The organism is Microvirga arabica (genome assembly GCF_016811235.1).
Lineage (GTDB): Bacteria > Pseudomonadota > Alphaproteobacteria > Rhizobiales > Beijerinckiaceae > Microvirga > Microvirga arabica.
Window position 1 is genome coordinate 1 of the sequence record NZ_JAFBID010000034.1, and the last position, 55,950, is coordinate 55,950.

Genomic DNA, 55,950 nt, shown 5'->3' on the forward strand with positions numbered 1-55,950 from the left:
GCAGCCTGATCTTGTCCGACAGGCTCAACCCGATCACTCTCAGACGCCAGATGTCAGATCAAATACCAACTACTACAAGTGAGCTTAGGTCGGATCAGCAATGTGCGCTCCACCTCCTGGGCGCACACCCAGTCCTGATGCTTCAGCGCGGACCCTAGCCAATGTTGCGAGAATGACTCAATTGCGGAACTTCAACATCATGAAACCTGATGTATCATCTGTCAGACATGAGATAAGGTCCTGAGCTAATGCCTCTCAGCACTATCCTGATCGCAATCGTTATCCTCTTCATCGTCGCAACCGTTCCCGTTTGGCCATACAGTCGCACATGGGGACTCTGGCCCAGTGGAGCAATCGGGCTGATACTTGTGGTATTGATTGGCCTGTTCATTCTGGGGTGATCCGCGAGGCTTCAAGGCGCGCCGGCACGCAATGAGGGTTCCGTCTCGATTTCACATTCCGCTTGCGAATTCGCGCTGACCGGCTGGTGTAGAAGCAATGACTTAGCATCTCCCGACCCGGTAGATCGGAACTCCTGTCAATACGATCTGTTCTGCTAGCATTCCCTGCTGAAGCTTCGCTTCAAGGCAGAGCTGGACCGGGAGCCACCATCTGATCGTTGGGATGCAGTCGATGTCCTTCATGTGCCCAGATTCGAATCGAACACCGCACCATCCTATCCACGCGGCGGCGGGCGTGTTCCCGGGCAACCCGGCCGAGCTGGATCTTGTTATTTCGACGGGACCCGGGAGCTCCTGCCGGGCTAGGCAGGGTCGTTCGATGCGCCACCCGGCTTGGGCGCAACAGTGATTGCTATGCTCCAGCTCACAGGACGCTGGATCATCCGTCTTCTGGCCGGGATCCTGGTCATTGGATCGCTCGTCGGAGCAGCGGAGCGACGCTTCCGACGCGTGCGCAGGCAGCTCCTCAACCGGGGCGACGAGTTCCGGCCGGAACGGCCGGTGCGCCCTTCACCGCTTGCCGTAGCCGCACAGGCTGTCTCAGACGCGCGTGAGGGGCAGAGCGGTCACCGGCTCCTCGCCGATGGTCCTCTGGCGCTCGCCGCTCGTCTGGCGCTAGCGCGGGCAGCGGCCAACACCCTCGATTTGCAGTACTATGCTTGGCACGACGATCTGGCTGGCCGCCTCCTGGCCCGGGCGGTGCTTCACGCTGCCGAGCGCGGCGTCCGCGTGCGCATCCTGCTCGATGACCTGCATGCCCGCTCGACCAAACGGCTCGTGCGCCTGCTGGCAGCACACCCGCAGATTACACTGCGGGTCTACAATCCATCAGTGACGCGCCGCGCCTACTTTCTGAACTGGCTGTTCTCCTTCCGCCGCCTGAACCGGCGCATGCACAACAAGGCTCTGGTTGCCGACGGTGCGGCTGCGATCATTGGCGGGCGCAACATCGGCGATGTCTACTTCGGCTTGGCGGCCAACATGAACTTCCGCGATCTCGATGTGCTAACCGTCGGGCCAGCGGCGCGGGCGGTGGAGGCGTTGTTCGAGCGGTTCTGGGACAGTGAGTTCGCCATGCCGTCTGCGGCTTTTGGAGTGAAGGAGCAGGCCAAGGAGGCGGAGGTCAACGCCATTGTCGCCCGCCTGGACCGCAGCATCCGCGAAGATCTGCGGCGGCTCAGCGGGAAAGGAGAGCCACAACGCGACGCCGGAGAAATGCTTGCCGAACACAGAACGAGTTTAGATGCACTCCTGTCCGAGCTGATCTGGGCACCAGCCACGGTGCTGAACGATGCGCCGGGGAAAGCTGCGGACGCGGACCGGCTCCAACAGAGGCTCTGGGACGCTCTCAGCGACATCAGGAACTCGCTCGATATCGAGACTGGCTATTTTATTCCCGATGAAGAGGATCTGGCGCGCTTCCAACGGCTGACGGCACGCGGAGTGGCGGTCCGGATCGTCACGAACTCCCTTGGCACCAACGACGTCCTGCCGGCCCAGATTGGTTATGCACGCCACCGGAGAGGCCTGCTCTCCGCAGGGGTCGAGTTGCACGAGTTGCAACCGGACGCCAAGGTGCGCCGCGCCCTGTCCCTTCTTGGAAGCTCCGGCAGCGCGGGACTCCATGCCAAGGTCATGCTTGCAGACGAGCACCTCGCGGTGATTGGGTCCTACAATCTCGACGCGCGCTCGGCGGATCACAACACGGAGCTGGTCCTGCTGATCGAGAGCGAGGCCTTCGCCCGGGAGCTTGCGGCGACGATGCGTCGGGTGCGGTCGCCGTCACAGAGCTATCGTATTGAGCTGCGTCAGGGCAGACTGGTATGGATCGACGATGGTGAGGTGCTGACCCGGGAGCCGGGAGCCACGCTGCCGGCGCGCCTGCTCGCGGGTTGCATGCGCATCCTCCCGGTCGAGTGGCTGCTGTAGGCGGTAGCCGTCCGGCAGGCACAGCGATCTTGCGAGCGGCCGCAGCTGTTTAGGTCCTCTAGCTTGGCTATGCTTTGGCGCCGAACGTCTGAAGCGGGTCGATGCTGTTGAAAAACTCCGCAACTGCCGTTTTTCGCGCGGTCAGCATACAGGATGCTGGGCCTGATCTGGCACGCTGACGCTAGCAATAGATGGATGAAGCAGCCCTCAGGACTTTTTCCAACAGCATCGGTCAATCTCAGGCATTCAGCGCAATCGTAACAAGGTCCGCTCTCTGGTTGATTCCTGATGTTCGTTGATTCTGGCCGTCAGGTTCGACCTGCGGGAGAGCCGATGGAAGCGTGGAGAAAATAGCTCCCTCAGTCGAGCGTGCTTCCCATACGCTTCCCAAACCGGTTTTCTGGGAAGCAGAACCAAACCTGATCAACATCTAAGTGCTTGATAAAGCTTGGTGAGCGCGCTGGGACTCGAACCCAGGACCCTCTGATTAAAAGTCAGTGATCAACCACTATCAACGCCCCACAATTCATCACATTCATAAGGGCTGTGGATCAATCAAATCAAGGGGTTGAGACCAATTGTGAGGTGTTGTTAGCATTAGTCCATAACAACCGCTGACAGCCTGCCATCGTTACCCCTACGTTACCCGGACCTCCGATGCCTGCCTCTCTTACTGCCCGCTCCGTCGAGAATGCTAAACCGGATCCAGCTCGACGCCTTGAATTGCCTGATGGCGCCCTCCCTGGCTTCTACCTTGTGGTCCAGCCCTCTGGAGCCAAGTCTTGGGCCGTGCGCTACCGCGCGGACGGCAAGCCGAAGAAGTTCACGCTCGGCCCCTACCCCCGCCTATCGCTAGGCGATGCCCGTGACCAGGCCCGCGCCGCCCTGCGGCTTGCCTCGGAAGGCCGGGATCCCTCCGCCCTACGTATTGCTGCCGAGCGGGAGGTAGACGCAGCCAACAAGCTGCGGTTCGGAGCAGTCGTGACCGAGTTCATTGAGCGCTACGCCAAGCCGCGCAATCGCACCTGGCCTGAGACTGAGCGCCTCCTGACCAAAACCGATCTTGCGCCCTGGCAGGATCGGGATATCCGCAGCATCACCCGGCAGGAGATCCTTACCCTCCTTGACCGCATGGTGGAGCGAGGCGCACCCATTCAGGCCAACAGGCTGGTTGCCGCCCTACGACGGTTCTTCGGCTGGGCGATTGAGCGCGGTCTGCTGGAGGCCTCCCCCATGGCCTCGCTAAAGCCACCCTCGATCGAGGCTCACCGGGACCGGGTGCTCTCGGACGAGGAGTTGCGGGCCATCTGGTTGGCTGCGGACGAGATCGGATATCCGTTTGGCCGGGCCGTTCAGTTGATGATCCTGACCGGCCAGCGCCGCTCCGAAGTGCTCGAGACGCAATGGCCCGAGTTCGATCTGAACCGGGCCTGCTGGACCATTCCGCGCGAGCGCTCGAAGAATGGCGGCGCTCACATCGTGCCATTGTCCCCGGCGGCGGTGAGGCTAATTGGCTCGCTGCCCCGCCTGGGTTCTCCCCAAGGGCTACTCTTTACGACAACCGGCGAAACGCCGTTTTCAGGGGTTTCGAAAGCAGTCCATCGGCTCACGGCGCGAGCGCCCAAACACATGCCCTCAGGACAGCCCCTTGAGCCGTGGCGCCTCCATGACCTCCGAAGGACGTTTGCTACTGGATGTGCGCGGCTTGGCGTTCCCCTGCACGTGGTAGAAAAATCTCTCAATCACACTTCCGGCACTTTCAGCGGCATCGTCGCGGTATACCAACGTCACGACTTCCTCGATGAAAGACGCAAAGCGGCTGAGGCTTGGGCTACTCACGTGCTCGAACTGATTCGAAGTTCAGGCGTATAAATTCAGACAACGACTACTTCAGCTCACATCACTAAAATTGCTGCGGATTACATATCTCGGTGGAACTTATTTTCGGCATCAGCATTGCTTGGGAGAAAAAGATATCCGGCGCCGTAATTCGAGCCAGTCGAACGGCGCCGACAAACACACTGGCATTTGCGAAGTAGATAAAATTCCGATGGGACCATGCTGAGCGCAAGCGAGGCATGCATCTTAACATGTCTTATCGGAGCTATTCGCTCATGAAAACGAAGCTTCTATCTCCGGTTTTTCACGAGGTCAGCCTCGCAATTCAACGTGAGCTCTTTCTTGTCACGGAGAATGAGATTCACGCTTTGGAGTCAAGCATCTTGCAGATGGACTCCACCTACTCCCTAGGGCGAAAACTGAAGGACACTGAACGAGCTGATCGGCTTATCAGCCGAGTAATCGCGCGTCATGGACAACAGCTTTTGATCGAGATCCAGCGGCTATCCGGAAGAACCGCTATCATAGACCGAGCATTGAGCGATACACATCTGGCAAAGAAAAGTGATATCGCTACTTGCAGTGCTTGCCTTATAGGCGGCGACGTTCGTATCGCACTCTTACTGCGGTACCTGGAACTCATCGTCCATGGGGCTGAGCTGTACGCAGAGCAAGGCATCGCGTCTTTGCTCGATTCGGTTAAGGTAGTGAACAGCTCCAGAAAAAGCCTCGAGCGCGTCTTCCTCTGGGAGCCAACATTAGAAATCTTTTTACAGCATGGAAAAGACGTCGGCTTCTCTGAACATGGCCCGCTGATGCGCATCCTGGCCGCTTTTCACCGCGCGTATGGCTTAGAGCCTCCCAACCCCAGCGCGGTAAAGCAGCTCGTGCGGGACTTCAAGAAGGCGCGTGTTGCGCAATCAGATTAAATGCCACTTTCAACATCACTGGTGCTGTCGCGATCAAAATAGGCTTCAGCACTACACTAATAAAACGCGTTGAATTCAAGTAGCAAATGATCGCCTTTGAAGCGAACAAGGAGTGGTCACATGCATAGCACGGAAATTTACCTGAATGGCCGCAAAGTCAGGCAGCGATATGGTATCAGCACTATGACCCTATACCGATGGCAGGAGGACGAGAAGCTTGCCTTCCCAAAGCCAATTGTCATCAACGGACGCAAGTTGTGGGCCGAAAGTGCGTTGCAGATCTGGGAGCGGGCCCGAGCTGCAAGCTCGCGGGCGCCTGTGTCAGTAACAGTCTAAGCTGGATGGAAATATGCTGCGCTCCGCTGGTGGTAGACGACAGTCACATCCGGAGAGTGGTAAGGGATTGCCACCTCTTCCCGGACCGCAACTCTCGGCTCGGTGCCACGATATTGGAACAAGGTGCCTCGACAACCTACCAGTCGAGCAACCACGAAGCCGCCGCGTGAGGATGTAGAAGCGCACCTTTGCGCATCTACGCATCTCCTGCCCAACTGACTTATGGGCGCAATTTCTAACTGCTGAAAGCCAGCCCCCCTGCAATCTATTCGCTGTTGATCTTCGCCCTCCCGCTGAAGACGACCGCGTTCCAAAGACTCAAGACTGAGAAATCACATGCGTTTAAGAGCTCTTGCAGCCGCTCGTTTGAGCGAGCGCGCACGATTTGCTTTGTCTCAAGGAGCAACACTCCGAGAGGCTGAAGCCGAACTCACCAACCCAGACTCCCCTTCCCGCAACGCAATCGTTGCAAGAATGATCTACCCTGGGCTCACGATTTTCTACGGCGTCAGCGGTGTCGGAAAGACTTTTATCATCCTTGGGACCGCTACCCACATCGCCTTCGGCCACCCTATTGGAGAGATCCCAGTCAGACGTGGCCAGGTGATCTATATCGCCGCGGAGGATGAATGGGGTGTTCGAATGAGGGCGGTCGCAGCCGCTCGTGCTCTCGGTGTGAACTTCGATGAGGCACCATTCGTCATTATCCCGCCTCCCTGCTTAGTGCAGGATCCTGGCTTCGCGGATGCCATTATCGAGATATCCGAAGGTTTTACTGCTCAGAGCGGGGAACCAACGGTGCTCGTTGTCGTGGACACCATCGGGGGCGCTTACGGCGCCGCATCGGCCAACGACGATGCCACCCTATCGGGAGTGGCCTCATCCTTGCTGCGGATCGCCCGAATCCTGAACTGCAGTACGATCGCGGTCCATCACGTCGGCAAGGACCCGAGCAGAGGTATGCTGGGCTCTATCGTGCTGCGCAACCGTGCAGATACCGTAATCAAGCTCGAACGCGGTCCCGATCGGTTGACCGTACGAGGCACGATCGACAAGCAGCGAAACGGCCCTGAAGGAGCCAAGCTTACGTTCCGACTTCAGCCCTGTCAGATCGATGAGAACTCGAGTCTCAGCAGCCTTGTCCTGACAGACCTCGAGATTGCGGCGTCCGACATGCCGCTCCAGCAGGCGCAGCCACTCGGGCTGCGCCCCCTGCCACCCGACCCGTGGACAGTTCTCAAAGTGCTGGTCGGCCTCACTGAAACCATCACCTCGACCACTGTATCCGAATGGCGCAAACAGACCGTTGATCATTGGGACGGGCGCAGCCCTTCGGCTATACGCACGGCTTGGTCAAACGCAATCAAGATCCTCAAGCAGCGAGGACTGATCGTAACTGACGGGGACATTGTCAGCGTCAGCGATCTGTCAGTGGCGCGTCAGCTGCTTGCAAGCGTTCACAGTTCTGGGCATGCAGCAAAGAGCAGCGGGGCGCAAATTACAGCGAGTTCCAACCCTCCGGAGCAGGTCAACAATCCAGGTAATCTAACTCAGCATTTGGATACAAACGCCCCAAAGCTACGGTCTTCGAATCCAAACCGATCCGAAGGAGGAGAGTCTTGAAGAGCTCGAAAGTTGAACTGTTTCTGCTCCGCGAACGAGTGGCAGCAAACGGCGCGACCTACTTCATCGGCTGGCTGGGTTCCGCCAAAGTGGTCGTTTTGAAGGACGAGTACGCTCAACCAGACCAATGGTCAGTGGCCCACTGGAGGGTTCTCCTAGAGCCAAATGACAGAGCCACTTCCCCGAGCTCGAACCAGGCTGCGATTAAGAAAGCTGGTGCCGCGACCGCTCCGAAGCGGCCGCAACGGCGGAAGTCACGAACTCAGTCGGCCGAGGCTCGCGCGCAAAAATGGCTTGAGGAAAATGGCATCGCCGATCGCGAGCCAAATGACGAGATCCCATTCTGAACCTAGACGCATGAGTGCCCATTAGTACGCTCAACAGAATGCGTACCTGATTGAACCACAACTACGCACGATTCTAGCCCAGCAACCGCGGGATTCATTTGTGACCGGGGCAAACTACGACTCAACCCAGCCGACGATGTTAGGAGATCACATGACGACAAAAAGTGCGAGACTGCATACTAAGCAGCAGCTTTTTAAGACGTTCACTATCAAGAGAGATATGCTCACTTGGCTAATTGATAAAAGGGTCATTACGCCCGAAGCGGACGGCTGCTTCGACGTAATTAAGGCTGCGTCACAAGTTTTTGCTTTCTGTTACGAAGCAATCTCGGTACGTGCATCCGCTGACATGCAGGTAAAGAAGTCAGACGCCTTAACTAAGGAGCTTAGTGCAGAGGCGGCTGAGACGAAACGTCGACTGCTCGAGATCTTAGGCGAGATCGAAGCGGTTAAGCAGCAGACGGATCAACTTGAGCGTGATCTCGAGGGAGACAAGGCTCTCCTTAAGCAATTCCGAGAAATAGTGAGGCTCCAGCCCAAGCCTTCCCGCAAGGACTTACTTAAGCTAGTGCACTCAGCGGAAGGTCCCGAATGATCGCCACCGTGCACCGGCCCTTGTCGGCAGGAAAGTGGGTGCTGATCAAAGGGTATGGTGAGTCTTTCTCAGGAGTATCATTGAGCCAGCACAATCCACTCTGTCAGCGTCAGCGGCGTGTGAGCGTGCCGTCAGCGTCGAATAATATCTAACAGAGGGTGCGTGTCAGCAAAATGCGTTAGCGCCCCCCTCTCTATAGGGGCGCTTACGCTGCTTACACCCTGAGCCTTATGGCGTCGTAAGATGAGGTGTAAGAGGCCTCCCTCAGAATTGAGCGTGTTAGTGCGCTCAGTAGGCGCGTGACAAGGACAGCGTCCCTTGGCAGGGGCGCGTTGTCACGACGCCGGGCCCGCAACAGCTCCGCGGTTGTCCCCGAGTATATGACTGGAAATGTTTGGTCTTTCTGGCTGGGAAGGCACACGCCAGAGCACAGAAGACGTGGGTGCCCTGCACTCAGACCGCAAATGTGCGGGCGAGAGGGGACAGAGTGGGGACGGGTTGCACGTCGGAGCCGTTCTTGATCCAACACGGCAACGCGGTGCGCACATTGCTCCGGCAGCGCGGTATACGCCTGTGGCATGTTTAGATGCTTTGCCTTAGCGCCCTCTATACGCGCCGTTCACCTGGCGCGTGAGAGCGGGCATAGGAGTTCTCCTCGCGCTGAGGCGAGGAGAACTCTTTCGGCCGCGGCATCTTCGACCATCCGGTGCGGTCGGCCTCTCCTCGCTGGTGCAGTTCAGGCCCGGTGAGCCGCCAAGGCACGGTAGAGTGTTGCCCGGTTTACACTGAAGGCCTCTGCGATAGCCGTGACAGTCGCTCCAGGCTGCTCAAGCATCTGCATGGCAGCTTGCATCTGGGCGTCTGTTAAGGCCTTGGAGCGGCCGAACTTCACCCCCCGCTCCTTGGCGGCTTTGCGCCCGGTGCTCGTGCGTTCTAGGATCAACGAGCGCTCGAAGTCCGCGATACCGGCCATGACGGTCAGGATCATCCTGCCTGTCGGGCTGCTCGTGTCGGCCCAGGGCTCCGCTAGCGATCGTAACCCTGCCCCGAGCTCCCGCAGACGCTCAGCGATCTCAAGGAGATCACGGGTACTGCGTGCGAGCCGGTCAAGGCGCGTGACCAGGACAGTATCGCCAGGGCGCAGATGGTCGAGCATCCGCTCCAATTGGACGCGGTCGCGCTTTGCTCCACTCACCTTCTCTTCGAAGATTCGGGTGCATCCTTCCGCCTTCAAGACAGAACGCTGGTTCGCCAGATCCTGGCCGTCGGTACTAACCCGTGCATAGCCAATTAGGTGGCCGCCGGTGATAGAGCCCAGTTCAATGGATTGTCCGTGCATGTGCCTCGCCTCGATGTCGCAAAACATGTCGCTTAACTTTGATAAATTGCGACGACTTTTGCAACAAGCCTAACAGGCAATCCACGACAGTGTTCGGGCTGTCGCAAAACTTAGGGGTTTTGCGACAACTCCCGTCCCGCCAGACTGAACAACACGGTAGTTTGAGGTGCATCCGCGGGCAGGTCCGTACACAGCCACAAAGCAGGATTTCGATCTACTTCCGCTCCATGCCGGCACAGTCGGGGTTCCTGCGATCCGGCGCGGCAACGACTGGGGTCGCCTGGACGAATGCTTCGATGCTTTTGAGTAAACTGAGCCTATTGCCAAGCTTAGGATCAGACACATTTCGTGATTGGTGTGCTCCCGTTCATCTCAGGTACGCTACACAACACGTGATCGATTGCATTATGCGACCAACCTTCAGGGTTGGGATTAGCTTCGACGTTTCGATTGCGCTGCAACGGCCGGGTTTGCAGCTGAGCTGCCGGCACGAGAGGACAGCATGGCACGCTGGTGGCGACATACCCTCATTGCGATTGCAGGCCTTGCGGCTGCCTTTCCCCTGCGCATCCAATTCGATCTCGGCCACGGATCGTTTCTGCCGATCTCCGACGGGTCAGCCCTCGCCAAAGGCGGCGATGGGGGTGGCAATGGCGGGGGGAACGGAAACGATGGTGGAAACGGGAATGGCGGCGGCAATGGTGGCGGTAGGGGCGACGGTGGCGGGAACGGCAACGGCGGCGGAAACGGAAATGGCGGAGGCAACGCAGGAGGCGGGAACGGTGGTGGCTCAGCCGGAGGGGGCGCAGGAAACGGCAACAGCGGGAGCAGCGGCAACTCTGACGGTGGGCGTGGTGGCGGGTCTGGAGGTCCTGGCAACGGTGGCGGGAACGGAAACAGCGGTGGCAATGAGGGTGGTGGAGGTAGCAATGCCGGCGGTCAGGGGAATGCTGGCCGCAACGGGAATGGCAACAACGGTGGGAATGGCAACGGCGGCAGCCAAGGCAACTCTCACGCCGGTGGTCCTAGCGGCGGCATAGGTGGAGGGGCCACCCGCGGAAACAATGGAAGTGTTGGGAACGCAGGCGGGCTCGGTCGCGGCAATGGCACGTCGAAAGGTCCTAACGGCAGTTTCGGTGCGGGTAAGGGCAACAACCATGCTCGAGGCAACAGCGGCAAGGAAAGCCCTGGCAATAGCGGGAAGGCCAATTCCGGCAAGGGAATGAGTGCGACCGCGGGTCCAAGCAGCAGCAAGGGCCATTCAAAGGCCAGCACACCACGTGCGGCAAATGCATCGAGCGGCCAAAGCCAACAAGCCCATGACAAGGCCCGGGCGAGTTCTGGCATAGCTGCAGCGGGCCGGAGCAAGGCTGCGGCATCCGCTCGGCAGACATCCAGCCGGGCCAAGGCTGCCGCTCAGGTGCAGGCGGCGAAGACTGCTACCGCGATCCCCGCTCAGCAGACCCGTGCCGTGCCTGTCGTCGCGGAGATCGACCGCCGCCCCAAACCCCGCCGGTCGTCGCGCTCCATTGTGGCGTCAGGCTTGTCGCAAGTGGATCTGGCCCGGCTGACCGCGCAAGGCTTCCGGATCGAGACCCGGACAAAGGGTAGCATCGCGCCCCAGGCGATCAGGCTCCAAGTGCCAAGTGGCCAATCGGTGGCACAGGCCCGGCAACGGGTTCGTCTGATCGACGCTCAGGCGGCGGTCGACTTCGACCAGTTCTACTATCTTGATGAGAGCACCTCCGCCTGCGTGGGCATCGAGTGCCAGCCCCCCTCGCCCGTGGACTGGGCCTCCCTCGTGAAGTGGTCAGGATCGAACCCTTTACAATGCGCGCCCTCACCCCTCATTGGGGTGATCGACACGGGCATCAATGTCGATCACGACGCTCTGAAGGACCAAGCCATCGAGATCGTGGCTCCGCCCGCTCGCCGAACCGTCGCCTCGTTACAGGATCATGGCACGGCCGTGGCGGCTCTTCTCGTCGGCCGGAGCGGAAGCAGCGCTCCTGGCCTTCTGCCCGGAGCGCGCCTTGTGGCGGTGGATGCTTTCTACCGTGACGGCGGCACCGCCGACCGCACGGACGTGACATCTCTGGTCACGGCCATCGAAGCTTTGGCCGAGCGCGGCGTGCGGGTGATCAACATGAGTCTGTCCGGTCCTGCGAACGAGGTCCTTCAGAGGGCCATTGCTGCCGCCCAGGCCAAGGGCATCGTCATCGTTGCAGCTGCGGGCAACAACGGAGCCGGTGCCGATCCCTCCTATCCGGCCGCCTACCCGGGTGTTGTGGCTGTCACGGCTGTTGATCACGAGCTGAATGTATACCGCCGCGCCACCCAGGGTCCCTATGTTGATCTTGCAGCCCCCGGCGTGAACGTGTGGGTGGCCTCGGCCGACGGCAGAGGCTCACTGAGAACCGGAACTTCGTACGCGGTGCCGTTTGTCTCGGCCGCCGCAGGCATGCTTGCAGCCAATCCGGCGTTGGACGCCAAAGCCCTTCAGACCCGTCTCGAAGCGTACACACGTGATCTTGGCAAGCCGGGGCGGGATCCGGTGTTCGGGTTGGGCCTGATCCAGATGGCGGCATTGTGTGAGCAACCAGCGGACGCTCCGGCAATCGCAACGGTGTCTGATCAGCCTGCTGCCATACCCGGCAAGGGGCAGACCCTAGACATACCCTGATCTTTGAGAAACACCGAAGCGGGCTAAGTGGGAATCGCAGCAAACTGCCAGAGGACATCGGAGGGCTCTTGCGACGAACCGTCAGCGCAAGGCCACAACCACGCCAGCGGCATTGAACCGACATGAGATCCGCGACCGGCGAACCTGACGCGCGCCCGCGCGGGCATACTCAACCCGCACGTCAAGCGGTGCTGAGAAGCCCCCCTCTCGGGTGCGGTTCGCTCGCCCCGCGCTCGCGGCGTCCACGCGCACAGCCCCATAGGGCAGTGCGGCCTGCACGATTGACGTTCGACAGATTTGGACAACGTGGCCGGGGATGCCAGCCCGTGCCACAAGCGGCGCCTCGATGTGGGGTGAGCCTGGTCTGCCAAGGCGCGGCAGCAAAGGCGGGGGCAAAGCCACATCACCGTTGCCGCCCCTGTCGCTAAGCGCCGTTAAGGCGGACAGAGCATCACGCGCCGCTGTTGGACTGGCGGCTCCGATTGAGCTGGGTGATGGCGCGGGACCTGCGACAGAGGCTTGTCCGGCGCTTACACTGCTGCTGGCGCCAGCACCTCCACTGGGGCTGCCACCTGCGCCGAGACCGCCTCCGCCTGCCGTGCTCCCTCCCCCGAGGGTGCCTGACCCAGCGGGAGCGCCGCCACTGCTCTGACCACCACCCCCGAGACCGCCCGCACTGCCATTCCCGCCGCCAGAGGTGCTCCCTTGACCACCACTCCCTAAGCCGCCGCTGTTGCCTCCGCCCAGACCACCGCCGTTGCCGCTGGCCTGACTGCTTCCGGCTCCGTTGTTGTTTCCGTTGCCCCGCCCCCCACTGCTTTCGGCCTGACCGCTGTCGCTGTTTCCACTGCCTCGGCCTCCGCTATTGCCGTTGCCTTGACCGTTTTCTCCCCCGTTGCTGCCGCTGCCACCCGAACCACCCTCACCTCTTCCGCCCCCATTGGCGTCGCCTCGCCCCCCGCCGTCAGACTTCCCGCCGCCATTCCCGTTACCTTGGCTGCCGCCTCCGCCGTTTTCGCCGCCTCTGCCGCCATCACCTCCTCCTTTGGAGAGCACGGGTTGAGCGGAAAGCAGTGCAAGCGTGATGATGGACACAAGTGGCAGTCGCAGCATGGCTCCTCCAGACGGCAAGACCCGGTACAAGCTGCGCACCGGTTGTCGTGATCTAAGACTGGTTCGATCCGTCCAGACGGCTGCTCTTCTATAACGGCTGCAAGAGAGGCGGTTGATCAGGCTCTGCGAAGTCGAAGACCCTGATCGGGATCAGCTATAGAAATGCCCTTATCTGCGGGAGCGAACGATCGGGTGCTCAAAACGCCTACTCGACGATAACAGAGCAGGAGGGTCGGACAGCCTAATTGAACCGTCAAGGCGAAAGCTGTCATATCACCTTTAAGGGTTAGATTAGAGCTGCTCGCAGTCGCCTGGCTGAGGAACACCGGTGCATACGCGAGCCCATGCGCTTGCTGAGGTTCATGCTTGTGACTTGCAGATCACGTCGGCCGAGTTCGCGGACGCGCTTGGCCTGATGGCCCCTTTGTTGATCTGCAAGCTGGACGATGAAGCACAGGTGGCGCGGGAGCTGAATGTTGGCTGCAGCGACCCCTGACCCGAGCTTAGATCAACCGGTCGGTGTTCTGGCGATTGTCTTGCGGCTGACAAGCGTTTCAAGGCAGCGTTGTGTATGCAGAGCCCTTAAGGCCGCCGAGGTCAACACGACCGGAAGATCTACTGACCCGAGGACCTCGGCATCGCCACCATCCTTGCTCCGTACCAAGTGGGAAGTCTCCTTCGGGTCAATCCTTCACCTTCCGGCCGCCCGACGAACGTCGGCTCATGACCGCCGAAGCGGACCATACGCGTACGTCTCAGGAGTGCCATTACCGGACCTTGGCCCAAGGCCGCCTGGGAGGAGCGGCAAGCATCGTCAGTCCCGTTGCCGCTCCTCCCACGCACGGGCGATGCGCGGCAGGCTGGCCTCGATCCAATCGGCCAGAACCCGCACCTTCTCAGCCGCCTCCCGCCCCAGGGGCGTCAGGCTGTACTCCACGTGCGGCGGCACCACGTCGTAGGCGATGCGCTCGACCAAGCCGTCGCCTTCCAGCCATTGCAGTGTCTGCGCCAGCATGCGCTCGCTCACCCCGCCCACGGCCCGCCGCAGGGCGCTGAAGCGAAGCGTGTCTGCTTCCAACGCGATCAGGACCAGCACGCCCCAGCGGCTCGTGACGTGCTTGAGCACCTCCCGCGAGGGGCAGGTTGCGGCCATCAGGTTGCCGCGTCGGAGCTGCTGCGACAGCGATGCGGGGTGCTCGTCCGGGCCCATGGTGACTTTCTCCATACTAACATTTGTGTGCGTACTTACGGAAAGTAAGTGAGGTCTGTATATCACGCGAGTCATCATCCGCAAAGGACACGCACCCATGACCATTGCCATCACCGGCGCCACCGGACAGCTCGGCCGCCTCGTCATCGACAAGCTCAAGGCCAAGGTACCTGCAAGCGAGATCATCGCGCTGGTGCGCACCCCCGCAAAGGCTGCCGACCTCGGTGTCGCCGCCCGGGAGGCCGATTACACCAGGCCAGAAACACTCGACCAGGCGCTCGCCGGGGTGGACACGCTGCTGCTCGTCTCCTCGAACGCGATCGGCCAGCGGGCCGTCCAGCACCGCAACGTCATCGAGGCGGCCAAGCGAGCGGGTGTGAAGCGGATCGTCTATACAAGCCTGCTCCGGGCTGACACCACGCCCCTGACCTCCCTGGCGAACGAGCACCGCGCGGCCGAAGCCGACCTGAAAGCATCGGGCATTCCGTTCACGATCCTGCGCAACGGCTGGTACACCGAGAACTACACCCGATCCGTCGGTGGCGCGGTGGCCGGAGGTGCCTTCATCGGCAGCGCCGGAGACGGCAGGATCTCGTCGGCCGCACGTGTCGACTACGCGGAAGCCGCCGTCGCCGTGCTGACGGGCGAAGGTCACGAGGGCAGGACGTACGAGCTTGCTGGCGACGATGCCTATACGCTCGCAGATCTCGCTGCCGAGATCTCCCGGCAGACCGGCAAGGACATTCCCTACAGGAACCTGCCCGAGGTGGACTATGCGAAGGCTCTCGTGGGGTTCGGCCTTCCCGAAGGAATGGCCCATCACATTGCCAGCTATGATATCGGCACGGCCCAAGGGGCTCTCTTCGAGGATGGGCGGCAGCTCTCCCGGCTGATCGGCCGACCGACGACACCACTGTCCGCTGCCGTCGCCGAGGCGCTCCGGTAACGGCTACCAAGCGGGGGCATGGAGCCCATGCGCACGCCTGGCTGACATTCCCATTGAAATTGACGTGCGCCGATTCCGGACCAGCGGACGTCGGCCCCGAAGGAGAAACGATGCCCACCAGCCAACCCATTCGCCTGCTGTACCTGTTCGACCCGCTGTGCGGGTGGTGCTACGCCGCCGCCCCGGCGGTCGCCGCCATGGCTGAGGAATACGGCCCGGCATTCGAGTTCATGCCCAGCGGTCTGTTTGCCGGGTCCGGGGCACGCCCGCTCGACGAGGCCATGGCCACGCATGCCTGGACCAACGATCAGCGCATCGCCCAGATGACCGGGCAGGTCTTCTCGGAACTCTATCGCGTCAACGTCCTGGCCCGGCGCGACCGCCCCTTCGACTCAGGCCCGCTCACCCTGGCGATGACGGCGGTCCGCGTCGTCGATCCTGCCTTGGAGGCGCAATTCCTGCACCGGGCCCAGGCGGCCCGCTACATCGATGGCCGCGACACCACCGATCCCGCGGTGCTGGCGGAGATCGCATCTGGGCTAGAGACTGGCTTGGAGAACTTGGCGACCCGGCTGGTGTCAGACGAAGACCTCGCCACTGCGGCGGCCGCTAGGGTCGCGGAATCGCGGCGCCTGCAATCCCGGATCGGTGTCGCCGGGGTTCCGGCTCTCGTTGTCAGGACCACGGCCGGGGATCACCTGGTGCATGGAGCCGCGCTGTACGGCGGGCGCGAAGCCGTGCTCCCGGCCATCGAGGCGGCTGCGGCCGCCTGAGGAGAGATGCCGGACGGGAGGCATCTCTGACGGCCGCCATGGCCCGCCAGTTCAGTACAGCGACCTTCTCGATCCGGTCTGCATCGGAAGACGTGGGTTCGGGAGCGGCCGATCCATTGAATGGCCGCTCCCTGCCAGTCCTCGAAGGCATCGAAGGTCTTCGTCTCCGAGGCGATGAACCCCCTCTACGTCTAGGGAAGAAGGCGTGAGATGCTCACGCTCGGGTCAGTCGAGATCTGCGAAGACAAGGCCTGTGTGGATCAACATGTCCGGAGCCTTGTCGAGCAACGTGCCTCAAAGCCTCACTGTCTCGCCATCCTTCGGCAGCTTGATCTTGTCCAGGAAGCCTTCCTTGTCGGCAAAGGCTTGCAGAGCCCCACGGGTGAGGACGCAGTGGTTGACGGCCTCCATGTGGCTGCCGATCAGAAGCGCCTGCGGCGCAGCCTTGTGCACGGCGAGCACGTCCTGCGTCCCCATGATCAGGGAGCCGACGCCAAAGACATAGGCGTCGCCACAGTTGAGAACGATGACGTCTGGGCGGTGCGTCCGGATCGCATCGGCCACATCGTCATTCCAGACGGTATCGCCCGCGACATAGATCGTCTTGAGGCCTTGGCGCTTGAACGCCACACCGCACACCAGACCGATGTTCTTGCCCATCTTCTCGATGACGGCAGGGCTGCCATGAACCCCTCTGGTTCGTGCAAGTGTCACGCCCTTGAACTCCGTCGTCGGCGTCAGCACGCGCACATCCTTGAATCCGTCGCCTCGGACCGCCTTCGCATCGGCCTCGTCCTGAACGAACACCGGGAGCGACTTTGACAGCGCGGCTTTCGCGGCGGCGTCCCAATGATCGTGATGCAAGTGGGTGAGGATCACGGCATCAACGTCAACGAGCCCAGCCACATCCATAGGGAGCGGGACCATGGGATTCGTCCTGTCCTGGTTCGGCGTCCGTGGGAAGGCAGGGAATGATCCCGGGTTGCCAAGCATCGGGTCCACCAGGAACCGGACGCCGCCGTAGTCGATGCGCAGCGTTGCATTGCGCACCTGCGTGAGCTTTGCCTGGTTGCTCGCACCGGGGGCCGACCCGGTCGATGCCGCCTGAGCCGCGGCGGAGGAGGCGACGAGTGCCCCTCCAGCCAGGGCAAGTGCCTGTCGGCGCGTGAGCGCGGTATTCTTCGTGGTCTCAGCGGTCATGCATCGTTCCTTGTCAATGGGAGGTCCGGTCCTGGCGAACAGGTGGGCCTGGAAGGCGCCTGCGCCTGACGAGCCTCTTGGATAGCGCGGCATCCGATGCGATATGAGTGGCGGAACCGACAAATTTCAGGGTGAGATCGACATGAGTGCTGCATCCCCGATCGAGATCGGCCTCGTGCTGTACTCCGGCGTCCAGATGGCGGCCGTGCTCGGGATGACCGATCTCTTCACAGTCGCTGACAGGCTGGCGCGAAGGAAGCACCCTGACCCATCGACCCCCCTGCTGAGGATCAGCCACTGGCAACGGGAGCACAGTGACGAAACCCCGCGCCGCGTGTTCGACACGGCACCTGGAGCCGGGGGAGCGCCTGCCTTCCTTGTGCTTGCACCTGGGTTGGGCGATCCCGTCCAACCCGAGGAGGCTGCGCTGTTCGCAAAGTGGCTGCGGGACAGCCATGGCGCCGGCACCTCGCTCGGCTCGGTCTGCAAGGGCGCGTTCCTGCTTGGGGAGACGGGTCTTCTGGCAGGCCGGACGGTAACCACGCACTGGACCTATGCGGAGCCGTTCCGGAAGCGCTTCCCGGACGCACGGGTCGAAGCCGACCGCCTGATCATCGACGATGGCGACATCATTACGGCAGGTGGGGTGATGGCCTGGACGGACCTCGCCCTGAAGCTGATCGACCGCTTTCTGGGGCCGACGGTCATGATCGAGACGGCGCAGGTGTTCGTGGTCGATCCTCCCGGTCGGGAGCAGAGCTACTACAGCGCCTTCTCGCCGCGGCTGACGCATGGCGACGCTGCCGTGCTCAAGGTGCAGCACTGGCTGCAAGCGACGGATGCCAAGGAGATCGACCTCACGACCCTTGCCAAACAGGCCGGGCTTGAGGAGCGGACGTTCCTGCGGCGCTTTCAGAAGGCGACGGGTCACACGACCACGGAGTACTGCCAGAGGCTGCGGGTCGGGAAGGCGCGGGAACTCTTGCAGTTCGGCACGCTCTCCTTCGACCAGGTGGCGTGGGAGGTCGGCTATTCCGATCCTGGGGCCTTCCGGAAGGTGTTCACCCGGATCGTCGGCTTGACGCCCAATGACTATCGGCGGCGCTTCCGGGCAACCGCCCGCTGACTCTAAGTCGCAGATCGCTCCGTGCTGACAATTGTGTGACCGAGGAAAGACTGCATCGGGTCATCCTGAGTCCTTGGGCGAGGCTCTGCGAAGGTCCCGGAACCGCTCCATTGCGGAAATACGGCCAAGGTCAGCTCCGTGCCAATATAAGACCTTCCGAGCCTAGCGTCGGTAGCGTGCTTATCCATCAATGGCTTACGACGGGACCAACGGGTGAATTTCGCCGAAGCCCCTTCATGTAACGGCTCCCTTCAATATATCCGAGTTCGGAAGTAGAATTGGTCTTGGGTCACCCCGATCCGAGGGGATCACATGAGGCGGCGGGAGTTCATCGTGCGGATGGGCGCGGCCACAGCATGGCCGCTTGCTGCCCGCGCACAACAACCAGCGCTGCCGGTGGTCGGCTTCTTGCGTAGCACACCAGCAGCTCCGTTCGCCCATCTAGTTACAGCATTCCGTAAGGGCATGAGCGAAACCGGGTTTTTTGAAGGCCAGAACGTCGCGATCGAGTATCGCTGGGCGAACAATCAACTAGAGCAGCTGCCGAGCCTCGCGGCCGATCTGGTACGCCGGCAAGTGGCTGCAATCGTCAGCAATGGCCTTGCGGTGCAGGCTGCCGAGGCCGCCACCACGACCATCCCGATCGTGTTCGTGGCCGGTGACGATCCCGTCAGGAGCGGCCTCGTCTCTAACCTCGGCCGACCGAGCGGCAACGTCACAGGTATAACCTTCTTCGCCGGCACTAGACTCGATGAGAAGCGGCTGGAGTTGCTGCATGAGCTGGCTCCTAAGGGCGCCCCTATCGCCGTGCTCCTTGATCTGAACTACGCTCTTGGCGAAAACACGTTGCTGAACGTGGAGGCGGCGGGTCGCGTTCTCGGGCGGGAGATTATGGCCGTGAAGGTCGCAAGCGAGCGTGACTTCGATGCGGCATTCACAAAGGTCGTCCAGGCGGGGGCCGGAGCGCTTTTGGTCAGCGGTAGTCCGTTCTTCACCAGCCATCGGCGAGCACTTGTCGCTCTAGCAGCGCACCATGCCGTTCCGGCGAGTTATGACCTGCGCGATTTCGTCGAAGCTGGCGGCCTGATCAGCTATGGTGCAAGCCTTTCCGGTGCCTACCGCCACGCAGGCAACTACGTCGGTCGCATTCTCAAAGGCGAAAAGCCGGCTAACCTGCCGGTTCAGCAGTCGACCACATTTGAGCTGGCGATCAATTTGAGTGCTGCCAAGGCGCTCGGCATCACAATTCCTGCCTCGCTTCTCGTTCGCACCGACGAGGCGATCGAGTAGGGCCTCGCGCGTGCGCGAAAAGCGTGCGTAGTTCGCAGAAGGCCCTTTATGGAAGGGAAATGGGGGCACTTCTTCCTCATTCAATCACCTCGTCAGCGCGCGCTAGGAGTGCGTCTGGAATGTTGATGGCAAGTGTCGTGGCCGTCCCAAGGTTGATGGCCATTTCAAGCTTGGTTGCCCGCGAGACCGGCATTTCGGCAGGGTTGGCACCGTTGAGGATCTGGCCAACATAGGTGCCTGCCTGACGATAGGCGCCCGCAATGCTGGCCCCGCAACTGATCAGGCCGCCATCCTCGACATAGTCGCGCAGGTCATAACTTGCCGGGATGGCATGGCGAGCCGCCAGCGCGATCAGTGCCTTGCGGTGGCTTGTGAAGAACGGACTGCCGCTGACCAGGATTGCACCGGCACCTGCTTGAACAATCCTGGCGAAGGCTGCCTCGAAATCACGCTCGCTTTCGGTTCGCACCACCATGATGGACCGCCCAAACCCACGGGCGGCTGTTTCCACAGCCGGCAGTTCGCTGCCGCCTTCCGGGTAGTTCGGATCAAGCAGCACGGCGATGGCAGAATCCCTGGGGGCCAACTCGTGCAGGAGCTCAAGCCGTTTCACTCCAAGCGACTCGCCCCAAAGAACGTGACCCCCGTGAGATTGCCGCCCGGCTGGTTCAGGCTGGCGGCGAGGCCGCTCTTGACTGGATCGTCAGCAAGGACGAACACGATTGGGATTGTGTCAGTAGCGTCCTTGGCGGCCCGTACCGCAAGGCCATTGCCAACGATAGTGGCAACCTTGCGCTGAACCAGATCAGCCGCGAGACCCGGCAGCCGATCCAGGTGGTTGTCCGCCCAGCGATACTCAATTGTTACATTCTCGCCTTCAACAAACCCGGCCTCCTTCAGGCCCTCACGAAATGCTGTGACGAGGTGCGCGAATGGCTTGGAGGGTGTGCTGCGGAGGAATCCCACGACTGGCAACGGGGCTGCTGCGCACGCACGGCGAGCGGCCATCCGATAGCCGTCCCTCCGATAAGAGCCATGAACTCGCGCCGTCTCATCAAGACACCTGTTGGTCTTGTTCCAGCATACGCCCGTTAGCCTCACCTGTCGTGGGGCTGCCAAACCCAGATGAAGTCAAGACGGGAGAAGTCATCCGCGTAATTCTGGTAAAACGCTTTACGGCACCGGATGCCGTGTCATTTGAGCGTATTCGAAAGCTTCCACCGGGACTGGAGGCGGTGAGCCAGTAAAGAGCCAGTCTATACAGCCGCTCTGCTCGGATGGATGTGAGCACAAATGCTAAAAACACTTGTGAGCTTCTGGCGCCAAGCCCTCCTCAAGGATTGTGCGGCTCACAAGCTATATGACGCAGAGAGCTAAAGTCAGCTCCGGGTTAAACAGCGACGATCCCCTGCGCTTTCGGAATGTCCGACTCGATGAGGATTGCGGCCCTCAAGCTTAGGTCTCAGGCGCGCCAACAGGGAACTTTCCAGTTCTGCCTATTCCACTACGCACCTGCAAAGCTTTACGATTGATCGAGTTAATTTCGCCGGGATCCGTATATGGAACCGCTCTCTTCTAGTTTCACACGGATCAGAGTAAGCTCAAGGCTGGGCTGAAGCGATCGAGGCGATCGAATGAGGCGGCGCGCATTCATTGTGGCTTTTGGCAGTGCTGCCGCCTGGCCTTTCGGTACGCACGCCCAAACCAAAACGGCCCGGGTTGGACTGCTGCATCCTCAGCCCTCACCAGCCCTTGTGGCCCTTCGGTTCGCCGCCGTCCAGGAAGGCCTCGCCGCCGGCTCGCCTTCCAGGCGAGCAATTGAGATCGTGTCCCGGGTGGCCGACGGCACCCACGAACGGCTGCGTATCTACGCGGAGGAACTGGCGGCCGCGCGGCTTGATGTTATCGTAGCCATGAGCCCGTTGGCTATCGCCACTGCCAGGGACGCCACGCAGATCATACCGATTGTCGGAATTGACCTTGAGACTGATCCCATCGCCGCGGGCTGGGCCGTGAGCCTCGCCCGGCCCGGAGGCAACGTGACCGGGGTTTTCTTGGATGTCTCTGAATTCGCAGCCAAATGTTTGCAAATCCTCACCGAGGCCGTCACGGGGCTTACACACATCGGCGTGCTGTGGGATCCTGCAACAGGCAACTACCAGCGCGATGCTGTCCAATCCACTGCGGCTACCATGGGACTGTCCTTTGGGGTGCGGGCGACACCGTCTATTGCCGAGGTCGAGCCGGCCGTCCGGAGCCTTGCGGCGGAGGGTTGTGGTGCACTGCTCATCCTGTCGTCGCCAGTGTTCGGGGCCTTTTCTGCCCCCGTGGCCAAAGTCACCGGTGAGGCGCGCCTGCCGGCCATCATGTTATTTCCGGAGTTCGTACAAAGCGGTGGTCTGATCACCTATGGCCCTGATCTCCAGGAGTTGTGTCACCGTGCCGGCATCATGGCACGGCGGATCATAGAAGGAGCAGACGTTTCCGAACTTCCGATCGAGCGGCCCGAGCGCTTTCGCCTGCGTCTTAATCTGCGCACAGCACGGGCACTTGGAATTGAGCTCCCGGTTTCGCTTCTTGCTCAGGCCGACGAGGTGATCGAATGACAGCGGTGCAAGCCGCTGAGGGATTGGCTCCGGCAGGAGTGGCATCCAGCACCCGAGTGCCGCAGAACGTGCTGCCCTCCCCCATCCCCGGTGAGGCTGGCTGGAGCGCCAAGCCTTGAGAAGGCAACATCGCCAATTTCGTGGTCTCTTCCGCAAGTACTTTGTCGTGCTGTTCCTGGCAGTCATCGTTCCGCTAGCCGCGAATGGCATCAGCGATGCTTGGTTTGGCTACCGTGACCAGCGGGCGAGACTGGATCAACTACTCGGCGTTGAGGCGAGAGCTGCGGCAACGAGGATCCAGGGTTTTCTTGACGGCATCACGGATCAGCTTGGCTGGTTGGTCCAGCTCCCCTGGAGTGAGGAGCCGGACGAGCGCCGGCGCATTGATGCTCTGCGTTTGCTGCGGCAGGTGCCCGCCATCGTTAGCTTGACCCTCGTCGACGGCGCCGGACGGGAGCGGCTGTACGTGTCGCGGATCGGTCTGAACCGGACCGAGAGCCGTACGGACCGTTCCACTGAGCCGGCAGTGATAGGAGTCCGCTCGGCCCGGATTTGGTACGGCGAGGTCAGCTACTACCGCGGCTCCGAGCCTTATCTGAGCGTCGCCATTTCTGGCAACCGTCCGTCTGTGGGCATTGCTGTGGCCGAGATCAACCTGAAGCTGATCTGGGACGTGATTTCGGCCATCAAGGTTGGGGAGACGGGATCCGCCTTCGTGCTCGATGTGCCGGGTCGGCTCGTCGCCCATCCTGACATCAGCCTCGTCCTGCGTGGCGCAGACAATGCCACGCTGGCACCTTTTCGAGCCATCCGAGAGGCTATTGCGCGTGCGGGTACAGGTCTCGCAACTGGTCAGGACGCTCAGGGCAATGCCATTGCCGCTGCCGCCGCTCCGATTTCCGGCCCTGACTGGACTGTTGTGGTTGAGCAACCGCTGTCGGAGGCCTACGGGCCCATCTATGCCGCCCTATGGCGGACGGGGATCCTCCTGCTCGGCGGTGTCGCCTTCGCAGGCCTGCTCGCCTATGCATTGGCACGTCGGATGACCGAGCCGATCCGTCTGCTTGAGGAGGGTACCGAGCTCATCGGCGCCGGACAGTTTGACCACCGCATTCAAATCAGAACCGGCGACGAACTCCAGCGGCTGGCTGACAGCTTCAACGCCATGGCGGCTGAACTCGCGGTCTCGCAGGAGCGGCAGGAGCGCATTGCAAAGCTCAAGCGGTTCCTGGCCCCGCAAGTGGCCGAGCTCGTCGACCGCAAGGGCGACGACGGGGTGCTCGAAGGCCGCCGCACGGAGGTGGTGGCGGTATTCTGTGACCTACGCGGCTTCACCGCCTTCTCCGCTAAAGCCGCACCCGAGGAGGTGATGAGGGTGCTCTCCGCGTACTACAAGGTGCTTGGCCAGATCATTACTACGTATGGAGCGACGCTTACGAGCTTCTCAGGTGACGGCCTGATGGTACTTGTCAACGCGCCCGTACCTGTCGAGGAGCCGGCACTACAGGCGGTGGATCTGGCTGTGGAGATGCAAAGAAGCGTGCAGGAGCTCATCATCGGCTGGCGGGGGCGCGGGCACCAGATCGGGTTTGGGGTGGGGCTTGCCACGGGGGAAGCGACCGTGGGGCGGATCGGCTACGAGAGCCGCTTCGACTACACGGCCATCGGCAATGTCGTGAACCTTGCTGCAAGGCTGTGCGCAGCGGCGGCAGATCGGGAGATCCTTGTAGATGCGAAAGTTGCAGAAGCAGTCGGAGGCAAGCGCGCCCTGATCCCATTCGGGTCCCGTCCGATCAAGGGCTACGACGAGGAGTTACCCGTGTTCGGCATCTCCTTTGACGAGCAGCCTGACGCTGCTTAGGCTTCGTGGTCGCCAGATGAGAAATCCCTACTCGATCACCTCGTCCGCTTGGGCCAGCAGAGCAGGCGGAACCTCCAGGTTCAGTTGCCTTGCGGTTTGCAGGTTGAGGGTCAGGCTGAACAGGCTTGGGCTTTCGAAGGGCAACTCCGAGACCTTCGTGCCTTTCAGGATACGATCTACGAAGATTGCGGTACGCTGGTGAATATCCTGAAGATCGGCAGCATAGACCAGAAGAAATCCGGCCTCCCCGTAGAACGGCAGTTGCCCAATCGTCGGCAGACGCGACTTGATTGCGTGCTCCGCGATTGAGTTGCGCAGGTTGTCCATGGCAGGATCGGCCAGGACGACGAGCGCCTCGACGCCCGTTTCGCGAAGCCTGTCGATCTCAGGCCCCACATCCGCCTGGGTCAAGAGGAAACCTGGGCTTGCCTTAAGGCCCATCTGGGCAGTCACGGCCTCAGCCCTTCTAACCGTCGGTTCCTTCGACGCGTTGCCCCGTGTCGCCAGGATCCCAACATGGCGCATGCTTGGGGCGGCTGTCTTCAGGGCCTCAAGCTGCTTGTCGATCACCTCGTCATTGGCCAGGGTCAGACCGGTGATGTTCCTGCCAGGTCGGGAATAGCTCTGCGCCCATCCAGCCCGTACAGGATCAATTCCCGTGCCCGACACGATGATCGGAATGTCCTGCGTGACTCGCACGGCCTCTTGCGCAACAACCGCCCCGCCAACAACGAGAACGTCGACGGGCAGCCGAACCAACTCCTCGATGAGAGCCCCTAAGCGGTCGAGGCGACCTTGCGCATCCCGTACCAGAAGCTGGGCTGTGGTACCATCGACCCATCCGAGCGCCGCGAGTGCGGGCCCGATGGTTCGGGCCAGGGGCGCAGGCCGGCCGTCGGAGCGCCCGACCACCACGATCCCGATTCCCGGCAGAGGGTTCGCCTGCGCTCGGGCACGAGGGCAAAGGAGACCCAGCAAACTGGACGGAACCATGCCAAGGACGTCCCGCCGCCTCATTCGATAACCTCGTCCGCGCTGGCGAGTATAGAGGACGGCACCTCGATGCCAAGACTGCGGGCCGCCTTGAGGTTGACGGCAAGCTCGAAGATTGCCGGACGCTCGATTGGGATGCTCGCGGGTGGGACTCCTTGCAGCACCTGCGCCAGTTTCTGCCCTACTGTGCGGTAAAGGATGTCCCGGTTGGGCCCGTAACCCAGAAGGCAACCGAGCTGGGCCATGTTCGCCCATTCGCAAGCGGTGGGTAAGCCCGCCTCGCGCGCATGGTCGAGCAGCAATTCGGCATTGGCATAGAACTGGGCGTTGGCTCCGATCACAAGAGCTTGGGCCCCGCGCTCCCTGGTATGCCGAAAGGCGGCGCCATAGTCGGCAGGGCCTTCTGCCAAGGCAATGATAAGATCCAGCCCCGCATCGGCCGCTGCGGCTTGAACGTCGCGTTGCTGCTCGTCCAGCACGGGCGAACGGCTGAACAGCAGAACGGCAACCCGCCGCATGGTCGGGATCACCTCATGTAGAAGTTGGATGCGCTTGCCATTGAGGGAAGTCGCCAGGATGACCACTCCAGTCACATTGCCGCCTGGACGCGACAACGTTCCCGCCAGCCCCTCTGAGATAGCGTCCTCGCCACCATAGAGCACGGTCGGAATGGTGCTTGTGGTCTGACGAATGGTGCGGGCGGCCGAGACTGCAATGGCCAGGATTGCATCGGGTGAGAAATCTAGCAGCTCGTGGGCGAGACGCGGGAGCTCCGGTTCAGCGCCGGAGCGGTAGACAACTGATAGGTTGGCGCCCTCCACGAACCCGTGCCTGGCCAGCTCGGGAAGTGATCTCGCGCGAAAGACCTCAAATGCCCGGCCAATTGGAGACAAAACGCCAAGTCGATAGACACGCCCCGTTCCCTGCCCCACCGCACGGGAGGCAAACCCGGCACCCCCGAGCAATGCGAGGAACGCCCGTCGCTTCATGCCATCACCTTGCCGCTGGGCGTTGCAGGTACTACCGTACTTCGCCTCTGGCAGCTTACCCCTGCGGTCAGCCAAAGACCAGCCGGGAGAACGCTAGCAGGTCTACCGGGTCGAATGATGCTTCAGCGCTTGGTAATAGCATAGCGAAGCGCTTGCCGATCAGATGCATCCCAGGGTCGAGGCGACCATGGTGGACGATAGCGTTCGCGGTGTAGCCCGTGGTGAACAGAACCGGCAGCCCTGGCCTGCGCCGGGACACCTCGTCTGAGAGTGCACGCCCGTTCATCCCTCCGGCCAGAACGACATCGGTAAAGAGGAGTTGGATTTCCGGATGCTGCTCAACGATCTCCAGAGCCCCCCGACCGTCGCCAGCCTCAAGGACACGGTATCCGAGATCCCGCAGTGCCTCGGTGGTGTAGGTTCGTAGATCGGGCTCATCTTCCACGACCAGAATGGTCTCGCCCGTGCCTCTCACCATCGCGGGGCTCTTCGCGGGCATCTCGGCAGGCTCCTCGTCCGAGCCGATCAGGCGGGGCAAGTAGATCTTGATCGTGGTGCCCTCGCCCAGCTCGCTATAGATCCTCACATGGCCGTTGGATTGCCGCACGAAGCCGTAGACCTGGCTGAGGCCCAGGCCGGTGCCCTTGCCGGCTTCCTTAGTGGTAAAGAACGGCTCGAACACCCTCTCCATCGTTGCCCTGTCCATCCCGGTGCCGGTGTCGGAGGCAGCAGGGAGGGACCGTCGGAAGAGTCAACCCGGAAGAGTTTTAGGAGCACGGCACCAACGTGCGTAGGATCACCGCGGCATAGGCGAATCAGGCGTATCCATCGGCATACGTTCATCCTGGATGAAGGGCGACGTACATGGCCAAGGTCACTGCCATCACGGAACAGTTGCGATCCAATCAAGGCCGTCACTCGGCTGCTGTGGGTGCGATGCTGATCCTGACCTTCGGCCTGCTCAAGAGCGTGTCGGCTGTCCCACAACCGGCAACCGCGAACCCGCCAGCGACGCTCAAGGACACCGGGCTCTACACAGACTTCGGCACCCTCCTGGTCGATCCCGCGCATCTGACTTTTGCCCCGCAATACCCGCTGTGGAGCGACGGCGCCACCAAGCGCCGCTGGATCTCGCTGCCGCCGGGGAAGGTCATCGACGGGTCCGATCCGGAGGTCTGGATCTTCCCGGTCGGAACACGCTTCTGGAAGGAGTTCTCCTTCAACGGCCAGCGAGTCGAAACCCGTTATCTCGAGCGCCGGGCTGATGGCAGCTGGCTCTATGCTGCCTATGCCTGGAGCCCGGATGGCCGCGAGGCGCACCTCGTGCCCGTTCGCGGCAAGCGCGGCGCTTATCCACTCGCCGGCGGGCGCTCGCACACCATTCCAGGCATGACGGACTGCAAAGCGTGCCATCAGGGAGGTGCCTCCGAGATTCTGGGGTTTAGCACACTTCAGCTGTCGTCCGAGCCCGATCCCGGCTCGCTGCACGCTGAACTCCGACCCGACCCCGGTGTGGACCTCAAGTACCTCGTCGACAGAGGCCTGCTTGTGGGCCTGCCCAAGACCTTGCTGGAAACACCGCCTCGAGTCGCGGCCGCGACAGCAACGGAGCGAGCAGCGCTCGGCTACATGCATGGCAATTGCGGCCACTGCCACAACGACCAGGGCTCGTTGCGGAACATTGGGCTGTTCCTGCGACAAGGCGTAAAGGACGCAGGTCAGCCTGCGATCGATAGCACCGTCAACCATCCGGTCAAGAAACCGGCTCCCGGGCAATCACCCGATGCCGTGCTGCGCGTCGAGCCGGAGCACCCGGAGCGCAGTGGCATTATGCAGCGTGTCGGCTCCCGTTACCCAGCCTTGCAGATGCCGCCGCTCGGGACGGAGCTGGTCGACGATGAAGCGGTAGCACTTCTCTACCGCTGGATTTCCGAAACGGCTCCCCTTCGTAAAGAAGCCCACATCGAACAGAAAGGAAGATAGCCATGCGCCTTGCCCTGCCGCTCATGTTGACGATCGCCTTGCTGGTTCCCAGCATAGCTCCGGCTCAAGACACCACAAGTGCGCAGGTGAAGCGCGGCGAGTACCTGGTGACAGTCGGCGGCTGCCACGATTGTCACACGCCCTGGATCATCGGCTCAGGCGGTCCGGAGCCTGACATGAAGCGGGCCTTGTCGGGCCACCCACAGGACATCACCATCACGGCACCGGCCACCGTCTCGCCACCCTGGGGCGGCGCCATGACACCCAGCTCAACGGGCTGGTCAGGTCCTTGGGGCGTGAGCTTCTCGGCCAATCTCACGCCGGACCCGGAGACCGGCGTGCTGCGAGACTTCACTGAGCAGCAATTCATCCAGACCATGCGCACGGGCCGGCATCAGGGCCAGGGCCGGCAGATTCTTCCGCCGATGCCATGGCCGAACTACGGGCAGATGACAGATGATGATCTGAAGGCTGTCTTCGCCTATCTTCGCCAGATCCCGCCCGTGAAAAACAAGGTGCCGGATCCCATCCCGCCAAAGCGGTAGTATTTTTCGCGGACGGAAGCTGTTGCTGGCTAGGTTGCAAGGGCTTTGCTCAAAGACCGTAGAGGTTTCAGCTATGTGACTGAACTCGGAAGGTCCGCTTGGAGGAGAAATGCGAAGTCCCACAATATAGAGAACGTGGAGGCATGTTCCTTTCTCCTACGCAGCTTTCACGCCTGACAGGAAGTTCTCCACCTCCTGCCCGAGACTGGCAGAATGGCGCGCCAAATCCTGAGCCGACGAGAGCACCTGGGCCGCAGCCGTTCCCGTCTCCCCTGCTCCGCGACGTACCTCGCCGATGCTGCCGGTGACAAACTCGGTGCCGCGTGCGGCTTCCTGCACGTTGCGCGCGATCTCGGAAGTGGCAGCACCTTGCTCCTCCATAGCAGCGGCGATCGAGGTGGAGATTTGGCTCATCTCGCCAATCGTGCCGGCAATCGCCTGAATGGCCTGTACGGCCTCAGTTGTGGCGTGCTGCACGCTGGCAATCTGGGCTGAGATCTCGTCCGTGGCTTTCGAGGTCTGGCTCGCCAGTTCCTTCACCTCGGAGGCCACCACCGCAAAGCCCTTGCCCGCCTCCCCGGCACGGGCCGCCTCGATGGTGGCATTGAGCGCCAGCAGGTTGGTTTGGCTCGCAATGGTGCTGATGAGCTGCACCACATGCCCGATCTTCTCCGCTGAAGCGGCCAATGTCTGCACGGTCTGGTTCGTACGCTGGGCATCACCCACCGCCCGCTCGGCAATCTGGGAGGACTGCGTCACCTGGGAGGCGATTTCCCTAATCGAAATAGATAGCTCCTCAGTGGCCGCCGCGACGGTCTGTACGTTGGCCGAGGTCTGCTGAGCGGTTGAGGCAACGCCCACCGACTGCTGAGTAGTTCTGTCCGCCACAGCTGTCATGGACTGGGCTGTTTCCTCCAGCCCATTAGCTGCACCCGAGAGACGCTGGACCAGCGAACCCACCTTAGCCTCGAAGCTCTGGGCAAGCTCGGCCATCATGCGACGCTTCTCGGCTTCGCTCTGCTCCCGGGCGCGCTCCTGCTCCATGCGCAGGTGCTCCATCTCCTCGCCATTGGTCTTGAACACCTGAACCGCCTCAGCCATCGCGCCGATCTCGTCTCGGCGGCCAAGGCCAGGCACCGCTGCACTATAGTCGCCTTTGGCCACCTGCTGCATGGCTGTAGTCATGGCAAGGAGAGGCTTGGAGATGCCGCGGCCGATCGCAACAGCCGCCGCCAGTACGAGCAGCAGGATCACGCCGATGGAGGACCACATCACCTGCGAGGTCCAGACCTGAGCGTCCTCGGCCGCTTTTTGCGCCGCCTCAAACTGTACATCGACAACCTCCAGCGCATGGTCAACCGCAGGCTCGATCGCAGCATAGGCCTCTGAGACGGCCTTGCTCTCAGCAGCAAGCTGCAGCTTGGTGTCAATGTAAGCCGAAACATCCCGCTGGTAGGCGGCCATGGCCTCAGCCACTTCCGCTTTGGCCTTGGGCGGAAGCTCGGAGATGGCGAGAGCCTGGGCAAACTCAGTAGCACGCTTCTTGATGTCCTGGCCGTACTTGGGATCACCGCGCAGCATGAAGTCCTTCTCATGTCGGCGCATCATCAGCATCAAGATTGTGAGGCTCTGGTCCTCATAGGAAGCGAGCTTGGTCTCCACTGCATGAACGGAGGTGCGCAGAGTACCCTGCAAGCTGGACTTCTCGTCAAATCCGAGCTTGCGCTGCAGTTCGACTGCGGTGTTGAAGTGCTGGACGTACTTGGCCAAGCCTTCGCTGATCTTGGCCACATCCGCTAAGAGCTCAGAAGCATCGGCGACAGAAATCTGATTTTCCGCCTTGGTAAGCTGTTCTTTGACAGCGTTAATCTGACTGGCATGGCGGCTGGCATAGGTCTCGTCGCTGCGCAGGAAGAAGTCCTTCTCGGCGCGGCGGGCCTCCAGCAAGCCGATATCGGCTTTGTCGACGAAGTGCTCCAGCTGCGTTGCAGCATCGGCAGCAGCCCTTTGTTCCTGAACCTGGTTGCTGCCGACCATGTAGACGGATGCCAGCGCTGCAATGCCGAGCGCTCCGAGTAGGCCGATGCTGAGGATCTGGTGCCGCAACGAGATGCGCGAGAGGAGAAGTGCCATAAGTGCCCCAAGCCGAGAAAAGCGCACCCTCTGGTGGAGTGCTGCACTGCACAAACAGCACCAAAGCTTGAGCATAAGTTAACCATAGCCGTCTAAACGCATTTTTTCTGCTCTTTCAGAGGCTCACAACGTCTGCACCGGGTCAGGTAGTGAAATTTGTTCACTGACAGGAACGTCCGATGCTCCTGTCCAAAGCGGAAGTTCGCCTCCCGTCCGGAACGTTCCAAGTGCGGTCGGTCGCCAATGTTGTCCTGAAGGCCAGCCTGTCAGCGTGACTTTGACGAGAGCCCGTACATGGTAAAGCACCGGCTCAAAGATCAACGGGCCGGATACGGTCGCATCTTATTGTTTCGGGACATAGCTATGTGCCGGGCGTGCGCTGCTGGCTTGGCCATAGATCTGCTGTAATGGCAGCCGACCCTGAGGGATCAGGGAGGCGACCATGGCCAGGGCAACAGTCCTTCAGTCCGCGTGCATCGGCATCATCGGGTTGATAATTGCCTTCGATGCAGGTGCCGAGCCGAGCAGGCCCGAGAAGGTGCAAGCGGCACTCGACAGTTGGCTGGCCGAGAGAGCCTCACTGGAGAAGGTTACCGGCATTGCCGCCTATATCAGCCTTGGGGATCCTGGACCGGCCATCGAGGCGTTCGCTGGCACCATAGGCCGGTCACCCTCCGACGGGCCGGTGAGCCAGGACACCCTGTTCCAGATGGGCAGCACATCAAAGTCGTTCACGGCTGCCGTGATCCTCAAGCTTGAGGCGGCCGGCACGCTGTCGCTCGATGACACAATCGGCAGGTGGTTGTCGGAATATCCCGCCTGGCAGGATGTCAGCATCCGGCGCCTGCTCAACATGACGAGCGGGATCCCGAACTATTCCGAGACCGAGGCGATGTCGCGCCTGTGGGTGGAGGAGACCCAACGCGACCTTAGCGCGGAGGAACTCGTGAGGCTGGCGTATCCCACCAGCAGCAACAAGCTCCCCGTGACGACTGGCTATCACTACTCCAACACCAACTACATCCTGGCGAGCATGATCGCCGAAAAGGCAAGCGGAAAGACATTCCGGGATCTGGTTCATGAGCTTGTGATCGGGCCGGTCGGGCTCTACTCGACCTTCTATGAGAGTGGCACCTATCCTGCGCCTGTGATCCGGCGGCTGGCGCATGGCCATTTCGAGAACCCGGCCTGCACCGACTATCAGCCGAAGGACTGTGCAGCGTCCTGGAACCTGCCGTTGGTGGGCCGCGATGTACGTGCCATGAGCACATCCTGGGCCCAGGCCGCTGGCGGCGCAGTTGCGAACCCACGGGACGTCAACCGCTGGATGCGGGCAGTGTTTGCGGGTCGGGTGGTGCCAGCGAAGCAACAGGGTGAGTGGCTACGTATGATCTCGACCCGGACCGGACAACCCCTCACCGGGTTAGCGACCGAGGACCCTCGCGGCTTCTCCCTCGGCTTGGTCCAGGCGATTCTCGGACCGATGGGAGCGCACTGGTTCTACGAAGGCGAGACGCTTGGCTATCGCACTCTCTACGTGTGGTTTGCGCAGGACGATATCCTGATCACGGTGCAGACCAACTCGCAACCTGCCAACGGAATGGACCGGCTCCACGACGCGGTGATTGCAATCTACGAGGCAGTCAAGCCGCCCGCTTCACCATAATCTTTCCCTACTCCTGCGGAGCTTCTGGTTACGTGAGGATTGATGCCCTCGAGCTTACGTCGCAGGTGTACCGAGAGTGGTCCTTCAGTACAGGCGTGTAGGATCCGCTCTTCACCTGATTCAGACATTTCCTGCGCTCACGCCGGCGAATTTCGAGGAAGGTCGGTTGCGGGAGACCTTGAGCTCGCTCCCAAGGTCCTGATGCACGCTCTTGTAACCGGCTCACTTCATGGGAGGTGAGTCTTCATTGAGGCGATACAACCATTCACGGTCAAATAGCTCAACAATCGCCCGGTATGTGGCCGTGCTGGGCTGGTCGAGGCCTTTACCGTCACCCGAGCACAAGAACTCTGACAGGCGCTCATCCACCAGCTGCGCTGACGAAACGGGCAACCCGAGAGAGGCGAGATCCTGCGCGAAGGAGCCTGCTTTCGGGAGGTAGGCATTGGCAGAATGCAGGTGGTCGCTTGTGGCAGGAAGACGGATCATGATGATCCGAGTCACAGAGGGGCTCGAGTCTGGCCCGATGAGCGTCGCCCCGCACATGAGACCGCCGAGCACTCTGACCGGGGCTGTAGGCGGAAACAGGCAAAACAGGAACTGCGCATCGCCTGAGGCCTCCCTCAAGGTCATGTGCATGGCACGGTTGCCCAAACTCAGGGTCCCACTCACCTGAAGTTGGCCTGTTGGCAGCACCTCCGAATAGACGACCTGCGGAGTTGCGGCATCAGCAACCGTCAATGCGCCGCGGATCATGTGACCGCGAAAGTATGGTGACCAGGAATTTGAGTAACAGACGTAGGTGCCTGCCAAGTTAGAGTAGGCATCGTTCGCACCCCCGGAGCGCCCAGAATGCGTTGGCGTCCCCTGGCGGGAGAGCGCATCCCGGTCGACGTTGTAGCGTCGAGCAACCACCTCCAGGAAGGCGTCAAACTCGCAGTTAGCAATCCACTCGGCACTCTGATCGATGTCCAGGACGCGGGTCCAATCCTGGTAGAGCCGAGCATCACGCGGGCTGGAGCGACCCTGCAGCCATTTATGGGCTCGTTCGAGATCGAATGTCGTGGCAGCATTTACCCGCCTGAAGGCAGCCGCCAGATCTTTGCGGGTGATCAACCCGAGCACGGCAGCTGTTGCCCGCAGTTTCCGGTCGATATCACGCGCCATCCAATCACCTCGTGCAAGCAGCCTCTCGGCAGCATCTTGGCCAGGTGCTCATGCCTGTGGCTATGGAAATTCCAGGCAATTCCACTGAAATCCATCTCCTTCCACGTGTAAGGCATTGAGGTCCTAGACGAAGCTCGCAACCATAATGCGAAGCTTGTTGCATGATCTGACCCTTTCCAGTCGCTTCTGCCGGGATCAGGCAGATCCCGGTGGGACGATCCTGCAGACGGCTGAGCGCAATGCAGCAAACACCCGGGAGGCCGTCATGAGAGTCAAGCTTCTGATCGGAACAGCAGTGCCCCTGATATTAGTCTCTGCCCCAGCCATGGCATTCGGGGTGCTGGGCCTCATTGGCAGTGTCGCAGGTCTTGCTGTTGGCGCTGCTGGAGGCGCTGCCCTCTCCGCCAGTGGTGTCGGCCCCGCAGGCCGACCCGGAGCAACGGCCTTTTCTCCGGCACCAGGCGCCGGGTCCCCTGGCCAGACAGCATGGGCCACAACCGGCTCGGTGGACGGGTTCTCCAGCCTCATGCCATCCGGGAGCCGTGCAGTGCCTCATACAGCTATCCAGGTGAGGGATTTTGGCTGGGTGAATGGATCCCCTGATACTCTCAAGGGGCTGGGGAGGCCCTTGCGGAGACGACCTGGAGTGGATCAGCGTACCGTGCGCTTGTGCCGTGACGCCCTTACCCGCACGGTCGTTGCCCATGGCGCGGTTCAAGTTGAAGCTGCAAGTGCCGGCCGCTCATCGCGCCAGTCCTCTGCCACCTTTGCGCCACTCACAGCTCGTGTCATTTACCGTCTGCCGAATGGCTATGAAGTGAAGCAAGCAAACGTCACCTGTCAGGTGACCAGAGCTGGTGTTGCTGTTCTTGCGCGGTAGCTGCCGGCTCTCTCGTGACGCAGGGTTCGTCGGCATTGAGCTGTTGGCTGTAAATCGCCTCCCGCTGTGTCCGCTTCTGCCTGACCTCACATCGCCCGATCAGGCATGACAGATCAGAGTTCCCCAGCAACCGACTCTCAGTTCAGGAGACCAATGATGATCATCCGTGTACTGCTTGCAGCCTCCACGCTAGTGGCTGCCTCTCTTGCCAGCGCTCAGGCTGACGAATACTCGAAACTTCCAAGCGCCAGCATTCTGCCGAAGGGCACAGTGAAGATTTCCGGCATTGTGCCCGGCATGGGCGAGCATTGGGCCAATCCCAAGGACCTGCCGCTCGGCCCGATCTACTGCGTCCACAAGGGCAAGGTGATCTGCATCGAATACATGATCTCGCAAGCGGACTTCCAAGCGGGCAAGTCCTGGCCGGAACTCACCGGCCTCAAGAGCTTGCCGCCCATCGATCACATCAACATGGGCTTCGAACCCAAAGGCCATGAGGGCTACGAGGTCCCGCACTACGACATGCACGTCTACTTCCTTCCCCCTTCAGTGCTCAAGCAAATCAAGCCCGAGCAGAAGGCCGCAAAGGCACGCTAGGCTAATCAGGTGCACGACAAAGAAAAGTCGAGCTGATGCTGACCTGCACGAGCTCGAATTGAGGAAAACGATCTAACGCCGGGGCACATTCCAAGGATTTATGGCCTGTGTGCTGTCAATTTGGACAGCGGAGGAGGTTGGGCTATGCACACATCAACGCACGAGAGCTTGCGGCAGAATGAAACGGATCGCCGAAGCATCATAATTGCATCCGGGGGTGCCGCTGATGCATCGATACTCCCAGTTCAAGACGTTGATCCGACTGAGATGTCGGGAATCGTGTCGCAGGCTCTTCCACCTCACGTACAACTGATTGAGATGGGTACGGCTTATTGGATATCCAGAGTAGTCTATGCGGCAGCCAAGCTGGGGCTGGCGGACCATCTCGACAGCAAACCTATGGCAGCTGCGGAGCTAGCGCAGCTTGTGGGAGCGCATGTGCCCTCTCTGCACCGCTTCATGCGAACCCTGGCCGGCTTGGGTATTCTGACGGAGGACGGAGCGCAGCGCTTTGCTCTCACTCCTTTGGGAGCAGCGCTCAAGACAGGGGCTCCCGGGTCTGCGAAGTCCAGTCTCTTGGCTCTAGGCAGCCCCTGGTGCGCAGCCGCTTTCGACAACCTTGAGTACGCCCTGGAGACAGGCCGAACTGGCTTTGAGAAGGCTTGGGGGATGCCGATCTTCGACTACCTCGCGCAGCATCCCGAGGAAGCGTCCTTGTTCAGCGAAACCATGGTCGGCTTCCACAGTCTGGAACCACCAGCTGTGGCTGACGCTTACGATTTCTCCGGCTTCAAGACCATCGTTGATGTGGGTGGTGCCACGGGCAACCTGTTGGCTGCTGTCCTGGCCCGACATAGCGGGCCCAGCGGCATCTTGTTTGACCTGCCACATGTCGTGCGTGATGCGCCTGACCTTCTGAGAGAACGCGGCGTCGCAGAGCGCGTATCCGTTCAATCGGGTGACTTCTTCAAGGGCGTCCCTGAAGGAGGAGATGTCTACCTGTTGTCCCACATCATCCATGACTGGAGTGAGGACCAATGTGTGACGATCCTGAACAATTGCCATAAAGCTATGGCGCCCGACGGACGCCTCTTGCTTGTCGAGATGGTGCTGCCCGCAGGCGACATACCGCATCCGGGCAAGATGCTGGACATGGTGATGCTGGTGCTGCCCGGAGGCCAGGAGCGCACCGAAAGTGAGTATGCGGCCCTACTGAGCAAGGGGGGCTTCCGGCTCACACGGGTGATTCCTACGACATCGGCTGTGAGCATAGTAGAAGCCGTTCCGATATAGAGCCGTTAGACTGCAAGCGGTAAAGGTGCGCCGCTAGAGCTCCGTCGCAGTGAGCTATTGGGCAGGCTTTTGCCGTACTCGGGTAGTCAGAGCCAGAAGGGCCTCTGCCAAACGCTGTTGGGCGCGCTCTGCGGATTTCTCATCAAGGGCCTCAAGGTCGAGGAACAGGTCCAGCCCAGTGGCATGTTCGCTGATCACCTGCGGGCGTTGAGCCAATTCGCCGAGGAGGCCCTCTACAGCATAAGGCACGACCTCACGGCTGATGCCCTTCATCGCTATTGGGGGCAAGGGACGGGCGCGCACCAGGTCGCGAACGACAGCATAAGTCTCATAGCTTAAGCAGATTCCGCCTGGCTCCGCGATTGATTGCAGCCGAGCCGCCAAGTTCGCCTCGGCACCGATGATTGTGTAGTCCATGCGATCGTCGCTGCCGAAATTGCCTACATTGCAATAGCCTGTGTTGATTCCCATCCGAGCCCGGAACGGCTGCTCAATCCCCTTCTGATGCCAGTACGTATTCAATTGCTCCAGCCGGCGCTGCATATCGACAGCCATCCGCAGGCAGGCCCGAGCATCCTCCTCGACGCCTTTTGTCTCAGGGTCGCCAAAGAAAGCAAGAATTGCGTCCCCGATGAACTTGTCGACTGTTGCTCCATGCTGCAGGGCAATGGCCGACATCTCTGTGAAGTACTGGTTCAGGAGCGCTGTCAGATCCTCCGGCTGCAGCCGTTCGGAAATGGCGGTAAAATCCTTGATGTCGGAAAAGAAGATCGTGAGCTTCTTGCGCTCGGTTGCTATCGCCGCATCCTTCTGGCCACTGAAGATGCTTTTGTAGATTTGGGGCGAGAGGTACTTGGCGATCTTCATTGAGATTGTCGCCAAGAAGTCATTGGCTTCCGTCAGCTCCCGGTTCATGCCCTGGATCAGGGCCGCTTGCCGGCGCTGCAAGAGGATAATGGTAAATCCCGCTAGGCTTGCCAGAGCAAAGTACGACAGTAGGAATTTGAACGAAAAGATATTGGCCGCAATTGGTTGGGCTACCGAGATCTCCTGGATGCCGCGCACATCCCCTACCCTCCAGTCACGCTTGGGACTGTCAGGATGTGTGTTGTGGCAACTGACGCATACCTGCCCCATGAGAACGGGACTGGCTACGCGAACAGAGCGGTCGAGAAATGATCCTGAAACATCAAGAACAGGTTCCTTCGGATTAGCCCGAAGCGCCGCGATCGCCCTCTGCTCAAAGGGGTCAAGGGTATGCGGCTCCCGACCCCTGAACGGGTGATCCGAGACGAAGCGGTACTTGACGGAGCCATCATGTGCACTGATGCGCATGCCAAGCTCGATCGACAGGGTCGCCGGGATTGGGATTGCACCTGCAAGATCACGATAGTTGTGGGCCGCTGTGACCGGGCCATCGGCCTGGAGCACCCGTGCGACCACGTCACTGCCGTAGAAGGCGCGCATGTCGTCGATGATCCGGCTGATCTCCCCCGCTTGGGTTCGAAGCATGTTCTCTGAGAGTAGCCGCAGATCAAGCCATACAGCCACAGGCAGTCCGAGGAGCCCGAGTATCACCGCAGCAAGAAGGAGCGGGCCCATGGTCCGCTGCTGCCGCACAACCCGATCACCTGCATTGGTCATTGCCCGGGCCGCTCCTAGCTTGCTATCAACAAGCTTTGTCACAGCCAAGTGTGTCATAGAAGGTAGCTGCTCTCAACCCAGGTGCCGGAGCGCACCTGTATTACGCAATGCGCTGAATCAAGCCTGCGGTCACGGCAGCAATCCCGCTGAGCAGGTCTCGCAGCGGTGAATTGCCCGCTTACAAGGCCGCGCACGATTTGAGGTCAAGCCGCGCTTCGCCAGAACTCAATGTTAAAACCCGGGACGTCCGTTTCGGGTCAATCTAAGCCGTTGGGGGTAGCCTTATGAAGTTCTGCTTACCCTGTGACTACGGAAGTTCGGCTATCGTCTACCTCGTGCCACTACCGGACCTTCGTGTTTGACAGCTCTAGCTTCGCCGAAGGCCTGTGTGGACGGCCTCGTCAGGTTCCATAGCAGCGAGTATGATCGGCGCTGGTAATCCAGGGTGAGGGTGATCCGATGAAGAGACGAGACCTCCTGCTCAGTGCGCTTGCCGTGCCGCTGCTCCCCAACCCTCTGCTCGCGCAGACGCCGGAGAAGGTCCGGCAGGTTGGCCTGCTGACCCCTAACCAGTTCGGCGCACGCGTCTTCCGTCAGTTGAACCTCCCGGAACTGGCGAAGCTCGGGTTCGTGGAAGGACGTAATCTCAGCGTTCAGATCTTCTCCGCGGATGATGCCTATGAACGCCTGCCTGCTCTGGCGGTCGACCTCGTGGCAACGAAGCCCGATGTTATCGTTGCCGTTGCTCCAACCGCGATCAGAGCCGCTCGGGCGGCGACCAGCACCATTCCCATCGTGATGGCCTATGCAGGTGAGGACCCGGTCGCCGCAGGATGGGCGCAAAGTTACACCCGTCCCGGCGGCAACGTCACTGGTGTGGTCCTCCTTAACCCGGAACTGGAAGGCAAACGCCTGCACCTCCTGCTCGACACCTTCCCTACGAGGCGGCGGATTGCGGTGCTGTTCCATAGCCGCTCCCGGAACACCCCCACGGATCGGTCGGCTCAGGCAATAGCGCACAAGGCTGGGATCGCTATTCAGAGCTTCTACACGTCAGGGCCGGAGGAGTACGAGGCAACCTTCAACGCGATCCACTCATCCGGTGCAGACGCTTTGCAGATCGCAGGAGGGCCGATCTTCGCGAACGACGCTCCTCGTCTGGCGGAATTGGCGCTGAAGGCCGGGGTGCCGACGATCTGCGAGTGGCGTGACATGGCGAGGAGTGGCTGCCTGATTGGCTATGGCGTGGATCGCGCCGCTCTCCAGAAGCGTGTCGCCGACTTTGTCGCTCGTCTCCTTCGTGGCGCGCCAGCGAGTGAAATGCCCATTGAGGACCCCACCACCTTCGAACTCGCCGTCAACCTGAGGACGGCCAAGACCTTGGGCATCGACGTACCAACCACGCTCCTCGCGCAGGCCGATGAGGTCATCGAGTAGAACCGGGAAACTGCGGCGCAATCTGCAAAAGACGCTCTCATGTAACCAGCCTCGTCACCCAAGCAAATCAAGTGTAAAATTCGCTCTTCAAAGGAGGCGTGCCATGAGCCGCTCCCCCACCTATGCTACGGCTATTTGCCTCTTGCTCACCTGCGCCGCTGCAGCCCAGACGTCGACGAAAACCGCCCGGATCGCGATGCTGTGCCCCGTCCGCTGCACTGGAGCCGGCTACACGGCGTTTGAAGACGAACTACGCAGGCTCGGCTGGATCGAGGGCAGCAACCTCACGGTTGAGCGGAGAGCCTTGGAGGGCCGCTATGAGCGTGCGTCCGAGATTGCAGCCGAGATCGTTCGGTTGCGACCTGATCTGATCGTTGGCCCAGGTGCGCCGATCGCCCGTGCCCTCAAGGAGGCCACATCGGACATCCCCATTGCCTTCTCCTTCGTTGCGCATCCTGTCGAGATCGGTCTGGTGCAAAGCCTTGCCCGCCCAGGGCACAATGTCACCGGAGTGGCCGCGATCACACCCGGCGCATTCTTCGTAAAGCAACTCGAGGTCTTGCGGGAACTGCTGCCCCAAGCTCAAAGGGTGGCCGTGCTGGCGACCCCTGCCAACGATGACTACCGTCTGGCCCTGAGCCGCGAAGTGCCTATGGCCGCCCAACTTGGGGTGCAGATTGAGGTGATTGAGGTTCGCACCCGCGACGAAGTTCCTTCTGCCGTCGACAAAGCAAAGACCCTTGGTGCAGACGGGATGTTGGTTCTGGGCGACGCAATTCTGAATACGCCTCCGAACCGAATGCCTGATCTCCTCGCCCAAGCGGCACTTCCGGCGCTCTACTCGAACACCGAGTCGGTACGGGCTGGAGGGTTGATCTCCTACACGTCGGATCTTGTCGCAATAGCCCGCCGCCACGCGCACTACGTTGACGACATCCTGCGAGGTGCCTCTCCTGCCGAGATGCCTGTTGAGCAGCCGACAGGATACATTCTCATCGTCAACCTTAAGACGGCCAAGGCGCTCGGGCTTACTGTGCCGCCTTCGATCCTGTCACAAGCTGATGAGGTGATCGAATGACATGGTCCGGCTCCCGCTCACTTCAGTGCGGGGTTGGCCGAGGCCCGCGGCCATGATCGGGCGGGAACCTCGCCTCCGTGGACTCTTCCGGAAATACTTCCTTGTGCTGTTTCTGGCGGTGGTCATCCCGCTTGCCGCGAATGGCATCAGCGAAGGCTGGTTCAGCTATCGCGATCAGCGGGCAAGACTGGACCAACTGCTCGGCGTCGAAGCCAGATCAGCAGCATCGAGAATCCAGGGGTTTCTCGACGGCATAACCGGTCAGCTCGGCTGGCTCGTGCAGCTTCCCTGGACCGAGGAGCCGGACGAGCGCCGGCGCATCGATGCCCTACGTCTGCTGCGCCAGGTGCCGGCCATCGTCAGCCTCACCCTCATCGATGGGTCAGGGCGGGAGCGCCTTTACGTGTCCCGGATCGGCCTCAACCGGACCGAGAGCCGGACTGACCGTTCCGCCGATCCGGCCGTGCTCGGCGCCCGCTCGGCACGGATCTGGTACGGCGAGGTCAGCTACTACCGCGGCTCCGAGCCCTACCTGACGGTGGCGATCTCCGGCAATCGCCCGTCCGTAGGCATCGTCGTGGCCGAGGTCAACCTGAAGCTGATCTGGGACGTGATCTCGGCCATCAAGGTCGGGCAGACGGGCTATGCCTTTGTGCTGGATAAGCCGGGCCGGCTCATCGCTCATCCAGACATCAGCCTCGTCCTGCGTGGTGCGGACGAGGCTACGCTGGCTCCCTTCCAAGCAGCCCGACAAGCAGTTGGGTCCGCCAGTCCAGGTTTTGCAACGAGCCGCGACGCTGAGGGCAGCCCCATTGCCGTGGCCGCAGCCCTGATCCCCGGGCCGGATTGGACAGTGGTGGTCGAGCAGCCGCTCTCGGAGGCCTTCGGGCCGATCTACGCCGCCCTGCGGCGCACCAGTGCCCTTCTTCTTGTAGGCGCCGTCATCGCGGGTCTGCTCGCCTTCGCGCTGGCTCGTCGGATGACACAGCCGATCCGGCTGCTTGAGGAGGGCACCGAGCGCATCGGCGCCGGTCAGTTCGACCACCGCATCGAAATCAGGACAGGTGACGAGCTCCAGCGGCTGGCCGACAGCTTCAACGCCATGGCTGCAGAGTTGGCTATCTCACAGGAGCGCCAAGAGCGCATCGCCAAGCTCAAGAGATTTCTGGCTCCGCAGGTTGCCGAGCTCGTCGACCGCAAGGGCGACGACGGCGTGCTCGAGGGCCGGCGATCCGAGGTGGTAGCTGTGTTCTGCGACTTACGGGGCTTCACGTCTTTCTCGGCCAGAGCTGCGCCTGAGGAGGTGATGAGCGTGCTCTCCGAGTACTACGAGGCGCTGGGCCGGATCATCACCAAGTATGGAGCCACCCTCACCAGCTTCTCAGGGGACGGCCTGATGGTGCTTGTCAACGCTCCCGTCCCTGTCGCGGAGCCTGCCCTGACGGCCGTGGACCTCACCACAGAGATGCAGGACACCGTTCAGGAGCTGCTCGTCGGCTGGCAAGCGCGTGGCCATCGGATCGGGTTTGGGGTGGGACTGGCCATGGGCCCGGCCACGGTCGGGAGGATCGGCTACGAGAGCCGGTTTGACTACACGGCCATCGGCAGCGTCGTGAACCTCGCCGCCCGGCTGTGCGCCTCGGCAGCCGACCGGGAAATCCTGATGGACGAGAAGGTTGCCCAGGCGATTGACGGCAAGCGCGCCCTGATCCCGCTCGGATCACGACCGATCAAGGGCTTCGACGAGGAGCTGCCCGTGTTCTGCGTCTCCTTCGAGGGGCGGCCCCACACCGCCTAGTCCCTGCAATCCGCCCCGGCGAAACCTCATTCGATCAGTTCGTCCGCCCGGGTTAGAACCGTTTCCGATATTGTGATGCCGAGAGCCCGGGCCGTCTTGAGGTTGATGAGCAGCTCGAACTCGTCAGGCTGTTCGACGGGCAGCTCGGCCGGCTTCGCGCCTTTCACGATCTTGTCGATGAAGATGGCGGCTTGGTAGCTGATCCGGTCGATGTTGGCGCCATAGGACATCAGCCCGCCCGCCTCCACGAAGGCTCGATGCTCGTACATCGCAAGAAGTCGGTGCTGGGCAGCCAGTGCGGTCACCTCCTCCCGCGCTGTGTCAAAGGCAGCATCGGGCAGGATCATCAGGGCGTCCGCACCATATCGCGCGATGGACTCAAAATCGCGCGGCAGGTCATCGATGCCCGCGATCATCACCGGGAGCAGATCGATGCCCAACGCTTCGCCCGAAGGCTTGAGCCGATCCCATTGCGCCGGGCCCGTGTTGCGCCCGTTGCCGAGAATGACGACGCGCCTCGTCGACGGGAGGGTCTCCTTAAGGATTTCGAGCCGCTTCTGGTTCAGCATCCAGGCGTTGACGCTCAGCCCGGTGACGTTGCCGCCAGGACGGGCGAGGCTTTGCACCAGACCGCTCTGCACGGCCTCCCCGGCCGGCGCGAACACGACCGGGATCGTGGCTGTCTCCTGCTTGGCCGCACGGGCTGCCGCCGACCCTAGGGTCACAACTGCATCAGGGGAAAGCTGCGCCAATTCGGCCGCAAGAGGTGCAAGGCGGTCGGGGCGGCCATCGGCAGAGCGGTAGTCCAGGATCAGGTTCCGACCCTCGACGTAGCCCAGATCGGCAAGGCCTCTCCGAAAGGCATCGACAACACGCTGATGTGGGCCGGGCGTCAGGTATCCAATCCGGAGCGGTCTCCTGTTCGTCTGGACCTGGGCGGCTGCTCGTGAAACCGTCACGGCAGCGGCAATCAAGGCGAGAACCTCCCGCCGGGTTGCCTGGCATCCGGTGGAGAAAGCGGTGGATGATACCCTCACCCTCGATGTCTCGGCAGGCAGCTCCGTTCTCATTCGATCACCTCATCGGCCTGGAGAAGCAGCATCTCGGGGACTCTGATGCCCAGCGCACGCGCCGTCCTGGCGTTCATGACAAGCCGCAGATGGGAGGGGCCTTCGATTGGCGTCTCACCGGGCGAGGCCCCCTGAAAGACGCGCTCAACGTAGTAGGCCGTGCGGCGGTACAGGTCCGCGAGGATGGGTCCATACCCGATCAGGCAGCCCTCATTTGCCATCTCGCCCCACTCACACACCGTCGGCAATCCATTCTCGAGGGCAATCCGCGTGAGCAGTGCGGCGTCGCGATTGAACCGCGAGTCCGCATTGATCGCGAGGGCCTGTGCACCGTTCGCGCGGGCGGCCGCCACCGCCGGCGCATATCCCTGTGGCTCGGGCCCTTCCACGAACGACAACTCGACCCCGACCATGGCCGCAGCCGCCCGCATCTCCTGCTTGCGGGCCTCCAGTCCGGGGCTCGTCGGGTGAATGAGAACGGCAATGCGCCGGGCATCCGGCACCGTCTCGTGGAGGAGGTCCAGACGTTTGGTGTCGAGTTCCTTCGATGCGATGGTGATCCCGGTGATGTTGCCCTCGGGATGGGCCAGGCTGGTTGCGAAGCCTTGGGCAACCGGGTCACCCCCGAACATGATGATCGGAAGCGTGCGTGTCCTTGCTTGCACCGCGGCAACGGCGGTGCTGTTGATGGCGAGGATGGCGTCAGGACTTAAAGCCAGGAGATCCTGAACTAGGCCGGGAAGCTGTCCAACGTCGCCGACGCGAGACTCAACAATCAGATTTTGTCCTTCAACGAAGCCTCGCTTCGCGAGTTCGGGAACCGTCAGGGCTTGGACGCGCTCCACTGATTGAGGGTTGAGTGCGAGCACCCCCAGACGAAAGGCCCTGTCTGACATCTGGCTCTGCGCACCGCCCATGGACAGTACGATGGCAAGACAGGCATTGGCGAGACGGATCATTCGATCACCTCGTCAGCCTGCGCGAGCACGGATGTGGGGACGTCAAAACCCAAGTTTTTAGCTGTCCGCAGGTTCAGGGTCAGGGTGAACTGGCTTGGACTCTCGAAGGGCAGCTCCGAGGCCTTCGCCCCCTTGAGAATGCGATCTACGAAGATCGCCGTGCGCCGGTGGATCGCCGGCAGGTCGGCCGCATAGACCAGGAGGAACCCGGCCTCTCCATAGAACGGCAGTTGCCCGATTGTGGGCAGACGCAACAGGATCGCGCGTTCCGCGATCGCGTTGCGGAGGTTGTCCATAGCGGGATCGGCCAGTACAACGAGCGCCTCGATACCGACGATGCGAAGCCTGCCGATTTCCGGCTCCACGTCCACCTCGTTCAGGACGAAGCCCAGGCTCGCCTTCAGTCCCATCCGCGCAGCCGCGGCCTCGGCCCGCCTGGTCGTGGGCTCCGTCGCCGCGTTGGCCCTGGTCGCCAGGATGCCGACGTGGCTCATGTTCGGCACAGCCGTTCTCAGGATCTCGAGCTGCTTGTCGATCACCTCGTCATTGGCAAGGGTCAGCCCCGTGAAGTTCCCGCCGGGGCGGGCATAGCTTTCCGCCCAACCAGCCCGCACGGGATCGATCCCCGTTCCGGACACGATGATTGGAATGTCCCGGGTGACACGCACAGCCTCCTGGGCAACGGTAGCCCCGCCCATGACCAGGACATCAACAGGCACCCGAGCCAACTCTTCGATGAGAAGGGCGAGCTGGTCGAGGCGGCCTTGCGCATCCCGCACGAGAATGCAGGCCGTGTGACCATCGATCCAACCGAGCGACGCCAGCGCGGGTCCGATCGTCTTGACCAAGGGTGCGGGCCTGCCATCGGGCCGCCCGACGACCACGACCCCTATCCTCGGCAGAGAGCTCGTCTGCGCCCGGGCACGAGGGCAAAGGAGCCCGAAAGCGCTTGCGGGAATCACACGGAGGACATCCCTGCGCCGCATCACATGATCTCCCTGCGAGTTTCCTGCCAGGGCTGGGAACAGCCTCAGGCTACGCCCGTCACTCAGCCAGGACCAGTGTTCATGAGGGTTAACAAAGGACTTGGTACCTTCCGCTCAGCGGCGGAGCGCCTCGATTACTTGTCGGCTGTAAGACAGCCTGAAATGCTTCTACATTGAGCGACGATCAGGGGGCACCAGCCCGAATGCGGCCTCCTAAGGCAAACTGGAGCGATGCACGGGGTGCCCACCCCCTCACGCCAATCCCTGGAATGTCGCCTACGGGTCCAGCCTGTGTGGAAACGCATTGATCTGCTAAGCTGATCGTGGTCGGCGGAGGTCGCGATGAAGCGTTTCGTTGAGGGTGAGGACCGTCGGCAGGCAACCCTGCTTCCTGACTGCCTGGATGACTATGTGACCGAAGACAATCCCGTTCGGATTGTTGAGGCATTCATCGACGAGTTGGACCTCGCGGCCCTGGGCTTTGCCGGCATCGTGCCGGAGGTGACGGGCCGCCCAGCGTATCATCCCGCCACCCTGCTCAAGATCTACATCTACGGCTATCTCAACCGCATTCAGTCGAGCCGGAGGCTGGAACGCGAGACCCAGCGCAACCTCGAGCTGATCTGGTTGACTGGCCGGCTGATGCCCAACTTCAAAACCATCGCCGACTTCCGCCGCGACAATGGCCCGGCCATCCGCGCGGCGTGTACGCAGTTTGTCGTGCTGTGCCGCCAGCTCAACCTGCTCACCCGGGCGGTGGTGGCCATCGACGGCTCCAAGTTCAAGGCCGTCAACAATCGGGACAAGAACTTCACCATGGCTAAGGTGGCCAAGCGCATCGAGCAGGTCGAGGCCAGCATTGCCCGCTACCTGGCGGCGCTCGATCGCGCCGACCGGCAGGACAACGATGTGGCCGAGGCCAAGACTGCCCGCCTGAAGGAGAAGATCGAAGGCCTGCGCCGGCAGATGCAGGCCCTCAGAGAGATGGGACAGCAGGTGGAGGCCGCGCCCGACCAGCAGATCTCCCTCACCGATCCGGATGCCCGTTCAATGGCCACCAGCGGCAAGGGCACCGGCATTGTCGGCTACAATGTGCAGATGGCGGTGGAGGCCGAGCACCACCTCATCGTGGCGCACGAGGTGACCAATGTCGGCAACGACCGCACCCAACTGCTCGCGATGGGACGGCAAGCCCAAGACGTGATGGCGTGCGAGGAAGTCACGGCGCTGGCCGATCGCGGCTATTTCAATGGTGACGAGGTGCTGGCCTGCGAAGGAACCGGCGTGCTGCCCTGCGTTCCCAAGACGCTGACCTCCGGCAACACCAAGCGCGGTCTGTTTACCGGGCAGGACTTCGTCTATGACGCCGAGCATGACCGCTACACCTGCCCGGCGGGTCAGCATCTGACGAAGGGCAAGGTGCGCTCAGACCGCCGGGACAATATCGATCATTACCGCAATCTGACCGCCTGTTCAGCCTGTGCCCTCAAGCCCCGGTGCACGCCGGACAAGCACAAACGGGTGAAGCGCTGGCAGCACGAGGACGTGCTCGACCGCATGCAGGCCCGACTGGAGCGCATGCCCGAGGCCATGAGCATCCGACGGCAGACGGTGGAGCATCCGTTCGGGACCATCAAGGCCTGGATGGGCAGTACGCATTTCCTGATGAAGACCCTGGAGAAGGTCAAAACCGAGATGAGCCTGCACGTGCTGGCCTACAACCTGAAGCGGATGATCAGCATTCTGGGTGTCGGCCCCCTGCTGAAGGCTCTCGAAGCCTGACGCCACACGCCCGCCCATGCGTACCATCGCGGCACCCGCAAAACAGCGCCCATCATCCGCACGCCCGCAACAGCGTTTTCACACGGCCTCGGTCAAGAACCGCCTTTAAGCGTGGCCGTGTGAAGATCAGCTGATCGCGCAGTTGCGGACGGTTGTTAGCTCAGCGCGATGTGAGGCGGGTTGCCGCCGATTGCATGAAGTTTGTCTGCTGTTACCCGTGGCGTTACCCGGAGGAAATAAGAGCGGGGAGCTGCAGACGTAGAAAAGTGAAAAAGCCTCACCGGTATAAGGGTTTGAGGTGGTGAGCGCGCTGGGACTCGAACCCAGGACCCTCTGATTAAAAGTCAGAGGCTCTCAATGAGGCTGCGGAACGGGTGTTCGGATGGGATCCAGGGCGGGAGTGTGCCTGCTCGACTTGGAAGCCTACGCAGTCTCCTCAAGCACCTTTCGGACAGCGGCCAGGGGCAGGCCAAAGTGCTTAGCGACCTGTGCTGGCGCCACGCCCGCCAGAAGGGCAGCCCGCACCGCCTTGCGTTGCCCCTCCTGTAATGCGGCTGAGGTCGTGCCGGATCGTGAGGACTTGCCCCGCTGTTTTGACGGGTGCGGACCAAGGCGCTCAAGGAATACGCGGGCATTTCTTATTGCTGCCTCCAACTCCGGCCGGTTCCCCCTGCCCTTCTCCATCCGGCGCTGCACTTCCTCCAAAAGTTGGCCGAGTTGCTGGGCCAGCTGAGCGTCCGACGAGCTGGCCAGTGCCGGCGGCTTGGCCGGAGCAACAGCAGGTACCGACGAAGGCGTCGGTACGGTGAGTGTGTACTCGAACAGGTCGAGGGTACGGGGCGAAGATCCCTTGTGCGGCATAGGCTTTATATGAGCATTCAGCCCCTCTGATCCAAGCTCCGAGGGAGTTCATCACACCACGCTCAGAGACTCCAAACTCTCCTGGGTCCGGTGGTTCGGGGTCATTTCCACCACTTCACGAACCCATCTGGGGTCAGTTCTACCTCGGGCTTCGGCACTCTCCGCTGACCCTTGCCCTTTACGGTCTTGGAATCCTGGACCCGCTTGGGCTCCTTTCGAGTCGGGGATTCGTGAAGGGGCCGAGTTCGCGCGATCGGCTCACTTGAATAGGACGTCTTCTCGCCCCTGCCCGTTTCGGAGGTCCACCTTGCTGGTGGTGCGGCGTGCTTGCTCGCTTTTGGTGCAGCGGGTGTCAGGCGGGACCCACCGACTGCCTTGCGTCCAGTCGCCTTCGTGTTCGTCCACTTCCGGCCAGTTCGGGCCAATGGCTCGGGTGTGGCTGGCATAGCATCAGGGCTTGGGATAGCGTCTCCGGTCCCCGCCATGTCCAAGCCGAACAAGGCCGAGACGTCGTCCGTCTCCAGGATCTTACCGATATCGAGCGGCTGGCTCGATATTGACAGCGCCTTATCGAGATTGGCGACCAGATCCTTCTCGTCGACCGCACGCAACTGGAACAGAAGCTCGGGCCTCTCATCAAGCCGGGCGCCGACGCCGTACAGCACCGCGGCGACATGCTTGCACATTGAGGCACCGTCCGGGCAGGTGCAGGAGAACCGGATGTCCGACGGCTTCGGGAACAGACCTTCGTCCTGGCGACAGATCCGCTCCATCACGCCCTTGGAGAACCGGCCTTGCAGCAGTTCGATCAGGGAGTCGATGCCGCCGGCGCAATCCGTGCAGATCGACCGCCACAGCGTCGGCGCCAACGCGGTGATGCTGACGCTGACCTTGTAGATCGATGATCCACTGACCACCGCCCTGATCTCCAGCGCCGAGATCTGAAGGTCGATCACCGCGCCATTGCGAACATAGGTGCGGCCGCGCGGCAGCCGGTTGTCGAAGTCGCGATAGCTCTCCAGATTGTCGCACCACGCCTTGCCCCAGAAGGTCCGGGCGATGGTGCGGCCCTCCAGGACGACAGGGGCGACCAGGTGCCCTTTCTTGCGCAGCTTCTCTACCTCGCGCGCGGCTTGCTTCCGGCGCTCCGCAACCGGAACGTAGGAGGGCCATGCTCCATCGAACCAAGGGGCCATCTGCCTTACTCCGCCATGACCGACTTCAGGTCAAGAGCCACTATCCGCAAGAGATCCTCGTCCCTCATCTCGGTCAGATTGATCTCGTCTCCACCAGCCAGCAGATCGTCCGACAGGCCCTTCTTCGCCTCAATCAGGGCGTCAATCTTCTCCTCCACTGTACCCTGGCAGACGAATTTGTGGACTAGTACGTTGTTCTTCTGGCCGATCCGGAAGGCGCGGTCGGTGGCCTGGTTCTCCACCGCCGGGTTCCACCACCGGTCGAAGTGGACGACGTGAGACGCCGCGGTCAGCGTCAGCCCCGAGCCCCCCGCCTTCAAGGACAGAACGAAGAACGGCACGGTCTCGTCCTCCTGAAAGGTCTCGACCAGCGCCTTGCGGTTCTTGACTGCAGTGTCGCCGTGCAGAACCAGCCCGGGTCGGCCGAAGATTCCACCCAGATATGCCGCCAGGGGCGCCGTCATCTCACGGAACTGGGTGAAGACCAGCATCTTCTCCTGGCGGGCAGCGACCACCTCGGCGATCTCACGCAGGCGGGCCCACTTGCCGCTGTCCACCTCGGCCCACTTGCCATCATTGAGCCACTGCGAGGGGTGATTGCAGATCTGCTTCAGCCGCATCAGTGTCGCCAGCACGATCCCCTTGCGCCGGATCCCGTCGGCATCCTGCAGGGCTTCGGTCAGATCTGCCACCGTCTGAGCATAGAGGGCGGCTTGCTTGCGGCTTAACGGGCATAGCGCCTTGAGCTCCGTCTTGTCCGGCAGGTCGGCGATGACGGTTCTGTCGGTCTTCATCCGCCGCAGGATGTAGGGCCGGACCAGATCACGCAGCGGGCCGTAGGGGTTGTGCGGCCGCTCGGCCATGGCCTTGGTGGTGCGGCCGAACTCCTTTGCGCTGCCGAGCAGGCCGGGATTGATGAAGTCGAAGATCGACCACAGATCCCCGAGGTGGTTTTCCACCGGCGTTCCGGTTAGGGCGATCCGGGCTTCAGACTGCAGGGCCTTGGCCATCCGGGTCTGCTTGGCGTTGGGGTTCTTGATCGCCTGCGCCTCGTCCAGCACGACGAAGCGCCAGGACGTTTTGCCCAGCACCGGCAGGCGCAGCAGCGAGCCATAACTGGTGATCACCAGATCCAGGCCGGACAATCCCTCTACCGTCACCTGCTTGAGGTCTTCGGCCGCCATTGCCGAGGGATGCACGATCCTCGCGTTCAGTCCGGGGGCGAAGCGCTCGATCTCCGCCGCCCAGTTGGCCAGCAGCGATGCCGGAGCGACCAGCAGGCTCGGCTTGCCCGCGGCTCCCTTCCGCTTCTGGATCAACAACAGCGACAGGACCTGGATCGTCTTTCCCAGCCCCATGTCGTCGGCTAGGCAAGCACCCAGCCCAAGCCCACTCAGAAGGTGAAGCCATTCGACACCCGCCTTCTGGTACGGGCGCAAGCGTCCCTTTAAGGCCGGACCAGGATCAATCTCGGCACCGTCGGGGTTCCGCAGCGCCCTCAGCGTCTCGGTCAGCCACGCTCCGGCCGTGATGTGCGACCACTCGGCAATGGCGTGCTCGTCGTCCCCGGTGGCCTCAGTGCCGGCCAACAGGCGCATGGCCTCGGCAAAGGTCAGCCCCTCCTGTTCGGCGAGATCCTGCACCTCCTTGAATCGGCGCATCGCGCGGTCCAGACGCGGACGGTCGATCTCCACCCATTGGCCGCGCAGCAGAACCAGCGTCTCGGTGCCAGCAAGCAAGGTGGCCATTTCCTCAGCGGTGAGCTGCTCACCCTCCAGGGTCACGTCCATGTGGAAGTCGAGCAGGGCGTCAAGGCCTGTCCCGGATGGTGGACGGGCGCCAACCGTGGCAGTCATCTGCGGGCGTGATGGCCGGCCTGCGCGCCAGTGAGCAGGCAGGCGCACGACCACACCGGCGCTTTCCAGGCCGGGTACGCTGTTCAGGAGCCGTGCGGCCTCGGCTGGGCTCCAGCGTAAGGGATGAAAGATCTCTCCGGTATCGACCATGGCCTTGAGCCAGCCAAAGTGCTCCGCCGCCCGCTGCACGGGCACCAGCAGCGACAACAGCTTGTCCCGATTGGCGGCGCCGGCGTATTCGCGCAAGGCTTGACCGAGCGGCACATGCTGGACCTTTGCCTGGGCCGACAGGCGCGTGGTGTAGGTGGCCAGGAAGGCAAAGGGCCATTCCGGCTCGCGGCGGTTCTCGGCCAGATTGAAGTGGACGCGGCCGATCAGGTTCCAAGCCGGGTTCAGCGTCTTGAGGAAAGCCTGCAGATCAGTTCCGGCTGCTATGAACGACGCGGTAAACGCGGTGCTGAGATCGGCCCATAGCCCAAGCAGGATATCAGCGGTCAGGTATTCTGCCCCCGGCATCATCGGAGCAGTCAGCACAAGGGTTGCGAGTTCGGCCTCGTCCGGCGGGGCCATGGCGGACAGGAAAGCGGCGGACGGCCCCTCTCCGCCACCACCTGGTCCGTGAAGACAGACTGCCTCCACATAGCGTAGGGCAAAATCGCGCCACCAGATGAAGGCTGGTGGTAAGGATTGGCCGATCTCGCCCGCGCCAAGCTGCATTAGCCCATGCCCAGTGCCACGGCCGAACGCCTCGGTCAGCCGTAACGCTACTTTGTCATCCAGGATGGGCGCGTCGTCTGCTTCCTCCAGCAGGAGGTGCCCACGCGGGGTGAGACGCAACTGCATCCGGGGCATGATGGCTGAGCGAGCTCCGAAACGATTCAATTCGCGCTGTCCGTTCTACAAAAACCACAGGAGCCAGTGAACCCGGCTGAGGGCCCTTCACAAGAAGCACGAGAATTTGACGGGCAGTTGGCGCCGCTGAGAAGGGCATGGCACCATGGCTCATAGGAATGCGCCACAAATGCCCATGCTCTCCGCCTGTCGCACGAGGCTTCACCCTGTCGCGCCATGATCGTCCTGTCCCGCTGCCGGTGTCTCGGAGGCACGTCGCAGGATCCCGCGTCGCCGATCAAAAAGGAGCATGATTTTATCTGGTGCCAGCGCGTCCGGCCAGAAGGTAAAGCCGGCGTGCTGCTGCAGGAACGGATCCCGTCCGCATTCCGGGGTGGGAACAAGAACTGCTCCCAAACACACGCTAAGCTAGAACGGACCAGGAACCCCTCTCTGTCCGGGATCCTTGCCCCCTCCCCTGCTAACGAACCAAGAGCAGGCACTTCCTCCGAACTGTCCTGGTAACGCTATCCAGAACGTTACGTGTGGACAGTCCGGGCGGCGGCTGTACCGAGCAGAATCATCCCGCACCTTTGCTTCAAGTCACGAGAGCGACAGGCAAGAAGTGTGGGGGATGAGTAATGACACGTCGAAAGCTTCTGAGCCCGGAGGAGCGTCAGGCGCTGCTCGGCATTCCAGACGACGAGGCCAGCCTGATCCGGCACTACACTCTGTCGCCGCAGGATCGCCTCCAGGCTGAGGTCCGGCGCCGCCCCCAGAATCAGCTCGGCTATGCGGTCCAGCTCTGCCTCATGCGCTATCCCGGCCGGATCCTCGGGGTTGACGAGAGCCCGCCGGCCGCCATGGTCGCCTATGTGGCCGAGCAGTTGGAGGTCGACCCCGGTGCCTTTGCCCTCTACTCGCGCCGCTACAACACCCGCTTTGATCACAGCCGACGTCTGGCGCAATACTTGGGCGTCCGGACCACGACACGCGAGGACCGGCGTGCGGCTCTGATAGCCGCAATTGATGTGGCCACGGCGACAGACCAGGGACTACCCATCGCAACTGCCGTCATCAATACGTTCCGTGAACGTGGCGCCCTTCTGTTGCCCGATGGCGCACTGGAAAAGATCGGCATCGCTGGGCGCGCTATCGCCCGTCAGCGGGCAGAAGCTGCCTTGCTGGAGGGATTAGCACCGGATCAGCTCGGCAGCCTTGATGCCCTTCTCATGGTCGATCCAGCGATTCAACAAACTCGGTTCAGTTGGCTGCGCACGGCGCCAGATGCACCCGGCGCCGACAATCTGATCAGCCTCATGGAGCGTCTGGCCTTCGTTCGTTCCACGGCCATCGATCCGCAGCGGCGTGAGCGGATCCACCCTGAGCGCTGGACCCAGATCGTCCGTGAGGGTGACGCGGCACCGGCGTGGCTCGTGGCCGACTTCAACGCCAATCGGCGGCGGGCAACGATCGTTGCGCATTTGATCACACTCGGGGAGCGGTTAACCGACGAGGCGGTCACGATGTTCAACAAGCTGATCGGCCGGCTCTTCGCGCGAGCCAACACGCGCCGCAAGCAGAAATACGCCGACACGCGGCAAGAGACCACCAAGGCGCTGCGCCTGTTCCGCGACACCTTGCGGGCTCTCGTTGTCGCCAACGATACAGGCCGGAATGCCATCGATGTTCTCGACGATGAGGTTGGATGGCATCGCCTGTTGCAGGCCCAACCCGAAGTCGAAGCCATGGTGCGGGATTCCGATCCCGATCCGCTCATGCTGGCCGCGGAGCGTTATCGCCCCGTGCGCAAGTATGCTGCGCGTTTCCTTGAGACGTTTAACTTCCGCTCATCCCGCCGGCATGACTCGCTGTTGGCCGCAATCGGGACACTCAAAACCTTGAACGCGGCCGGACGCCGGACCTTGCCGGAGCAAGTGCCTGTTGGCCACCTTACTGCCCAAGCCCGAAAGCTGATCTTCACGGATGCCAAGCCGGATCGCCGTCTGTACGAGATCGCCACATTGGCCGCACTCCGGGAGCGGTTACGCTCGGGTGACATCTGGGTCGAGGGCAGCCGCTCCTTCCGACCGATGGACGAACAGCTGATGCCGAAGCCGACCTTCACTGCCTTGAAGGCAGCCGATGAACTCGGTCTCGGCGTTCAGGGTGATGCCGTGGCGTATCTCAGCGAGGCCCGTCAGACCCTCGACTTCAACCTGAAGCGGCTGGCCTATCGCGCCCGCAATGGCAAACTGGAAGGTGTTCGGCTCGAGGCGGGACAACTCGTCGTCACTCCCCTGCCCGGCGATGTGCCGGCAGCAGCCGAGGAGCTGAAGTGGGAGCTGGGCGACATGTACCCGCTGGTCGAGGTGCCAGACCTTCTGACGGAGGTACATGCCTGGACCGGGTTTGCGGATCGGTTCACGCACATCCGCACCCAGGAACCGCCTGAGAACATCCCGGCCATGTTGGCTGGCGTTCTGGCCGACGCCACCAATCTCGGGGCAAAGCGGATGGCCGCAGCTTCGAAAGGCATCAGCGCGCGGGAAATCGCCTGGAAACGGATCTTTCATACGCGTCCTGAGACTTACAAGCTGGCGCAGGCCTGCATCACCGACAGGCACGCCCAACACCCCCATGCCCTGCTCTGGGGCGACGGTTCCACGGCATCATCAGATGGGCAGTTCTTCCAGGCTAGCGATCGCGCAGGCCCGCGCAGCGATATCAATCTGCACTACGGCAGCGAACCTGGTTCGAAGTTCTACAGCCATCTCTCCGACCAGTACGGCTACTTCAGCATCCTGCCGATCAGTGCCACCGAGAGTGAGGCTCCGTACGTGCTGGATGGCTTGTTCGATCATGAGACAGAACTCGACATTCAGGAGCACTTCACGGACACAGGCGGCGCCAGCGATCACGTCTTTGGTCTCTTCGCCCTGACAGGTCGGCGGTTTGCTCCACGCCTTCGTAATCTCAAGGACCGGAAGCTCCATACGTTCGAGAAGCCGGAGACCTATCCCGCACTTCAGGAGCATATCGGCGTGCCGATCAACACCGGCCTGATCATGGAGTACTGGGACGACCTCCTTCATCTGGCGGCCTCGATCCAGACGCGGACGGTTGCTCCCTCGACGATCCTCAAGCGGCTTGCCGCCTCTCGCAATCCCAGTCAGTTGGCCCGCGCTCTTCGCGCGCTCGGTCGTCTTGAGCGCACGCTGTTCATGATCGAGTGGTACTCGGACCCTGCACTCCGGCGGCGTTGCCAAGCGGGCCTCAACAAGGGTGAGGCAGCCCATAAGCTCAAACGGGCAGTGTTCTTCCACGAGCGTGGCGAGATCCGCGACCGCTCGTTCGAGAGCCAAGCCTTCCGGGCATCCGGGCTGAACTTGGTCGTGAGCGCCATTGTTCACTGGAACACAGTCTATCTCGGACGTGCCGTGGATCATCTCCGTCAGCAGGGGCGGATCATCCGGCCCGAGGTGCTCAAGCATGTGTCGCCTCTGAGCTGGGAGCACATCAATCTCACCGGGACCTATGCATGGGGCGAGAAGCCCACTCTCATCGACGGCTTCCGCCCCTTGCGCCTGCCGCAGCCCTTGGCTCAAGCCGCATGATCCGGCCGAGCGAAAATGGAGGTTCTTTGTTCGTTCTAGCTTAGCGTGTGTTTAGGAACAGTTCTTGTTCCCACCCCTTTGAGAGAGCCCTCGGCGAAGCAGAGGAATGGCGCAGCCGGCACCAGACTGCTCTCACTGAACTGCTGGAGATGCGCAGCCGCCTGAGAGGCTGAGGGTGAGGTCGTCATGTCGATGACGGAGAGGTCCGTCATCGACCATGCGAGCCTCAAGGCCGGAGGCACGCGCAGCGGTCAAGAATGCCTTGGCACCGCCGCAGGCGGCGGGCTGAAGGCCCGTTCTTGACCCCGAGCATGCCGAAGGCACTTCCGCCTGCCCTCGCACTGGACATGTCCACGACGCCTAAGTTGCTGAAGCCAGAGCCA

At 61.8% G+C, this 55,950-nt stretch carries 44 protein-coding genes, 1 tRNA gene and 1 pseudogene; 25 read left to right on the top strand and 21 right to left on the bottom strand.

What is annotated here, in order from left to right; genetic code table 11:
* Window positions 1-248 precede the first annotated feature (248 nt).
* Together JQC81_RS17115 and JQC81_RS17120 are read left to right on the top strand one after the other, a co-directional pair.
* Window positions 249-401, top strand: coding sequence for a DUF3309 family protein (locus tag JQC81_RS17115; protein ID WP_203273002.1), 153 nt, complete (start codon window positions 249-251; stop codon window positions 399-401).
* 414 nt (window positions 402-815) lie between these two features.
* Window positions 816-2,390: a phospholipase D family protein gene (locus JQC81_RS17120; protein ID WP_203273003.1), complete on the top strand. Its 1,575-nt coding sequence runs from the start codon at window positions 816-818 to the stop codon at window positions 2,388-2,390.
* Window positions 2,391-2,839: 449 nt separating this feature from the next.
* Here the strand turns inward: JQC81_RS17120 and JQC81_RS17125 are convergent.
* A tRNA-Lys gene (locus tag JQC81_RS17125) sits at window positions 2,840-2,911 on the bottom strand.
* A 136-nt stretch (window positions 2,912-3,047) separates the two neighbouring features.
* Here JQC81_RS17125 and JQC81_RS17130 point away from each other — a divergent pair.
* The 5 genes from JQC81_RS17130 (at window position 3,048) to JQC81_RS17150 (ending at window position 8,059) form a co-directional block, all read left to right on the top strand.
* On the top strand, window positions 3,048-4,262 hold the full coding sequence (locus JQC81_RS17130; RefSeq protein ID WP_203273004.1) for a tyrosine-type recombinase/integrase: 1,215 nt from the start codon (window positions 3,048-3,050) through the stop codon (window positions 4,260-4,262).
* 242 nt (window positions 4,263-4,504) lie between these two features.
* Window positions 4,505-5,158: a hypothetical protein gene (locus JQC81_RS17135; protein ID WP_203273005.1), complete on the top strand. Its 654-nt coding sequence runs from the start codon at window positions 4,505-4,507 to the stop codon at window positions 5,156-5,158.
* A 672-nt stretch (window positions 5,159-5,830) separates the two neighbouring features.
* The gene (locus JQC81_RS17140; RefSeq protein ID WP_203273006.1) at window positions 5,831-7,117 is read left to right on the top strand and encodes an AAA family ATPase; all 1,287 of its coding nucleotides are present in this window, start codon (window positions 5,831-5,833) and stop codon (window positions 7,115-7,117) included.
* Window positions 7,114-7,464, top strand: a complete 351-nt coding sequence (locus JQC81_RS17145) for a hypothetical protein (RefSeq protein WP_203273007.1) — start codon at window positions 7,114-7,116, stop codon at window positions 7,462-7,464. Before JQC81_RS17140 ends, JQC81_RS17145 begins: the two co-directional genes overlap by 4 nt.
* Window positions 7,465-7,615: 151 nt before the next feature.
* Window positions 7,616-8,059: a hypothetical protein gene (locus JQC81_RS17150; RefSeq protein WP_203273008.1), complete on the top strand. Its 444-nt coding sequence runs from the start codon at window positions 7,616-7,618 to the stop codon at window positions 8,057-8,059.
* 736 nt (window positions 8,060-8,795) lie between these two features.
* On the opposite strand, the gene JQC81_RS17155 is transcribed toward JQC81_RS17150, so the two are convergent.
* The gene (locus JQC81_RS17155) at window positions 8,796-9,398 is read right to left on the bottom strand and encodes a recombinase family protein (protein ID WP_203273009.1); all 603 of its coding nucleotides are present in this window, start codon (window positions 9,396-9,398) and stop codon (window positions 8,796-8,798) included.
* A 686-nt stretch (window positions 9,399-10,084) separates the two neighbouring features.
* Between JQC81_RS17155 and JQC81_RS17160 the strand changes: the two genes are divergently transcribed.
* Together JQC81_RS17160 and JQC81_RS17165 are read left to right on the top strand one after the other, a co-directional pair.
* A complete protein-coding gene (locus JQC81_RS17160) occupies window positions 10,085-10,438 on the top strand; it encodes a hypothetical protein (protein ID WP_203273010.1) in 354 nt (117 codons plus the stop codon).
* Between the two features lie 431 nt (window positions 10,439-10,869).
* Window positions 10,870-12,081, top strand: a complete 1,212-nt coding sequence (locus tag JQC81_RS17165; protein ID WP_203273011.1) for a S8 family serine peptidase — start codon at window positions 10,870-10,872, stop codon at window positions 12,079-12,081.
* A 530-nt stretch (window positions 12,082-12,611) separates the two neighbouring features.
* Here JQC81_RS17165 and JQC81_RS17170 read toward each other — a convergent pair.
* The 3 genes from JQC81_RS17170 to JQC81_RS17175 all read right to left on the bottom strand — a co-directional run bounded on the left by JQC81_RS17170 (window position 12,612) and on the right by JQC81_RS17175 (window position 14,404).
* The gene (locus JQC81_RS17170; RefSeq protein ID WP_203273012.1) at window positions 12,612-12,764 is read right to left on the bottom strand and encodes a hypothetical protein; all 153 of its coding nucleotides are present in this window, start codon (window positions 12,762-12,764) and stop codon (window positions 12,612-12,614) included.
* Between the two features lie 36 nt (window positions 12,765-12,800).
* Window positions 12,801-13,115: a hypothetical protein gene (locus tag JQC81_RS32755; RefSeq protein WP_210347200.1), complete on the bottom strand. Its 315-nt coding sequence runs from the start codon at window positions 13,113-13,115 to the stop codon at window positions 12,801-12,803.
* An 893-nt stretch (window positions 13,116-14,008) separates the two neighbouring features.
* Window positions 14,009-14,404 (bottom strand): winged helix-turn-helix transcriptional regulator, encoded by a 396-nt coding sequence (locus JQC81_RS17175; protein ID WP_203273013.1) that lies wholly within the window; start codon window positions 14,402-14,404, stop codon window positions 14,009-14,011.
* A gap of 97 nt (window positions 14,405-14,501) precedes the next feature.
* Between JQC81_RS17175 and JQC81_RS17180 the strand changes: the two genes are divergently transcribed.
* Both JQC81_RS17180 and JQC81_RS17185 read left to right on the top strand, forming a co-directional pair.
* Window positions 14,502-15,350, top strand: a complete 849-nt coding sequence (locus JQC81_RS17180) for an SDR family oxidoreductase (protein WP_203273014.1) — start codon at window positions 14,502-14,504, stop codon at window positions 15,348-15,350.
* Window positions 15,351-15,460: 110 nt separating this feature from the next.
* On the top strand, window positions 15,461-16,123 hold the full coding sequence (locus tag JQC81_RS17185; RefSeq protein WP_203273015.1) for a DsbA family protein: 663 nt from the start codon (window positions 15,461-15,463) through the stop codon (window positions 16,121-16,123).
* 294 nt (window positions 16,124-16,417) lie between these two features.
* Here the strand turns inward: JQC81_RS17185 and JQC81_RS17190 are convergent, their stop codons facing one another.
* Entirely contained in the window at window positions 16,418-17,323 is a 906-nt protein-coding gene (locus tag JQC81_RS17190) for an MBL fold metallo-hydrolase (RefSeq protein ID WP_203273016.1), read from the bottom strand.
* 103 nt (window positions 17,324-17,426) lie between these two features.
* On the opposite strand from JQC81_RS17190, the gene JQC81_RS17195 reads away from it, so the two are divergent.
* Both JQC81_RS17195 and JQC81_RS17200 read left to right on the top strand, forming a co-directional pair.
* On the top strand, window positions 17,427-18,449 hold the full coding sequence (locus JQC81_RS17195) for a GlxA family transcriptional regulator (protein ID WP_203273017.1): 1,023 nt from the start codon (window positions 17,427-17,429) through the stop codon (window positions 18,447-18,449).
* Window positions 18,450-18,761: 312 nt separating this feature from the next.
* Window positions 18,762-19,739 carry an ABC transporter substrate-binding protein gene (locus JQC81_RS17200; protein WP_203273018.1) on the top strand — a complete coding sequence of 326 codons (978 nt, stop codon included), beginning with the start codon at window positions 18,762-18,764 and terminating at the stop codon, window positions 19,737-19,739.
* 76 nt (window positions 19,740-19,815) lie between these two features.
* On the opposite strand, the gene JQC81_RS33890 is transcribed toward JQC81_RS17200, so the two are convergent.
* Entirely contained in the window at window positions 19,816-20,352 is a 537-nt protein-coding gene (locus JQC81_RS33890; RefSeq protein ID WP_203273019.1) for an ABC transporter substrate-binding protein, read from the bottom strand.
* A complete protein-coding gene (locus JQC81_RS33895; protein WP_203273020.1) occupies window positions 20,349-20,705 on the bottom strand; it encodes an ABC transporter substrate binding protein in 357 nt (118 codons plus the stop codon). The genes JQC81_RS33890 and JQC81_RS33895 overlap by 4 nt, the downstream gene beginning before the upstream one ends.
* 668 nt (window positions 20,706-21,373) lie before the next feature.
* On the opposite strand from JQC81_RS33895, the gene JQC81_RS17215 reads away from it, so the two are divergent.
* The gene (locus tag JQC81_RS17215; protein ID WP_203273021.1) at window positions 21,374-22,345 is read left to right on the top strand and encodes an ABC transporter substrate-binding protein; all 972 of its coding nucleotides are present in this window, start codon (window positions 21,374-21,376) and stop codon (window positions 22,343-22,345) included.
* 115 nt (window positions 22,346-22,460) lie between these two features.
* Entirely contained in the window at window positions 22,461-24,206 is a 1,746-nt protein-coding gene (locus JQC81_RS17220; RefSeq protein ID WP_203273022.1) for a cache domain-containing protein, read from the top strand.
* Window positions 24,207-24,233: 27 nt separating this feature from the next.
* On the opposite strand, the gene JQC81_RS17225 is transcribed toward JQC81_RS17220, so the two are convergent.
* The 4 genes and pseudogenes from JQC81_RS17225 to JQC81_RS33905 form a co-directional block, all read right to left on the bottom strand.
* Window positions 24,234-25,223: an ABC transporter substrate-binding protein gene (locus tag JQC81_RS17225; protein ID WP_203273023.1), complete on the bottom strand. Its 990-nt coding sequence runs from the start codon at window positions 25,221-25,223 to the stop codon at window positions 24,234-24,236.
* The gene (locus tag JQC81_RS17230; RefSeq protein ID WP_203273024.1) at window positions 25,220-26,188 is read right to left on the bottom strand and encodes an ABC transporter substrate-binding protein; all 969 of its coding nucleotides are present in this window, start codon (window positions 26,186-26,188) and stop codon (window positions 25,220-25,222) included. Before JQC81_RS17230 ends, JQC81_RS17225 begins: the two co-directional genes overlap by 4 nt.
* A gap of 67 nt (window positions 26,189-26,255) precedes the next feature.
* Window positions 26,256-26,687: a response regulator gene (locus JQC81_RS33900; protein WP_312887544.1), complete on the bottom strand. Its 432-nt coding sequence runs from the start codon at window positions 26,685-26,687 to the stop codon at window positions 26,256-26,258.
* Between the two features lie 42 nt (window positions 26,688-26,729).
* A pseudogene (locus tag JQC81_RS33905) lies at window positions 26,730-26,900 on the bottom strand (ATP-binding protein); the annotation flags it as partial.
* Window positions 26,901-27,052: 152 nt separating this feature from the next.
* Here JQC81_RS33905 and JQC81_RS17240 point away from each other — a divergent pair.
* A complete protein-coding gene (locus JQC81_RS17240) occupies window positions 27,053-28,171 on the top strand; it encodes a hypothetical protein (protein ID WP_203273025.1) in 1,119 nt (372 codons plus the stop codon).
* 2 nt (window positions 28,172-28,173) lie between these two features.
* Window positions 28,174-28,716, top strand: a complete 543-nt coding sequence (locus JQC81_RS17245; protein ID WP_203273026.1) for a c-type cytochrome — start codon at window positions 28,174-28,176, stop codon at window positions 28,714-28,716.
* A 156-nt stretch (window positions 28,717-28,872) separates the two neighbouring features.
* On the opposite strand, the gene JQC81_RS17250 is transcribed toward JQC81_RS17245, so the two are convergent.
* A complete protein-coding gene (locus JQC81_RS17250; protein ID WP_203273027.1) occupies window positions 28,873-30,849 on the bottom strand; it encodes a methyl-accepting chemotaxis protein in 1,977 nt (658 codons plus the stop codon).
* A gap of 442 nt (window positions 30,850-31,291) precedes the next feature.
* On the opposite strand from JQC81_RS17250, the gene JQC81_RS17255 reads away from it, so the two are divergent.
* On the top strand, window positions 31,292-32,515 hold the full coding sequence (locus JQC81_RS17255; RefSeq protein ID WP_203273028.1) for a serine hydrolase domain-containing protein: 1,224 nt from the start codon (window positions 31,292-31,294) through the stop codon (window positions 32,513-32,515).
* Between the two features lie 222 nt (window positions 32,516-32,737).
* Here JQC81_RS17255 and JQC81_RS17260 read toward each other — a convergent pair whose 3' ends face one another.
* Entirely contained in the window at window positions 32,738-33,682 is a 945-nt protein-coding gene (locus JQC81_RS17260; protein ID WP_203273029.1) for a hypothetical protein, read from the bottom strand.
* 1,036 nt (window positions 33,683-34,718) lie between these two features.
* On the opposite strand from JQC81_RS17260, the gene JQC81_RS17265 reads away from it, so the two are divergent.
* A complete protein-coding gene (locus JQC81_RS17265; RefSeq protein ID WP_203273030.1) occupies window positions 34,719-35,159 on the top strand; it encodes a hypothetical protein in 441 nt (146 codons plus the stop codon).
* 318 nt (window positions 35,160-35,477) lie between these two features.
* Window positions 35,478-36,452, top strand: a complete 975-nt coding sequence (locus JQC81_RS33225; RefSeq protein ID WP_376772416.1) for a methyltransferase — start codon at window positions 35,478-35,480, stop codon at window positions 36,450-36,452.
* 54 nt (window positions 36,453-36,506) lie between these two features.
* Here the strand turns inward: JQC81_RS33225 and JQC81_RS17275 are convergent, their stop codons facing one another.
* Entirely contained in the window at window positions 36,507-38,096 is a 1,590-nt protein-coding gene (locus tag JQC81_RS17275) for an adenylate/guanylate cyclase domain-containing protein (RefSeq protein WP_203273032.1), read from the bottom strand.
* Window positions 38,097-38,555: 459 nt separating this feature from the next.
* Here JQC81_RS17275 and JQC81_RS17280 point away from each other — a divergent pair, with 459 nt between their 5' ends.
* From JQC81_RS17280 to JQC81_RS17290, 3 genes are all read left to right on the top strand, one after another.
* Window positions 38,556-39,533: an ABC transporter substrate-binding protein gene (locus JQC81_RS17280; protein WP_203273033.1), complete on the top strand. Its 978-nt coding sequence runs from the start codon at window positions 38,556-38,558 to the stop codon at window positions 39,531-39,533.
* 103 nt (window positions 39,534-39,636) lie between these two features.
* Entirely contained in the window at window positions 39,637-40,611 is a 975-nt protein-coding gene (locus JQC81_RS17285; RefSeq protein ID WP_203273034.1) for an ABC transporter substrate-binding protein, read from the top strand.
* A 52-nt stretch (window positions 40,612-40,663) separates the two neighbouring features.
* A complete protein-coding gene (locus JQC81_RS17290; RefSeq protein WP_203273035.1) occupies window positions 40,664-42,409 on the top strand; it encodes a cache domain-containing protein in 1,746 nt (581 codons plus the stop codon).
* A 26-nt stretch (window positions 42,410-42,435) separates the two neighbouring features.
* On the opposite strand, the gene JQC81_RS17295 is transcribed toward JQC81_RS17290, so the two are convergent.
* Genes JQC81_RS17295 through JQC81_RS17305 form a run of 3 tightly spaced genes read right to left on the bottom strand, consistent with a single transcriptional unit; the run spans window position 42,436 to window position 45,322 of the window.
* Window positions 42,436-43,479: an ABC transporter substrate-binding protein gene (locus tag JQC81_RS17295; protein ID WP_203273036.1), complete on the bottom strand. Its 1,044-nt coding sequence runs from the start codon at window positions 43,477-43,479 to the stop codon at window positions 42,436-42,438.
* Window positions 43,476-44,438 (bottom strand): ABC transporter substrate-binding protein, encoded by a 963-nt coding sequence (locus JQC81_RS17300; protein WP_203273037.1) that lies wholly within the window; start codon window positions 44,436-44,438, stop codon window positions 43,476-43,478. The genes JQC81_RS17295 and JQC81_RS17300 overlap by 4 nt, the downstream gene beginning before the upstream one ends.
* Window positions 44,435-45,322 (bottom strand): ABC transporter substrate-binding protein, encoded by an 888-nt coding sequence (locus tag JQC81_RS17305; protein ID WP_203273038.1) that lies wholly within the window; start codon window positions 45,320-45,322, stop codon window positions 44,435-44,437. The genes JQC81_RS17300 and JQC81_RS17305 overlap by 4 nt, the downstream gene beginning before the upstream one ends.
* Before the next feature lie 444 nt (window positions 45,323-45,766).
* Between JQC81_RS17305 and JQC81_RS17310 the strand changes: the two genes are divergently transcribed.
* Entirely contained in the window at window positions 45,767-47,206 is a 1,440-nt protein-coding gene (locus JQC81_RS17310) for an IS1182 family transposase (protein WP_203273039.1), read from the top strand.
* A 423-nt stretch (window positions 47,207-47,629) separates the two neighbouring features.
* Here the strand turns inward: JQC81_RS17310 and JQC81_RS17315 are convergent, their stop codons facing one another.
* The 3 genes from JQC81_RS17315 to JQC81_RS17325 all read right to left on the bottom strand — a co-directional run bounded on the left by JQC81_RS17315 (window position 47,630) and on the right by JQC81_RS17325 (window position 51,971).
* Window positions 47,630-48,067, bottom strand: a complete 438-nt coding sequence (locus tag JQC81_RS17315; RefSeq protein ID WP_203273040.1) for a hypothetical protein — start codon at window positions 48,065-48,067, stop codon at window positions 47,630-47,632.
* A gap of 101 nt (window positions 48,068-48,168) precedes the next feature.
* A complete protein-coding gene (locus JQC81_RS17320) occupies window positions 48,169-49,263 on the bottom strand; it encodes an SWIM zinc finger family protein (protein ID WP_203273041.1) in 1,095 nt (364 codons plus the stop codon).
* Window positions 49,264-49,268: 5 nt separating this feature from the next.
* Window positions 49,269-51,971: a DEAD/DEAH box helicase gene (locus JQC81_RS17325; RefSeq protein WP_203273042.1), complete on the bottom strand. Its 2,703-nt coding sequence runs from the start codon at window positions 51,969-51,971 to the stop codon at window positions 49,269-49,271.
* A gap of 620 nt (window positions 51,972-52,591) precedes the next feature.
* Between JQC81_RS17325 and JQC81_RS17330 the strand changes: the two genes are divergently transcribed.
* Complete coding sequence (locus JQC81_RS17330; RefSeq protein ID WP_203273043.1) at window positions 52,592-55,567, top strand: Tn3 family transposase; 2,976 nt, start codon at window positions 52,592-52,594, stop codon at window positions 55,565-55,567.
* Window positions 55,568-55,950 lie beyond the last annotated feature (383 nt).

Bases quoted from the DNA above. Each gene is read 5' to 3' on its own strand.
- JQC81_RS17245 (WP_203273026.1), top strand. From the start codon at position 28,174: ATGCGCCTTGCCCTGCCGCTCATGTTGACGATCGCCTTGCTGGTTCCC.
- JQC81_RS17215 (WP_203273021.1), top strand. From the start codon at position 21,374: ATGAGGCGGCGCGCATTCATTGTGGCTTTTGGCAGTGCTGCCGCCTGG.
- JQC81_RS17265 (WP_203273030.1), top strand. From the start codon at position 34,719: ATGATCATCCGTGTACTGCTTGCAGCCTCCACGCTAGTGGCTGCCTCT.
- JQC81_RS17260 (WP_203273029.1), bottom strand. From the start codon at position 33,682: ATGGCGCGTGATATCGACCGGAAACTGCGGGCAACAGCTGCCGTGCTC.
- JQC81_RS17175 (WP_203273013.1), bottom strand. From the start codon at position 14,404: ATGGGCCCGGACGAGCACCCCGCATCGCTGTCGCAGCAGCTCCGACGC.
- JQC81_RS17140 (WP_203273006.1), top strand. From the start codon at position 5,831: ATGCGTTTAAGAGCTCTTGCAGCCGCTCGTTTGAGCGAGCGCGCACGA.
- JQC81_RS17315 (WP_203273040.1), bottom strand. From the start codon at position 48,067: ATGCCGCACAAGGGATCTTCGCCCCGTACCCTCGACCTGTTCGAGTAC.
- JQC81_RS33900 (WP_312887544.1), bottom strand. From the start codon at position 26,687: ATGCCCGCGAAGAGCCCCGCGATGGTGAGAGGCACGGGCGAGACCATT.
- JQC81_RS17275 (WP_203273032.1), bottom strand. From the start codon at position 38,096: ATGACCAATGCAGGTGATCGGGTTGTGCGGCAGCAGCGGACCATGGGC.
- JQC81_RS17185 (WP_203273015.1), top strand. From the start codon at position 15,461: ATGCCCACCAGCCAACCCATTCGCCTGCTGTACCTGTTCGACCCGCTG.
- JQC81_RS17320 (WP_203273041.1), bottom strand. From the start codon at position 49,263: ATGGCCCCTTGGTTCGATGGAGCATGGCCCTCCTACGTTCCGGTTGCG.
- JQC81_RS17200 (WP_203273018.1), top strand. From the start codon at position 18,762: ATGAGGCGGCGGGAGTTCATCGTGCGGATGGGCGCGGCCACAGCATGG.
- JQC81_RS17115 (WP_203273002.1), top strand. From the start codon at position 249: ATGCCTCTCAGCACTATCCTGATCGCAATCGTTATCCTCTTCATCGTC.
- JQC81_RS17295 (WP_203273036.1), bottom strand. From the start codon at position 43,479: ATGAGAACGGAGCTGCCTGCCGAGACATCGAGGGTGAGGGTATCATCC.
- JQC81_RS17230 (WP_203273024.1), bottom strand. From the start codon at position 26,188: ATGAAGCGACGGGCGTTCCTCGCATTGCTCGGGGGTGCCGGGTTTGCC.
- JQC81_RS17240 (WP_203273025.1), top strand. From the start codon at position 27,053: ATGGCCAAGGTCACTGCCATCACGGAACAGTTGCGATCCAATCAAGGC.
- JQC81_RS17250 (WP_203273027.1), bottom strand. From the start codon at position 30,849: ATGGCACTTCTCCTCTCGCGCATCTCGTTGCGGCACCAGATCCTCAGC.
- JQC81_RS17290 (WP_203273035.1), top strand. From the start codon at position 40,664: ATGATCGGGCGGGAACCTCGCCTCCGTGGACTCTTCCGGAAATACTTC.
- JQC81_RS17280 (WP_203273033.1), top strand. From the start codon at position 38,556: ATGAAGAGACGAGACCTCCTGCTCAGTGCGCTTGCCGTGCCGCTGCTC.
- JQC81_RS17150 (WP_203273008.1), top strand. From the start codon at position 7,616: ATGACGACAAAAAGTGCGAGACTGCATACTAAGCAGCAGCTTTTTAAG.
- JQC81_RS32755 (WP_210347200.1), bottom strand. From the start codon at position 13,115: ATGGCGGCAGAGGCGGCGAAAACGGCGGAGGCGGCAGCCAAGGTAACG.
- JQC81_RS17190 (WP_203273016.1), bottom strand. From the start codon at position 17,323: ATGACCGCTGAGACCACGAAGAATACCGCGCTCACGCGCCGACAGGCA.
- JQC81_RS17155 (WP_203273009.1), bottom strand. From the start codon at position 9,398: ATGCACGGACAATCCATTGAACTGGGCTCTATCACCGGCGGCCACCTA.
- JQC81_RS17310 (WP_203273039.1), top strand. From the start codon at position 45,767: ATGAAGCGTTTCGTTGAGGGTGAGGACCGTCGGCAGGCAACCCTGCTT.
- JQC81_RS17180 (WP_203273014.1), top strand. From the start codon at position 14,502: ATGACCATTGCCATCACCGGCGCCACCGGACAGCTCGGCCGCCTCGTC.
- JQC81_RS33225 (WP_376772416.1), top strand. From the start codon at position 35,478: ATGGGTACGGCTTATTGGATATCCAGAGTAGTCTATGCGGCAGCCAAG.
- JQC81_RS17225 (WP_203273023.1), bottom strand. From the start codon at position 25,223: ATGAGGCGGCGGGACGTCCTTGGCATGGTTCCGTCCAGTTTGCTGGGT.
- JQC81_RS17195 (WP_203273017.1), top strand. From the start codon at position 17,427: ATGAGTGGCGGAACCGACAAATTTCAGGGTGAGATCGACATGAGTGCT.
- JQC81_RS17255 (WP_203273028.1), top strand. From the start codon at position 31,292: ATGGCCAGGGCAACAGTCCTTCAGTCCGCGTGCATCGGCATCATCGGG.
- JQC81_RS17285 (WP_203273034.1), top strand. From the start codon at position 39,637: ATGAGCCGCTCCCCCACCTATGCTACGGCTATTTGCCTCTTGCTCACC.
- JQC81_RS17135 (WP_203273005.1), top strand. From the start codon at position 4,505: ATGAAAACGAAGCTTCTATCTCCGGTTTTTCACGAGGTCAGCCTCGCA.
- JQC81_RS17120 (WP_203273003.1), top strand. From the start codon at position 816: ATGCTCCAGCTCACAGGACGCTGGATCATCCGTCTTCTGGCCGGGATC.
- JQC81_RS17300 (WP_203273037.1), bottom strand. From the start codon at position 44,438: ATGATCCGTCTCGCCAATGCCTGTCTTGCCATCGTACTGTCCATGGGC.
- JQC81_RS17170 (WP_203273012.1), bottom strand. From the start codon at position 12,764: ATGGCAGTGCGGGCGGTCTCGGGGGTGGTGGTCAGAGCAGTGGCGGCG.
- JQC81_RS17160 (WP_203273010.1), top strand. From the start codon at position 10,085: ATGGCGGCGGCAATGGTGGCGGTAGGGGCGACGGTGGCGGGAACGGCA.
- JQC81_RS17325 (WP_203273042.1), bottom strand. From the start codon at position 51,971: ATGCCCCGGATGCAGTTGCGTCTCACCCCGCGTGGGCACCTCCTGCTG.
- JQC81_RS17130 (WP_203273004.1), top strand. From the start codon at position 3,048: ATGCCTGCCTCTCTTACTGCCCGCTCCGTCGAGAATGCTAAACCGGAT.
- JQC81_RS17330 (WP_203273043.1), top strand. From the start codon at position 52,592: ATGACACGTCGAAAGCTTCTGAGCCCGGAGGAGCGTCAGGCGCTGCTC.